The following is a 53,445-nucleotide window of genomic DNA, read 5'->3' on the forward strand; positions in this document are numbered from 1 at the left end:
ACGGCGTCGGCGTCGAGATTCCCGAACTGGCCGCCCCGCTCGAGGTCGGCAGGGGCCGCGTCGTGCGCGAGGGCACGACCGTGGCCATCCTGTCGCTGGGCACGCGCCTGCAGGAATCGCTCAAGGCCGCCGACGCCCTGGCCGCGCGCGGCGTCTCGGCCACGGTCGCCGACGCCCGCTTCGCCAAGCCGCTCGACGAGGCGCTGATCCTGCGCCTCGCCCGCGAGCACGAATGCCTGATCACGGTGGAGGAGGGGGCCATGGGCGGCTTCGGCGGCTTCGTGCTGCAGCTGCTTGCTGAACGGGGCGCGCTCGACGCCGGCCTCAAGGTCCGCACCCTGCACCTGCCCGACGTCTTCCAGGACCAGGCTGACCCCGTCGCCATGTACGCCACGGCCGGCCTGAACGCCGAGCACATAGCCGCGGCGGCCCTGCACGCCCTGGGAGTCGAGGCGACCCGCGCCGTCCGCGCCTGATCGACGTCGTCGGCAACCGGAGTCCGCCACCCCCGTTCTGTCAGGCGACAGGACATGGTGGAGTACCGATTGTGAAAGCTCATTTCTTTATCGCCGCGGCCTTGGCGTGCGGCGGCTGCGCGACCCAGCAGGCGTCCGGCGCGGGGGCCGCGACGACGGTCCGGGCAGGCGACGCCAACCTTTCCTGCACCCAGATCGCCGACGAGGCGGCGACGCTCAGCGCGCGGATGGGCGGAACCCCCACCGGCGGCGCTCTCGGCAGCGTCGCCAAGGCCGGCGCCGCCGCCCTGATTCCCGGCGCCGGCCTGCTGATCGCCGGAGCCGACGCCCTCGGCGAGGGTGAGCGTCAGCGCCGCGAGGCCGACCAGAACCGCTGGCACTACCTCAACGGCCTCTACACGGCGAACAACTGCATGCAGGGCGCCGGCCGCTAGCCGCGCGCTCATTCTCCCTCCCTCCTCCCCGGGAGGGGGAACGCGGACTCATCCCCGAATCCCCGATCCCGCCAGCGACCGTTCGCCACGCCCGGAAAACCGGGAAACAAACGTGCGGAAAATCAACGATCTAAAGCACGCCGGCGCCGCCTTGACCTGCGGGGGTCCCGCCTATAGGTTCCGCGCCGAATTCAGACCCCCTCCGGCGTTCGCGCCGGAGTGCTGAGGCCGCCCATGTCAACCGAACCGGAATCGCGCGAAGAGGCGATCAAACGCCTCACCGAAAGCGCATCCGCGATGGAGGCGCGCAATGCGCGCCAGCTCTCGCACGAGGCGGCGGGGCAGGCGGCGGCGGGGCAGGCGTGGCGGATCATCGCCGACCTGTTCGGCGGCGTGTTCGTGGGGCTGGCGCTCGGGTTCATCGTGGACCGGTTCGCCGGGACGGAGCCCTGGGGTCTGATCGGCGGCGTCCTTCTGGGCTTCGCCGTCTCGGTATTCATGGCCTGGCGGACGGCGCAACGCCTGATGGCCCAGGCGAAGGCAAGCGGAGTGGAGCCGAAGTCGGTTCCCTTCGATGACGACGAAGAAGACTAGGGACCAAGGGCTCGATGGCCGATCCGCTACACCAGTTCCAGATTGTGCCCCTGACCCCGGCGGTCGAGGTGAACCTGCCGCTCGTCGGGGCGCAGACGATCGCCTTCACCAATTCGCACCTGGCGATGACCGTGGCCTTCGGCATGGTCGTGCTGTTCCTGACGCTGGTCACCGCCGGCGCCAAGGTCGTCCCGGGCCGCATGCAGGCGGCGGGCGAGGCCCTGTTCAGCCTGATCGACGGGCTCGTCGATTCGATCATCGGCCATGACGGCCGCAAGCTGTTCCCGTTCGTCTTCACGATCTTCACCTTCATCCTGGCGATGAACTTCCTGGGCCTGTTCCTCAGCTTCACCGCCACGTCGCAGATCGCCGTCACCGCCACCTTCGGCGTCATCACCATCCTGATGGTGCTGGCCATCGGCTTCATGAAGCACGGCCTGAAGTTCTTCAGCCTGTTCGTGCCGTCGGGCGTGCCGTGGGCGGTGCTGCCCTTCGTGGTGATTATCGAGTTCGTCTCCTTCCTGCTGCGGCCCGTCACCCTGACGCTTCGTCTGTTCGGCAACATGATGGGCGGCCACGTCGCCCTGAAGGTCTTCGCCGGCTTCGTCGTCGTCGCCGTGGGCGGCGCCGTCGGCTGGCTCGGCGTCCCGGTCTTCCTCCTCTCGCTCGGGATGACGGTCGGTCTGACCGCGCTGGAGTTCCTCGTGGCCTTCCTGCAGGCCTTCGTCTTCGCCGTTCTGACCACGATCTACCTGAACGACGTGGTCAACCTGGGCCACGGCCACTAAGGCCGGGACCAGTTTCTTCCCTAACCAACCAACCCCAGACTAGGACTTAAGACCATGGAAGCAGAAGCCGCCAAGCTCATCGGCGCCGGCCTCGCGATGACCGGCATGATCGGCGCCGGCATCGGCGTCGGCAACATCTTCGGCTCGTTCCTGACGGGCGCCCTGCGCAACCCGTCGGCCGCCGGCTCGCAGATCGGCAACCTGTTCGTGGGCGCGGCTCTGGCCGAAGCCCTGGGCATCCTGTCGTTCGTGCTCGGCATCCTGCTGTACTCGGCCTGATTTCGTCCTTCCGGCTGCGGCGCGGCCTGCCTTGCGCAGGCCGCGCCGTCGTCGCTGACCGATCGACCGTAGCCCAACGACCAGGCGACAGATGACCACCACAGCCCATCCCGTTCTGCCCGCAGACGCGGCCCACCCGGTCGCGATCGAGGACACGCACGCCACGACCGAAGCCGCCCACGGCGGCGCGCACGAGTCCGGCGGCCTGCCGCAGTTCGAGTTCCAGCACTGGGTCGGGCAGATCGTCTACCTGATCTTCCTGTTCGCCCTCCTGTATTTCCTGATCGCCAAGGTCTTCGCCCCGCGCCTGCGCCGGGTGTTCGACGAGCGCGAGCAGACCATCTCCACCGCCATCGCCACAGCCCGTCAGGTCCAGGCCGAGGCCGCCGGCCAGGCCGAGGCCGCCAAGGCCGAGGTCGAGCAGGCCCGCGCCTCCTCGCGCGCCACCGCCGCCGCCGCCAAGGCCCGCGTCACCGACGAGGCCAACGCCCGCGCCGCCGCCGAGGAAGCCGTGGTCAACGCCCGCATCGCCGAGGCCGAGGCCGCTATCGGCAAGACCCGCGACGCCGCCATGACCAACGTCGGCGCCATCGCCTCCGACACGGCCGCCGCCATCGTCGAGCGCCTGACCGGCAAGGCCCCCACGGCCGCCGAGGCCGCCGCCGCCGTCAAGGGAGCCGCCTGACATGAACATGTTCTTCGAAGAGGGCTTCTTCGGCCTCGAGAGCGCCGAACTGTGGGTCGGCATCGGCCTGCTCCTGTTCCTGGCCATCTGCGTCTTCACCGGCGCCTTCAAGCTGGTCGGCGGAGCGCTCGACGCCCAGGCCGCCAAAATCCAGGCCGAGCTCGACGAGGCGACCCGTCTGCGCGCCGAGGCCGAGGCCCTGCTGGCCCAGATCCGCGCCGAGAAGGCCGAGGCCGAGGCCCAGGCCGCCGGCATGCTCAGGGCCGCCGAGGACGACGCCCGCGTCATGGAGGCCGAAGCCAAGGTGAAGCTGGAAGAAACCCTGGCCCGCCGCCAGGCCCTGGCCGAGCGCCGCATCGCCCAGGCCGAGGCCCAGGCCTCGGCCGAGGTCAAGGCCGCCGCCGCCGACCTCGCCGCCCGCGCCGCCGAACAAATCCTGACCGCCCGCGTGGCCGGCCAGAAGACCGACCCCCTGCTCGACGCCGCTATCGCCCAGATCGGGACGCGGCTGAACTAGGGCGCCACAAGGCGGCCCCAGGCATAAAAGAAAGGCCCCGTCGGTTTCCCGGCGGGGCCTTTTCCATTCAGGGCCGCAGTCTCAGGCGTGATAGGGCCCGTGACGGTGGTGGTGATTGCCGTGGATCAGGTCATGGGCCTCCTTGCCCCGACCCGCCAGGCGTCCGTAGATGTTGCCGAGCACCAGACCGTAGATGGCGTGGGTGATGATCATCCAGGCGAAGGTGCCGAAGCCCGCCTGCATGAAGAACATGCCCACGGGCCGTTCGCCCACGACGCCCGCCATGGGCGCGATGGTCAGGCCCATGACCACGAAGGCGCCGACCGCGAACAGGATGCCCTTGGATTCCGCCGTATCCGTCGGCAACCGTGGACACAGAATCGCGAAGAGCGGTCCGAGGACCAGCGTGCCCACCAGGAAATGGGCGATCCAGCCGACGATTATGGCGTCCGGCGCCTGCAGCATGACCGAGAGCAGTCGCGGGAAGCTGACCGCCCATGGCCCCAGTATCAGATTCGCCGCCTCCAGGATCGAGACGGCGACCGTGGCCGCCAAACCCGCCACCAGGCCCTTTTGTACGCGTGACATCATGACCTCAGCGCCTCCCAACGCCCGTTCTGGTTCTGACTACGCAAACCAGAGCATACGCCTATGCGGGAGATCGTCGTTCACAAAGCCGTGCGCGGGCCCGGCCCTCCGCGCGGATTACGCGGCGGCGATGTTCGAGCCTTCCGGGGCCGTCCAGCGCAGCACCGGCTGACGGGCGGCGCGGGTCTCGTCGAGACGGCGCAGTGGGGCATGGAACGGCGCGCCCTTGAAGCGGTCGACGTCGCCGGCCTTCGCCGCCTCCGCCAACGCCCGCATCGCCGCGATGAAGCGGTCCAGCTCCTGCTTCGATTCGGTCTCGGTCGGCTCGATCAGCATGGCTCCGTGGACGACCAGCGGGAAATACATGGTCATGGGGTGGAAACCCTCGTCGATCATCGCCTTGGCGAAGTCGAGCGTGGTCACCTCGGTGCCCTTCAGCCATTCGTCGTCGAACAGGGCCTCGTGCATGCACGGTCCCTCCGGGAAGGCCGGGCTCATCAGGTCCTGCAGGCGCGCCTTGATGTAGTTCGCGTTCAGCACCGCGTCCTCGGCCACCTGCCGCAGCCCGTCCGAACCGTGGCTCATCATGTAGCTGAGGGCGCGGACATACATGCCCATCTGGCCCTGGAAGGCGCACAGCCGGCCGAAGGCCTGGGCCGCGTCGCCCTCTGCCCGCTCGACCAGTTTGAAGCCGTCCTCGTCCGACACCACCCACGGGGCCGGCGCGAACGGGGCCAGGGCCTCCGACAGCACCACCGGACCCGCGCCCGGCCCGCCGCCGCCGTGCGGCGTCGAGAAGGTCTTGTGCAGGTTGATGTGCATGGCGTCGACGCCCAGGTCGCCGGGGCGCACCCGGCCGACGATGGCGTTGAAGTTGGCTCCGTCGCAGTAGAAATACGCGCCCGCCTCATGCGTCAGGCGGCTGATCTCCAGAATGTCGCGCTCGAACAGCCCGCAGGTGTTCGGATTGGTCACCATGATGGCGGCCACGTCGTCGCCCAGCTTGGACGCCAGGTCCGCCACATCGACCCGGCCGTCCTCGGTCTGGGCCACTTCCACGACGGTGTAGCCGACAAAGGCCGCGGTGGCCGGATTGGTGCCGTGGGCCGAGGTCGGCACCAGCACCTTGCGGCGCTTCATGTGCTCGCCCGAGGCCTCGTGGGCGGCGCGGATGGCCATCAGGCCGCACAGCTCGCCGTGCGCGCCCGCCTTGGGGCTCATCGCCACGGCGGGCATGCCGGTCAGGGTCTTCAGCCAGTGGGCCAGCTGGTCCATCAGCTCCAGCGCGCCCTGCACGGTCGACTGCGGCTGCAGCGGGTGGATGTCCGAGAAACCCGGCAGGCGGGCCATCTTCTCGTTGAGGCGCGGGTTGTGCTTCATCGTGCACGAGCCCAGCGGATAGATGGCCAGGTCGATGGCGTGGTTCTTCTGCGACAGGCGCACATAGTGGCGCATGGCCTCGGGCTCCGAGAGGCCCGGCAGGCCGATCGGATCCTTGCGCACCAGATCGCCCAGATCAGAGCCATTGCCCTTGGGCTCCGGCAGGTCGACGCCGGTTTTGCCCCAGCCGTCGCTCTCGAAGATCAGGTGCTCGTTCTGCAGCAGGCCGCGCCCGCCGGTCAGGGTCGGATGCTTGTAGTCGTGATCGATGGCGTTCGGCGTGGTCGGGCGGCCGACGGTGTTCATGGTGCTCATCAGAGGATCTCCGCCAGGGCGGTCTTGAGGGCGGCGATGTGCGCCTCGGTCGTGGTCTCGGTGGCCGCGACCAGCAGGACGTCGTCCATGCCGGCGGCGGGGGCCAGACGGCCGTAGGGCACGCCGGCCAGCACGCCCTTGGCGGCCAGGGCGTCGACCACCCCGGCCGCGTTCTTCGGCAGCTTGACCGCGAACTCGTTGAAGAAGCGCGGCGTCAGCACCTCGACGCCGGGGAGGGCGGCCAGCGCGTCCCGCGTCGCCACGGCCGTTTCGTGGTTCAGCAGGGCCAGCTTGCGCAGCCCCGTCTCGCCCAGCAGGCTCATGTGGATGGTGAAGGCCAGCGTGCACAGGCCTGAGTTGGTGCAGATGTTGGACGTCGCCTTGTCGCGGCGGATGTGCTGCTCGCGGGTCGACAGGGTCAGCACGAAGCCGCGCTCGCCGTCGGCGTCCACCGTCTCGCCCGTCAGCCGGCCCGGCATCTGGCGCACCAGCTTCTCGCGGCAGGCGAACAGGCCGACGTAGGGGCCGCCGAAATTCAGCGCATTGCCGATCGACTGGCCCTCGGCGGCGACGATGTCGGCCCCCATCTCGCCCGGCGACTTGAGCAGGCCCATCGACACGGCCTCGGTCACCACCACGATCAGCAGGGCGCCTGCCGCATGAGCGGCTTCCGCGATCTTGGTCACGTCGGTGGCCGTGCCGAACACGTTCGGGGTCTGGACCACCACGCAGGCGGTGTCCGGTCCGATCTGGTCGATCACGGCGGCCTCGGCGTCCACCGCGGCGGCCAGCACCTGGGTCTCGACGCCGACGGCGTGGACCACGGTCTCGGTCGCGGCGACATAGTGCGGATGCACCCCGCCCGAGATCACCGCCTTGTTGCGGCGGGTCACGCGGGTGGCCATCAGCACGCCCTCGGCCATGGCGGTCGAGCCGTCATAGAGAGAGGCGTTGGCGACCGGCATGCCGGTCAGGTTCGCGACCTGGGTCTGGAACTCGTACAGATACTGCAGCGTGCCCTGGGCGATCTCGGGCTGGTAGGGGGTGTAGCTGGTCAGGAATTCCGACCGCTGGATCACGTGATCCACCGTCGCCGGCACATGGTGCCGATACGCCCCCGCGCCGCAGAAGAACGGAACCGATCCGGCCGCCGTACTCTTCGCCGCCATGGCGCCGAGCGCTCGCTCGACCTCCAGCTCCCCGGCCACGCGGGGCAGGTCGACGAAGCCCTCCCGCCGCGCCGCCTGCGGCACGTCCACGAACAGGTCGTCGATCGACTTGGCCCCGATGGCGGCGAGCATCGCCGTACGATCGTCGGGCGTCAGGGGAAGGTAGCGCATGGCGGGGGGAGGTCCGTGCGTGAAAGGTTAGAGCGTGGCTAGGAAGGCGTCGTAGGCGGCGCGGTCCATCAGGGCGTCGACCTGCGAGGCGTCCGACACCTTGATCTTCGCGAACCAGCCTTCGCCTTCCGGATCGGCGTTGACGGTCTCGGGGGCCGAGGCCAGGGCGGCGTTGCCCTCGACGACTTCGCCCGACACCGGGGCGTAGACGTCCGAGGCCGCCTTGACGCTCTCGACGACGGCGAAGCTGTCGCCCTTGGCGACGGTCTTGCCGGCATCCGGGGTCTCGACGAACACCACGTCGCCGAGGGCTTCAGCGGCGTGCTTGCTGATGCCGACGGTGGCGACGTCGCCGTCGAGGCGAACCCACTCGTGATCCTTGGTGAAGCGCATTTCAGTTCTCCGGAAAGCCGTCAGGCGGCCTTGGGTTTGCGATAGTAGCGGCTGGCGACGAACGGGGTGGCGACGACCTCGGCGGCGGCGGGCTTGCCGCGCACCAGCACCTTCAGCTCCGTGCCCAGTTCAGCGAATTTCGGCGGCACATAGCCCATGGCGATGTTCCGGCCCAGCGTTGGCGAGGGGCCGCCCGAGGTGATCTTGCCGATGACAGTCCCGTCCACGTCGGCGATCTCGGCGCCTTCGCGGGCCGGGGCGCCTTCCTTGACGATCAGGCCGACGCGAACCCGCGACGGGCCCTCGGCCAGTTCCTTCAGAACGCGGTCGGCGCCGTTGAAGTCCGCCCGCTCCTTGCGCGACTTCGACAGGGCGAAGGTCAGGGCCCCCTCGACCGGGCTGGTTGAGGCGTCGATGTCGTGGCCGTGCAGCGGCAGGCCGGCCTCGAGGCGCAGGCTGTCGCGGGCGCCGAGGCCGATCGGCTTGACCCGGGCGTCCTCCAGCAGGGTGTTCCAGACTCGTTCCGCCTGGTCCGCCGGGACGGAAATCTCGTAGCCGTCCTCGCCGGTGTAACCCGAGCGCGAGACGAAGCAGTCGACCCCGAACAGCACCAGCCGGGCGCAGTCCATGAAGCCGAACTCGCTCAACACCGGCTCATGCTTCGCCATCACCTCGGCCGCTTCCGGCCCCTGGATCGCGATCAGGGCGCGGTCGGCCAGCACCGTCAGCTTCGCGTCGCCCGACAGCTCAGCTTGCAGGAAGGCGAAGTCCGCGTCCTTGTTGCCGGCGTTGACCACCACATACAGGCCGTCGTGGTCGGGACGGCCGGCCATCAGGTCGTCCATGATGCCGCCCTCGGCGTTGAGCAGCAGGCTGTATTTCTGCCGTCCGGCCTTGAGGACCGCATAGTCGCCGGGCACGAAGCGTTCGAACTGGGCGACGGCGGCCTCGCCGGTGATCTTGCACTGGCCCATGTGCGAAACGTCGAACAGGCCGGCGTGCTCGCGCGTCCAGCGGTGCTCGGCCAGCACGCCCTCGTACTGCACCGGCATGTCATAGCCGCTGAACCCGACCATCCGGGCGCCCAGCGCGCGGTGGGCGGCGTTGAGGGGCGTGGTCTTCAGAATTTCGTCGGTCATGTCGGCCTCAGAGTCGCGTGTTGAAGCGGAAGGCTCCGCCGTCCTCGCGCCCCCGCTGTCCTGAAGCCTGAGAGATTCCGGCGGTTCCCAAACAAGAGGGCCGCCTTGCTCCGTCGGCGCGCCCCAAAAGAGCGACTTTCCAGCGTCCGTATGTCCTCGCGGTCCGTTTGCCTGAGCGTTTCCGGGGCGGTTGCGCCTTCGGCTCCGGGTCCGCCGAAACGGCCCCGATCTCTCCCGCGAGAGCGCCGCGACCTAGGCCCCGACTCCGGTGGGAAGTCAAGCGGAGGCGGCGTAGGCCTCGACTTCGGCGATACGGGCCGCCTTCTCCGCCTCGCCCAGGAACGACCCCTCGAAGCTGTTCCGCGCCATCTGCGTCACCTGCGCCCGCGTCAGCCCCACCGCCGCCGCCAGCCGCCGGTAGTTGTCGTTCACATAGCCGCCGAAATACGCCGGATCGTCCGAGTTCAGCGTCACGTGCAGCCCCCGGCGCAGCATCTCCGGCACGGGGTGGTCCTTCAGGTCCTTGACCACGCAGAGCTTCAGGTTCGACAGCGGACACACCGTCAGCGTCATCCCGGACGCCGCCAACCGCTCGATCAACGCCTCGTCCTCCATCGAGCGGTTGCCGTGGTCCATGCGGTCGATGTGCAGCAGGTCCAGCGCCTCATGGACATAGGCGGGCGGGCCCTCCTCACCGGCGTGAGCCACCCGTTTCAGTCCCATCTGCCCGGCGCGCTCGAACACGCGCTGGAATTTCGACGGCGGATGGCCGACCTCGGATGAGTCGAGCCCGACGCCGACGATCCGGTCCAGCCACGGATCCGCCTGGTGCAGCACGTCGAAGGCCGCGTGCTCGTCGAGATGGCGCAGGAAGCACAGGATCAGCTTCGAGGTGACCCCCAGCTCGCGCTCCGCCCGCTTCATCCCGGCCAGCAAGCCCTCGGCGACGACGCCGAACGGGATGCCCCGGTCGGTGTGGGTCTGCGGGTCGAAGAAGATCTCGGCGTGGCGCACCGTGTCCGCCGCCGCCCGCCGGAAATAGGCCAGCGCCAGGTCGTGGAAATCCTCCTCCGTCAGGAGGACGTTCGCCCCGGCGTAATAGATGTCGAGGAAGTCCTGCAGGTTGGAAAAGTCATACGCCGCCCGCACCGCCTCGACGCTGTCGAACGGGATGGCCACCGCGTTGCGCCGCGCCAGTTCGAACATCAGCTCGGGCTCGAGGCTGCCCTCGATATGCAGATGCAGCTCCGCCTTGGGCAGGCCGGCGATATAGGCGTCGAGCGACATGGCGGCTCCCTCCAGAGGGCGCCAGTCTAACCTACATCCGCTCCGGCGTGTCGATGCCCAGCAGGTCCAGCGCCTTCTCCAGCTGGTCCAGCACGGCCTTCGACAGGGTCAGCCGCGAGCCCCGCGTCGCCTCGTCCGGCGCCGTCATCACCGGGCAGGCGGCGTAGAATTTCGAGAACGACTGGGCCAGCCGGTAGGCGTGCTCGCTGATCAGGTGCGGCATCCGCTTGTCATAGGCCTCGGCCACCGCCTGCGAGAAGGCGTCCAGCGTCAGCGCCAGGTCCCGCTCCGCCGGCTCGCCGATCGCCACCGGCCCGGCCGTCGCGCCCGCCTCCGCCGCCCGCCGCAGCAGGGATTTGATCCGCACCGCCTGGTAAAGCAGGTACGGCCCGGTCTTGCCCTCGAAGCTCATGAAGCGGTCGAGATCGAAGACGTAGCTGGTCGTCCGGCTGTTCGACAGGTCGGCGAATTTCAGCGCCGCCACCGCCACCTTGCGGGCGATGTCCTCGAACTCCGCCTCGGGCAGGTCGCCGCCCAGCTTCGCCTCGCGCAGCCGCTCGCGCGCCTTGTCCGTGGCCATGCTGATCAGGTCGTGCAGCTTCAGCACCCCGCCGGCGCGGGTCTTGAACGGCTTGCCGTCCGGTCCGTTCATGGTGCCGAAGCCGAGGTGCTCCAGCGCCCCTTCCGCCGCATAGCCGGCCAGGTACGCGGCCCGGAACACCTGCTCGAAATGCTCGGCCTGACGCTCGTCGACGACATAGAGGATCAGGTCGGGATCGATGGCCTTGCGGCGATCCAGAATGGTGGCCAGGTCGGTCGTGCCGTACATGGCCGACCCTTCCGACGAGATGACCAGCAGCGGCGGCGGGCTGGGCGCCTCGATCACCGAGCCGTCGGCCAGCTTGCGCTTGCGGGTCTCGCCGGGCTTCGCGACATGGACGACCCGCGCCCCCGCGTCCTCGACCAGCAGGCCCGTCGTTTCCAGGTGCGCAATCATCTCGGGCATCAGCGGGTCGGCGTCGCTCTCGCCGTTCCACAGGTCGAAGGTCACGCCCAGCGCCCCGAACTCGCGCTGCAGGCCAGCCATCGAGACGTCGTGCATGTGCCGCCACAGGGCGCGATAGCCGGCACGGCCCGCCTGCAGCTCCGCCGTCGCGCGGCGGGCCCGGTCGCGGAAGTCCGTGTCTTCCTTGGCTTTCGCCGCCGCCGCCGGATACAGCCGCTCGAGATCCTCCAGCGTCACCGGGCTTTCGGCCGGGAACGGTCCCGGGCCGTCAACGAGGAAGCCGTCGGCCTTGCCCTCGTCGCCAACCGCGACGATCAGCAGCCCCATCTGGAAGCCCCAGTCGCCGAAATGCGCGTCGCCCCACACCGTGTCGCCCCGGAAGCGGAACAGCCGCTTCAGGCTCTCGCCGATGATGGAGCTGCGCAGGTGGCCGACGTGCATCGGCTTGGCCACGTTCGGCCCGGCGTAGTCGATCACCACCTTGCGCGGCGCGGCGACGGTCGAGGCGCCCGCATGCGCGTCGTCCCCGGCGACCTCGGCCGCCCGGGCCGCCAGCGTGGCGTCGGCGACCTTCAGGTTGATGAAGCCGGGGCCGGCGACCTCGACCGAGGCCAGCCGCGAGTCATCTTTCAGCCGCTCGGCCACCCGCCCCGCCAGGTCGCGCGGATTGGCCTTCAGCGCCTTGGCCGCGGCCAGGGCGCCGTTCGACTGGAAATCGGCCAGGTCGGGCCGGTCGGAGGGCGTGACGCGGGCGAGGGCGGGGTCCACGCCTTCGGCGGCGAAGGCGGCCCCGACCGCTTCGCCCAGGATAGTCCTCAGATCGGTCATCTACTGGTCGGCGGCCGAGGGAGCCAACGCCCCCGCATTGACGCGGAAGCGGCTGCCCGTCCGATTGAACTCGGCCATCTGCGGGGTCACGTCGAAGCCGACCAGAATTTCGAAATTGTCCCCGCTGGTGGTCGCGGCCGCGCGCGGAATGACGATGGTCTGGTCCTGGGTCACCGAGGTGGTCAGGGCCCCGTCGAAGTCGACCGGCAGGTCGAAATATTCCTTGGCCAGAACCGCCTTGTTCCGTTCCGTCACCGCGATCCAGTAGCGGTAGGTGCGGGCGTCGCCGTCGGCCTGGGGGCCCCGGCCGAGATTGAACAGCACCCGGGTCTCGACGGTGATCGGTTCGTCGCCCTGGTAGGCGCACTCCGACGTCAGCCCTTCGATCTCGCCGGTGAAGGCGACATTGGAGGCCGCCACCCGGTCGCCCGTCAGTTCGACGTAGCGGGCGGCGTCGTAGAGGATTTTCACATACGGGCAGGGGCCCGCCGCGGCGTTGCGGCGCAGCGGCGCGAAACGGGGCGTCCGCGCCCGCTGATTCTGCTGCGAGCCGTCCGCGTTCTCGCCGGATCCGGATCCGGGCCGCTGCTGGCCCGGCCGCACCTGGGCGTCAGCCGTCATCGGAACCGCCATGGAGGCGAGCGCCACGGCGGCCAGGGCCGGAGCCAGGGAAATCTTGAAGACGCGACGCATCGAAAGCTCTTCCACGAACGAGGAGGCGCGCGACAGCCCGACGCCGAGCGCACGCTCGTTGCTGATAGCGGCTAAAGCGAGGCGCGGCAAACGCGCGCTGGGAGGCCGCCCCGGGCGATGCATGGTGGCGGCGACGGGGTGGAACGACTAGGTTCCGTCCATGACCCTGCACGCGCCGATCCCGGCTCCCCAAAAGCGCCCGCTGGCCGTCCGGCTGGCCACCCCGCGCGGCTTCTGCGCCGGCGTCGACCGGGCCATCCAGATCGTCGAGCGTGCGATCGAAAAATACGGCGCGCCGGTCTATGTGCGCCACGAGATCGTCCACAATCGCCACGTCGTCGACCGGCTCAAGGCGCTCGGCGCCGTATTCGTGCGCGAGCTGGACGAGTGCCCTGACGACCGGCCGGTGGTCTTCTCCGCCCACGGCGTGCCGAAATCCGTGCCGGAGGGCGCCCGGGCGCGCGAGATGCTGTATCTCGACGCGACCTGCCCGCTGGTCTCCAAGGTCCACGTCGAGGCCGAGCGCCATCACGCCGCCGGCCGTCACATCATCCTCATCGGCCACGCCGGCCACCCCGAGGTCGTCGGCACCATGGGCCAGTTGCCGCCGGGCGCCATCAGCCTGGTCGAGACGGTCGGGGACGCGGAGATTTTTGAGCGTCCCGGCGCCGCGCCGCTCGCCTATGCGACCCAGACGACCCTGTCGGTCGATGACACCAGCGAAATCCTCGCGGTGCTGAAGCGGCGCTTCCCCGAACTGCCCGATCCGCACAAGGAAGACATCTGCTACGCCACGACCAACCGTCAGGAGGCGGTCAAGCGTCTGGGCGAGGGGTGCGACCTGGTGCTGGTGGTCGGCTCGAAGAACTCGTCCAACTCGGTGCGGCTGGTCGAGGTGGCGCTGCGGGCCGGGGCCCGCGACGCCCGGCTGGTCGACGACGCGTCGCAGGTCGACTGGGCCTGGCTGGACGGCGTCTCGACGCTGGGGATCACCGCCGGCGCCTCGGCCCCCGAGCCGCTGATCGAGGCGCTGGTCGAGGCCGTCCGCGCCCGTTTCGACGCCGAGGTGACCGAAGACGGCGGCGAGCGCGAGACCGTCACCTTCAAACTGCCCCGGGTCCTGACCGCCTGAGCGGACGGGCCGCAAGGCGGAGCCTTCCCGGTGGGGCGGCGTTCCCCCGGGGACCAGCAAGGGAACGACCATGCGCCTCCGGACCGTTTTCGCCACCCTGTCCATCGTCGCCCTGACCTCCGCCTGCGACGGCGCAGGCGAGGCCCCGCCGCCGACAGAGCCGACGCCGGCCGCGCCGGCGACGAACGCCGCGCAGCCGGAGCCCGCCCCGGATCTCCAGCCCGTCGCGGCCCCCTGCAAGGGACCCGAGTTGAAACTGTCCAACGACGGCGGCGACGCCGGCATGGGCCATCGGCGGGCGATCATCGGCGTGCAGAACCTCGGAGCCCAGGCCTGCAGCCTGACCGGCTATCCCTCCGTCAGCCTCGAGGACGCCGCAGGTCGCGCCCTGACGACGGTGCGCACCGACCAGCACCCGGACAGCTATTTCCGCAGCGGAGAAGCCCCGACGTCTGTCGAACTGGCCCCGCGGGCCAAGGCCTTCTTCGATCTGGCCTGGACGGTCATACCCAATGAGGCCCAGGGCGAGCAGGTCTGTCCGTCGGCCGCCGACATCCTCATGACCCCGCCGGGGGACGCCTCGCCGGTGACTCTCGCCCAGACCTTCACCGCCTGCGGCGGCCGGATCGAGGTGAGTCCGTTCCGCCCCGTCGCCGAACCGGGGGCGGCGCCCACACCCTGATGGGCGAGGGGCTTCAAACCGCGCTCGAAACGGCGTAGCGGAGCGCGCATGACAGCGACCTTCCATGACCGCGTGCGCGCGGAACTCGCCGACATCGACGCCCAGGGGCTGACCAAGCCCGAGCGGGTCATCGCCTCCCGACAGGGGCCGGTGATCAAGGTCGGCGGCCGCGACGTGCTCAACTTCTGCGCCAACAACTATCTCGGCCTCGCCGGCGACGAGCGTGTCGTCCAGGCCGGGATTCGGGCCCAGCAGGAATGGGGCGCCGGCACCGCCTCGGTCCGCTTCATCTGCGGCACCCTCGAAATCCACAAACAGCTGGAACGGGCCATCGCCGACTATCTCGGCTTCGAGGATACGATCCTGTTCGCGGCCGCCTTCGACGCCAACGGCGGGATCTTCGAGCCGCTGTTCGGGGCCGAGGACGCCATCGTCTCCGACAGCCTCAACCACGCCTCGATCATCGACGGCGTCCGGTTGTGCAAGGCGAAGCGCTACCGGTTCGCCAACTCGGACATGGACGACCTCGAGGCCCAGCTGAAGCAGGCCCGGGCCGATGGCGCGAAAGAGATCGTCATCGCCACCGACGGCGCCTTCTCGATGGACGGCTATATCGCGAAGCTGAAGGACATCCGGGCGCTCGCGGACAAGTACGACGCCCTGATCATGGTCGACGACTGCCACGCCACCGGCTTCCTGGGACCGCAAGGGAAGGGCTCCTACGCCCACCACGGGGTCGAGGTCGACTTCGTCACCGGCACCTTCGGCAAGGCGCTGGGCGGGGCCATGGGCGGCTTCATCTGCGCGACCTCGGAGGTCGTCGCCCTGCTCAAGCAGCGCGCCCGGCCGTATTTGTTCTCGAACGCCCTCGCGCCTGCCGTGTGCGGGTCCAGCCTCGAGGCGATCCGCATCGCCGGCGGGGCCGAGGGCGACGCCCTGCGCACCCAGCTGTTCGCCAACGCCGCCCGCTATCGCGCCGCCATGACCGACGCCGGCTTCACCCTGTTGCCCGGCGAACACCCGATCATCCCGGTCATGCTCGGCGATGCGAAACTGGCCCAGGACCTGGCCGCCCGGATGCTGGAGCTCGGCGTCTACGTCATCGGCTTCAGCTTCCCGGTGGTGCCGCGCGGTCAGGCCCGCATCCGCACCCAGATGTCTGCGGCGCACACCTTCGAACAGATTGATCAAACGGTCGCGGCGTTTACGACGGCCGGCAAGGAATTGGGAGTGATCGCGTGACCGACACCATGAAGGCCCTGGCCAAGACCCGCCCTGAAGTCGGCCTCGAGCTGATCGACGCCCCGATCCCCGTCGCGGGCGACGAGGACGTGCTGATCAAGGTGCATCGCACCGCCGTCTGCGGCACCGACATCCACATCTGGAACTGGGACGAGTGGAGCCAGAAGAACGTCCCCGTGCCGATGATCACCGGCCACGAGTTCGCCGGCGAGATCGTCGCCATCGGCAAGGACGTCGACCGCCGTCTCAAGGTCGGCCAGCGGGTCTCGGCCGAGGGCCACGTCATCGATCTGAACTCGGAAGCGGCCCGCGCCGGTCACTTCCACCTCGACCCGGCGACCAAGGGCATCGGCGTCAACCGCCAGGGCGCCTTCGCCGAATACGTCGTGGCCCCGGCCTTCAACGTCATCGAGCTGCCCGACGACGTGCCCTATGAGATCGGCTCGATCCTCGACCCGTTCGGCAACGCCGTGCACACGGCCCAGCAGTTCGACCTGCTCGGCGAGGACGTGCTGGTCACCGGGGCCGGCCCGATCGGCATCATGGCCGCCGCCGTGGCCCGCCACGCCGGTGCCCGCACCGTGGTCCTGACCGACATCAACGACTTCCGCCTCGAGCTGGCCAACAAGGTCGCGCCCGGCGTGCGCACCGTGAACACCACCCGCGAGGATCTGCACGACGTCATCCCCGAACTGGGCATGAAGGTCGGCTTCGATGTCGCGCTGGAGATGTCGGGCTCGCCGATCGCCTTCAAACAGTGCGTCGACACCCTGATCATGGGCGGCGGCCTGGCCATGCTGGGTATTCCGTCGAAGCCGATGGAGACCGACTGGGGCGCCATCATCCTCAAGGCCCTGACCATCAAGGGCGTCTACGGCCGCGAGATGTTCACCACCTGGCGCAAGATGCTGGGCCTGCTCAAGGCCGGCCTGGACCTGCAGCCGCTGATCACCCACCAGATGAGCTATGACCGCTATCGCGAAGGGTTCGAAGCCATGCGCTCCGGCCAGTCCGGCAAGGTGGTGCTCGACTGGGACAAGGCGGCCTAGGACTCCCATGGCTGGCCCGATCGTGGCCTTCCTCGAAGGCGAGGGCGTGGATGGGCGCGGCCGGACGATTTTCGACGTGCTCGGCATGGATGACGCCGGGCTGGAGCTGACCCACGATTTCATCCAGTGGCTGTTCCCCCTGCCCGAGCCGTCAAGCGCCGTGCCGGACGCCCCGGTTCTGACCGCCGCGGACGTGGAGGCGATCCGCAACTCGATCCCGGCCCAGTGCGTCCTGGCCGCGGCGACCGACCGGATGGAGGCGTTCTATCGCGCCACCCACGCCTGGCTGCAGGCGCATGACCACAACCACCTGCGCATCACCCGCATCATCCGCTCGCTGCGGCTATTGCGCGGCGACGGAGAGGCGGACGCCTTCCGGGACGCCATCCTCTCCTTCGTCGAGGCGACGCGGGCGCCGGTCAGCGTCCGCAGCCGCGGCTACTGGGCGACCGCCTGAGATCAGGCGACGGTCGCCTCGTCCTTCTTCATCGTCGCCATGAAGACGATGACCACGAACAGCAGCATCGACAGCACCAGCATGATCTCCGAGGCGATCATCGCCGGCATGAAGACCGGCTTGCCCATCACGGCCAGAGCCAGCGTCGGCATCAGGATCAGGAAGCCCAGCACCGCCAGAGCGAAATGCACCATCGGCAGCCGGCCGCGTCCCGCCGCCGGGAAGGCGCGGTAGAACAGGCCGAACAGCATCATCGAGGCGAAGCCCAACAGGTTGATGTGGGCGTGCACGGGCCTCAGGACGAAGTCCTGGTTCGCGCCCATCCACACGCCCAGCGACATTCCGACCAGCGCCGACAGCACGCCGAGGCGCAGGAAATTATTCGATACCGAAATCATCTTCAGTCCCTCCAACGAACGGCGCTCCGTAGAGCGTCGTTCTCCCAAGGGCGCAAGTTACATCCCATTCAGCCTCACGGCGCAATCGGGGCCGTCCGTCACGCCGCCAACGCCTTGGCGAGCGCGCGCTCGAACCCGTCCGCTTCCGGCCCGGGCAGGACCTCGCAGAGGCGGCCGGTCTCGAACAGTTCGAACACTCGCGGATGGACGTAGGACGCCCGGCACACCGTCGGCGTATTGCCGAGCAGTCCCGCCACCGCCTTGACGCAGACGTTGATCCGCCGCTTCGCCTCGGTCGGTGAGGCCGGCGCCTCCATGTCGCGCAGGGCCCGCGCCGCCGACACCGTCCCCGCCCAGGTGCGGAAATCCTTGGCCGAGAACTGGTCTCCCATCGCCTCGCGAATATAGGCGTTCACATCGTCCGAGGTGACGGCGCTCAGCTCCCCGTCGGCGTCGCGATACTTGAACAGCTGCTGGCCCGGCAGTTCGCGCAGGCTGCGCACCACCGCCGCCAGCCGGCGGTCGCGGACCCTGACCTCGTGCTCCACCCCGCTCTTGCCCTTGAAGGCGAAGGTCAGGGCGGCGCCGTCGACCTCTAGATGCCGCTTGTGCAGCGTGGTCAGGCCATAGGATCGGTTCTGCTTCGCATACTGGGCGTTGCCGACCCGGATCAGGGTGATCTCCAGCAGCCGCACGGCCGTGGCCAGCACCTTCTCGCGGGAGATTCCCCGGCGGCCCAGATCCGCTTCGACCCGGCGGCGGAGCTTCGGCAGGGCCTTGGCGAAATCGGGCAGGCGCTCGAACTTGGTCTCGGCCGCGTGAGCGCTCCAGCCGGGATGGTAGCGGTACTGTTTGCGGCCCTTGACGTCGCGCCCGACGGCCTGGATGTGGCCGGAGGCGCGCGGACAGATCCATACGTCGGTCCAGGCCGGCGGGATCGCCAGCGCCCGGATGCGGTCCAGAACCTTCTCGTCCTCCACCGGCCGGCCCTGCGGGTCATGGTAGTGAAAGCCGTCGCCCGCCGCGGTCCGCCGGATGCCGGGCTGGTCGTCGCTGCACCAGGTCAGGCCGGCGGGGATGTCGGCGGGACCGGCGAACGTCACCCCTGGGCCTCGCGCAGGCGGGTGCGCAGATCGTTGATCCAGTCACGCCCGGCATCGCCGCCCCATAGATGCCACGCGATGAAGCCGGCCGAGGGCTGGTCGGGATCGGCCCAACGCCTGCCGCGCCTGTCGACGGCATGGCGGGCGAAATAGCTGTACATCGACTTGATGTCGCGATCGCTGACCGGCTCGCGTCCGACCAGCCCGTCGGCTCGCCGCACCCCGACATCCGTGCCGCCGCGTCCATGTTGTCCCCGCAGGTCGAGTCCCCGCCGGGCCGCCTCCGCCACCGCCGTCGGCGGCGTGCGGTCGTCGTCGGACAGGGCGGGGTGATCGATCATGGGCGGCTCCGGCTGGCTTGCGCAAACGACGGCGCAAGGCCACCAGTTCCTGCGCCCTTGACCCCGGGCCTGCGGCGGAGGAACAGCGGCCATGAACTATCGCCACAGCTTCCATGCCGGAAACTTCGCCGACCTCGTCAAGCACGCCCTCGTGCTGTGGCTGCTCGAGCGGCGGCAGGCCGTCGGCCCGGTCACGGTGATCGACACCCATGCCGGAGCCGGCGTCTATGACCTGACCGGCGACGCCGCCCGCTCGAAGGAAGCCGAGGCCGGCATCGCGCGCCTGATGGCCGCGACCGACCGTTCGCCGCTGGTCGACGCGCTGGCGAAGGAGGTCGCGCGGCTCAATCCGCATGGCGGCGCCAACCTGTATCCCGGCTCGCCGCTGCTCGTGGCGGGGCGGCTGCGGCCCACAGATCGATACGTCGGCTTCGAGTTGAATCCGCCGGTGCGCGATCTGCTGGAGCAGGCGCTGGAGCCGTTTCCACAGGCCGTGGGCATGGGTGGCGACGGCTATGATCAGGTCAGGGGCTGGGCCGCGCGGGCCCAGGGGGCCTTCGTCCTGATCGATCCGCCGTTCGAGCGCCCCGACGACTATCATCGCGCCGCCGACGCCGGGGCGGCGATCGTGCGCGCCGATCCGCGGGCCATGGTCGCAATCTGGACCCCGCTCAAGGACATGGAGACCTTCGACGGCTTTCTGCGCCGGCTCGATCAGGCCGGCGTGAAGCGGGTGCTGGTGGCGGAGGCGCGGATGCGCCCCATGTCCAATCCGATGAAGATGAACGGCTGCGCGGTCGTCGTGCTCAATCCCCCCGCCGGCGCCGAGGCGGCGGCGTCGGAGATCTGCGGCTGGGTGGCGGACCGGCTGGGCGACGCCGGGGCCCGGGCCGAGGTCTGGATGACCGGCGTGGAGACAGCCCGATGACGCGCGTCGCCATTGTTGAGACCGGCGCGCCGCCGCCGGCGCTGGCCGAACGGCACGGCGACTATCCCGCCATGTTCCGCGCCCTGCTGGGCGACGGGTACGAGATCGAGACCTTCAACATCCGGGCCGGCGAATGGCCGGACGCCGCGGCCTTCGACGCGGCCATCATCACCGGCTCGGCGGCGGGGGTGTACGAAACCGACGCCTGGATCGGCGACCTGCTGGACTGGATCCGCGGGGCCAGGGGGCGGACCCGGCTGATCGGGATCTGTTTCGGTCATCAGGCCATGGCGCAGGCGCTGGGCGGCCGGGTCGAGAAGTCGGACAGGGGCTGGGGCGTCGGCCTGCATCGCTACGACGTCGTGTCGAACGAGCCGTGGATGGCGCCGCCGGCGGCGACCGTGGCCATTCCGGTGTCCCACCAGGACCAGGTGGTCGAGAAGCCCGCGGATGCCCGGGTCATCCTGAGCAGCGCCTTCACCCCATTCGCCGGGCTGGCGTGGGACGAGGACGCGATCACCCTCCAGGGTCATCCTGAGTTCACCCCCGCCTACGCCGCCGATCTGACCGGCGGACGGCGCGAGCGGATCGGCGCGGCGATCGTGGACCCGGCGCTCGAGAGCCTGACCCGGCCGAACGACCGCGCCCTCGTCGGCGAATGGCTGAAGCGGTTCATCGGGACCCGCGTCGCCCGGTAGCGGGGTTCGCTAAACCTTGGGCAATATATGTGTGCGACGACCGACAGCTCACGTCGGATAGTCCATGTCCCTTCTTCGTATAATTGCGGCGAGTTTCGTTGTGCTCGCCGCCCTCGCCGGTGCGCCCCGGGGATTCGCCATGCCGCCGGCCGGCGTTGCGGGCTCCGTCGACGCGCTCAGCCTGGCCCGCGTGGTGGAGCGCCGCGCGGGGTCGACGAATTTCAGCGCACTTGAGGATTTCGGCCAGGCCGCCATGCGGCGCGGCGACCGTGAAGGTCTGAACCGGCTCTATCACGTGACCTGGACGATCCTGAACCAGGGTGAGTTCGAACGCGCCGCGGTCTGGAACCGGCGTCTGGCCGACGCCGCCCGGCAGCAGGGCGACGCCCGGTATGTCGACATCGCCCACCTGAATGACCTCACCGCCCGGTACGATCAGGGCGAGATCGAGGTCGCTGCCGAAATGAGCCGGTTCGCGCGGGATGGGCGGGACTGGTTCGTGCGGGCGCACGCCGCGCGGCTGGCGGCTCTCGCCCTCGTGGATGACGGCCGCATCGGCGAAGGTCTCGAGCTGTTGGCCCAGGCGCAGGCCGACATCCCCCGGAGCGATCCCTTCGCCGCGACCGCCCAGTCGGGCATCTGGGAAGTCGCCGGAATGGGTCTGAAGGACCTGAACGACGTCGACGGCGCCGCCGACGCCTTCCGCAAGTTCGAGATCGACTATTCCAATCCGGCCTACCCCCGGCCGGACTTCGACAGCCTCTACAATCTGACGGTGATGGCGGTGAAGGTCGGCGATCTCACCCACGCGGCCGAATACTACGCGGCCCATCACCGGCTGGCGGCGCGGTCCGACCTGCGGACGCTGGCGATCTACGACGCCAGCCTGTGCGCCACCGTCGCCAGTGCGCGCGGCGCCTCTCGCGAAGTCCTGGCCTGCCTTGAACCCTATGGCGAGAACCTGGGCACGGCGGCCTTCCTGGCCCTCGATGTCCTCCCCCTGAGGGCCATCGCCCGCGCCCGGACCGGCCAGACCGGGGCGGCGCGGCGGGATCTCGAGGCCCTGCGGCGGCTGGAGACGGCCATGCCCAATATCGAGATCGACCATGTCGAGGCCGAGGTGCTGTTCGCCGAGGGCCGGACCAGCGAGGCGTTCCGGACCCTGCGGGCGCACATGCTGGAGAGCGAAATCGTCTCGGCCCGAAATTTCAGCGCCGGAATCCATCAGGTGACGGGGGACATGCAGCAGCAGCTGGCCGAGCGCCGGCGGCAGCTGGAGACGGCCCGGACCAACACCAATCTGCAACGGGCCGTCATCGCCATCGGCATCGTCTTCCTGCTGTTCGCCATGGGTGTCGTGGCGTGGCAATGGCGTCAGGCCGAGCGGCTGCGGACGGCGCAACGGCGGGCGGAGGACGCCAACCGGGCCAAGAGCGAATTCCTCGCCAACATGAGCCACGAGATCCGCACGCCGTTGAACGGCGTGGTCTCGATGGCCGATTCCCTGACCCGCAGATCGCTCGGCGCCCAGGAACGGGAGATGGTTGAGCTGATCCGCACGTCGGGCGTGACCCTGGAGCGCCTGCTCTCGGACATCCTCGACAGCGCCCGGATCGAGTCGGGCCAGGTCGCGATCGAGCCCGCGCCGTTCGATCTGGAGCAGGCGGTCGGCGACATCGGCGCCCTGTGGCGCGTCAAGGCCGAGGACAAGGGCGTGGCCCTCCAGGTCGACTTCGATCCCGCTCTCTCCGGACTGGTCGAGGGCGACGCGATCCGGCTGCGCCAGGTGCTGACCAATCTCGTCAGCAATGCCCTCAAATTCACCAGCGCGGGCTCGGTCCGCCTGATCGTCGAGGCGGTGGCGGCGGACCGCGTCCGCTTCCGGGTCAGCGACACCGGCGTCGGCTTCGACACCGAGCAGCGGAGCCGGATCTTCCATCGTTTCCAGCAGGCCGACGGATCGATCACCCGCCGGTATGGCGGCACCGGACTGGGCCTCGCCATCTCCACCGCCCTTGTCGATCTGATGGGCGGCGATCTGGATTGCGAGAGCACCCCCGGCGCGGGCTCCAGCTTCTGGTTCGACATTCCGCTGCCGCGCGCCGAACAAGCTCCCCGGGAGGCGGCCGTTCCCGAGGCTGCGCGGGACATGACGGCCACGCCGCTGCGCATCCTGCTGGCTGACGACCATCCCGCCAACCGCAAGGTTGTCGAGATCATGCTGGGCGCGACCGAGATGGAGCTGGTCGCCGTCGAGGACGGGCTCAAGGCGATCGAGGCCTTCAGGGCCGGCGGCTTCGATCTGGTCCTGATGGACATGCAGATGCCGGTCATGGACGGTCTCACCGCCACCGCCGCCATCCGCGACCACGAGGCCGACCAGGGTCTGACGCGCACGCCGGTGGTGATGCTGACCGCCAACGCCATGGCCGAGCACGTCGAGGCGGGGCGCGCCGCCGGGGCGGACGCCCACCTGACCAAGCCGGTGACCATGACCAGTCTGTTCGCAGCCATCGGCGCGGCGCTGGAACCGGTCCGCGAGCCCGAGCCCGCCTGACACGTTGACAGGTTCCGTCAGGGCGTGGCGGCCCGGGCGCTGATATCGTCGGTCTCCCATCACCTGAGGAGGCGACCATGACCCCTGCCTACCGCACCCGCGACCTGCTTCTCGGCCTGTTCCTGATCATGACCGGCATCCTGATCGGCCTGACCTTCAACGCCTCTCCCAGCCGGGCCCAGAATGTCGGCGGGGAGGGCAGCTACCTGCAGGCAGACGGGGCGTGGTGGTACTGCACCGGCCGGAACTGCGCGACGGTCATGTTCAACCCCTACATCTGACTGGTCACGGCCACTTCACTACGGGCGGCATCGAACTGAGGATCGACTCGACGTTGCCGCCCGTCTTGAGGCCGAACATGGTGCCCCGGTCGTAGAGCAGGTTGAACTCGACGTAGCGGCCGCGCCGGACCAGCTGCTCCTCGCGCTCCTCCGCCGTCCACGGCTCGGCCATGCGGCGGGCGACGATCTCCGGATAGACCGCCAGGAAGGCCTCGCCCACGTCCCGGGTGAAGGCGAAGTCGCGGGCGCGGTCGCCGCTGTCGAGATGGTCGTAGAAGACGCCGCCCGTGCCGCGCGGCTCGTTGCGGTGGGGGAGGAAGAAGTAGTCGTCGCACCAGGCCTTGAACTTCGCGTGCCACGCCGGGTCGTGGGCGTCGCAGGCCGCCTTCAGGGCGGCGTGGAAGGCGACGGTGTCGGGGGCGTCGTCGCGCCGGTCGATCTCGAGCACCGGGGTCAGGTCGGCCCCGCCGCCGAACCAGCCCTGGGTCGTGGCGATGAAGCGGGTGTTCATGTGCACGGCCGGGATGCGCGGGCTGACCGGGTGGGCGATCAGGCTGATCCCGGTGGCGAAGAAGCGCGGATCGTCTGCCGCGCCCGGGACCGTCCTCGCATAGTCGGTCGGGAAGGTCCCGTGCACGGTCGAGACGTGAACGCCGGCCTTTTCGAACAGCCGGCCGTGCATCATCCCCATCACCCCGCCGCCGCCTTCGGCGCGGTCCCAGGGGGTGCGCACGAAGCGGCCCGGTTCGCCGGGGAAGAGGTCGGCGGAGGCTTGGTCCTCCAGCGCCTCAAAGGCGGCGTGGATGCGGTCGCGCAGGGCCTCGAACCAGGCGCGGGCCTCGATCTTGAGCTGGGCGAGCGGGTCGGAGGCGTCAGTCATGGCGAGGCTTGTAGGGGGTCCCGCCGAACCGGTGAAGTGCGGCCTTTTCATTGGCCCTGGAAACCGCCGGGCAGAGGCGGCGCCGAAGGCTGCGCGCCTCGGTCGCCGGTTGACGCGCCGCCATCCTCTGCCACTGTCCCGCGTCGCTGTTGGGGAGTCACTCATGATCCGCGCCGTCCTGCTGTCCACCGCCGCCGTTCTCGTGACGGCCATCCCCGCACTGGCGCAGGACGAGGCCGCCGCGCGGCGCATCCTCGAACGGACGCCGCTGATCGACGGGCACAACGACCTGCCGTGGGCGCTGCGCCAGCAGCACGGCAATGATCCGCACGCGGTCGACCTGACCGCCAATCTCGACGCTTCGACCGAGCTGCATACGGACATCCCGCGTCTGCGCGCCGGTGGCGTCGGCGGCCAGTTCTGGTCGGTCTATGTGCCGGCCAGCCTCACGCCGGTGGAAGCGGCCAAGGCCACCTTCGAGCAGATCGACACGGTCAAGCGCCTCGTCGCCGCCCACCCGGACGTGTTCGAACTGGCCACCACGGCCGACGACATCCAGCGCATTCACCGGCGCGGGAAGATCGCCTCGCTGATCGGCATGGAGGGCGGCTATTCGATCGCCGATTCGCTGGGTCTGCTGCGCGAGTTCCACGACGCCGGCGCGCGCTACATGACGCTGACCCATTCGGCGACGACGAGCTGGGCCGACAGCGCCACCGACGCGCCGAAATGGGGCGGGCTCAACGCCTTCGGCGAAGAGGTGGTCCGCGAGATGAACCGCCTCGGCATGATGGTCGACCTGAGCCACGTCTCCGAGGAGACCATGCTGGACGCCATGCGGGTTTCCGGGGCCCCGGTGATCTTCTCCCACTCGTCGGCGCGGGCGGTGACGGCGCATCCGCGCAACGTCCCGGACAGCGTGCTGCGTCTGCTGCCCGAGGATGGCGGCGTCGTAATGGTCACCTTCGTGCCCGGCTTCATCAATGAAGAGGTGCGAGCTTGGGGCGCGGCCCGGTCGGCCGAGGACGCCCGGCTGAAATCATTGAATCCGGGCGATCCGGATGCCGTCACAGCGGGCATCAAGGCGTGGATCGCGGCCCATCCCGCCCCGCGCGCCGGGGTCGAGGACGTCGTGGCCCACATCCAGCACGTCCGCGACGTCGCCGGGATCGACCACGTCGGCCTCGGCGGCGATTTCGACGGCGTGGGCAGCCTGCCCGTCGGAGTCGAGGGCGTGGACGCCTATCCGCGCATCCTCGCCGCCCTGATGGCCAACGGATGGAGCGAGGCCGATATCCGCAAGCTGGCGGGGGAGAACGTGTTGCGGGTCATGCGCCGGGTCGAGGCGGTGGCGGCGAACCAGAACGGCGCACGGCCGAGCCTGGCCAGGCTTTCGGAAGCCGGCGCACCCGAGTGACGCGTGTTCCGGGCGGTCCGGAACCATCGCGTGAGCCTGCCGTTCAAGGCGGTTGAGTCGGGAACCCTGTATGTCGGTCGTCACATTTCTTGAGTCACAGGGCGGTCCCGATGGCCCCACGCTCGCCGATATCGAGCGTGTTGCCCTGGGCGAGAGCGAGCACCGGGCGAGGGCCATGCTCGATGCCCTGCCGGCGGCGGTCTACACCACCGACGCCGAGGGCCGGATCACCTACTACAATGAAGCCGCCGTGGTCTTTTCAGGCCGGGAGCCGGTGATCGGCAGCGATTCGTGGTGCGTCAGCTGGAAGCTGTTCCAGCCGGACGGAACCCCGATGCCGCACGACGAGTGCCCCATGGCGCTGGCGTTGCGTCGCCGCACCCCCAGCCACGGCGAGTACGAGGCGGTGGCCGAACGGCCCGATGGAACGCGCGTCCCCTTCATTCCCTATGCGACGCCCCTGTTCGGCCGCGACGGCGCGCTGACCGGCGGCATCAACATGCTGGTCGACATCTCGGAGCGGAAGAAGGCGGAAGAGCATCAGCTGCTGATGATCAACGAGCTGAACCACCGGGTGAAGAACACGCTGGCGGTGGTGCAGTCGCTGGCCCACCTGACCCTCCGGAACGACACCGCTCCGGGCGCGCTGCGCGACTTCGAGGCCAGGCTTCACGCCATGTCCGCCGCGCATGACGTCCTGACGTCGCGGAACTGGGCCGGCGCGCCGCTGGCCGACCTCGTCCGGCGGGCCCTGGACCCGCACTGCGCCCATCCGGACTGCTACACGGCGAACGGCCCGGACATCGACCTGCCGCCGCAGACCGCCGTGGCCCTGTCGATGGCGCTGCACGAGCTGTGCACCAACGCCATCAAGCACGGATCCCTGTCCGCCGGGGCCGGCTCTGTCGACGTCGCCTGGACTTGCGACGATGGCGACCGGCTGTCGCTGACCTGGACCGAGCGCGGCGGACCGCCGGTCAGCCCGCCGACGCGGCGTGGCTTCGGCGTGCAGATGCTGGAACGTGCGCTGGCGCATGAATTCAACGGCTCGGTGACGCTCGACTTCGCGCCCGAGGGGCTGAGGTGCCACATCGCCGGTCCGCTCAAGCCGGCCTGACCGTCAGTCAGTCAGGCCGCCGACCTGCTTCAGACCTTCCCACAGCGCGATCCCGGCGCTGACCGACAGGTTCAGCGATCGGGCTTCGGGGCGAAGGGGAATCACCACTCGCGCGTCCGCCGCCTCATGCACGAAATCCGGCGCGCCCGAGGATTCGCTGCCGAACAGCAGGGTGTCGTCCGCCTCCAGGCGGAAATCGTGCAGCGGCGTCGCACCCTTCGTCGTGAACAGGACCAGCCGCCCGGGTCCGCGGTCCCGCTGGAACTCGTCCCAGCCGGGATGACGCACCATGTGTCCCAAGGGGCCGTAGTCCAGCGCGGCGCGCTTCATCGCCCGGTCGTCGAAGTGGAAACCGGTCGGCTCGATGACATGCAATTCCACGCCGAAACAGGCGCTCAGACGGATGCAGGCGCCGACGTTCTGCGGAATGGCCGGTTGAAAAAGGGCGAGACGCATTCTAAGGCCCTCATACGCGCGGCCTGGGGGCTTGTCGCGGCTCGAATTGCGAGCGTTTCTCACGAAGCGTCAGCACATTGCGGCGATGCGCCGCAAAGCCGGGCCGGGCCAGCCATCCGGGAATTCGCTAAGGAACGACAGCGTTGAAACGGCGCGCCGCAGGGCGACGCCGCCAACCGCTCAGGAGACGAATCGGTGGCTGCAGACCAGGGCGACCTGACCTATCAGGATCCCAATCGTAGAGATTTCATCCACATCGCGGCCGGCGCCGCGGCGGTGGGCGCCGGGGCCATGGCCGTGTGGCCGCTGGTCAATTCGATGAACCCGGCCGCCGACACCCTGGCGCTGTCGACCATCGAGTTCGACCTGACCAAGGTCCAGGAAGGCCAGCAGGTCGTCATCAAGTGGCAGGGCAAGCCGGTGTTCGTGCGCTACCGCACCCCGGCTGAGATCGAGCGCGCCCGCGCCGACGATCGCGCCGGCCTCAAGGACCCGCAGGCGGACGCCGACCGCGTCAAGCCGGGCCACCAGCAGTATCTCGTCGTCATCGGCTCGTGCACCCACCTGGGCTGCGTGCCGACGTTCGGCGCCGGCGATTTTGGCGGCTGGTTCTGCCCCTGCCACGGATCGCACTACGACACCTCGGGCCGCATCCGGAAAGGTCCGGCGCCGAAGAACCTGGTCGTGCCGACCTATGACTATGTGTCCGACACCCGCGTGAAAATCGGCTGAGGACGGGCAAGAGAACGATGAGCGATCACGAATCCACCTACGTCCCCAAGACCGGCATCGAGAAGTGGTTTGACAGCCGCCTGCCGATCATCCGCTTCGGCGCCGACTACATGGCGCTGCCGACCCCGAAGAACCTCAACTACTGGTGGACCTTCGGCGGCATCCTGGCCCTGTGCCTCGTGGTGCAGATCGCCACGGGCATCATCCTGGCCATGCACTATGTGCCGAACACCGAGATGGCTTTCGCCTCGGTCGAACGGATCATGCGTGACGTCAACGGCGGCGACCTGATCCGCTACACCCACGCCAACGGGGCCTCGATGTTCTTCATCGCGGTCTACCTGCACATGCTGCGCGGGCTGTACTACGGCTCGTACAAGGCGCCGCGCGAGATGATCTGGATCATCGGTTGCGTGATCTTCTTCCTGATGATCGCCACCGCCTTCCTCGGCTACGTCCTGCCGTGGGGCCAGATGTCGTTCTGGGGCGCCGAGGTGATCACCAATCTGATCGGGGCCATCCCGGTCGTCGGCGAGCCGATCCTGATCTGGCTGCGCGGCGGGCCGGCCATCGACAACGCCACGCTGAACCGCTTCTTCTCGCTGCACTACCTGCTGCCGTTCGTCATCGCCGGCTGCGTGGTCCTGCACCTGTGGGCCCTGCACCACGCCGGCCAGAACAACCCGGTCGGCATCCTGATCCCCAAGGACCGGATGGCCAAGGACACGGTGCCCTTCCACCCCTACTTCACGGTCAAGGACGGCTTCGCCGTCATCCTGTTCCTGATCCTGTTCGCGGTGTTCGTCTTCTACCTGCCGAACGCCCTGGGCCACGCTGACAACTACATCCCGGCCAACCCGCTGCAGACCCCGGCGCACATCGTGCCCGAATGGTACATGCTGCCCTTCTACGCGATCCTGCGCGCCATCCCCGACAAGTTCGGCGGCGTGGTGGCGATGTTCGGCTCCATCGGCGTGCTGTTCATCCTGCCGTGGCTGGATACGTCCAAGGTGCGCTCGATGCGCTACCGCCCGGCGATGCGGACCTTCTTCGTGATCTTCGTGCTGGTCGGCATGGGTCTCGGCTGGTGCGGGGCGCAGCTGCCCGACGCGCCCGTCGTCCCCGGCATGCCCAGCTTCGTGCTCTTCGACGGGGCGGTGAACAGCTACCTGTGGCTGACCCGGCTGCTGACGGCCTACTACTTCCTGTTCTTCCTGGTGCTGATGCCGATCGTCGGCCTGCGCGAGACCCCGAGGCCGATCCCGGCGACCATCTCCGAACCGGTTCTGCCGGGCGGGGACGCCCTGACCGCCGCCGCGCCGGCCTCGCCCGAGAAGAAGGGCTGAACGCGACCATGACCCTCAAGACGAACATCCAGTCGATGAAAAAGACCCTGGTCCTGATCGCCGCCGCGGCCGGCCTGTCGCTGATGGCGGCCCAGCCCGCCCTCGCTTCGGGCGGCGCCGAGCACCCGCGCAAGGGCGGCTTCAGCTTCGAGGGCCCGTTCGGGACCTTCGACCAGGCCCAGTTGCAGCGCGGCTACAAGGTCTACCGCGAGGTCTGCGCGTCCTGCCACAGCATGGACCTGATGCATTTCCGCACCCTGGCCGAGCCGGGCGGCCCCTTCTACGACGCGCACCAGGTCAATCCGGCCGAGAACCGCTTCGTCAAGGTGCTGGCCGCCGAGGTCCAGGTGCCGGACATCGACAGCGAGACCGGCGAGGCGATCATGCGCGACGCCGTCCCGGCCGATAAATTCCCCAACCCCTATCCGAACGCCACGGCTGCGGCCGCGGGCAACGGCGGGGCGGCTCCGCCGGACCTGTCGGTCATGGCCAAGGCGCGCCACGACGGGGCCAACTACATCTACTCGCTGCTGTCCGGCTATCGCGCCGCCCCGGCAGGCCTCGAGATCCGGCCGGGCCAGTACTACAACCCCTACATGGCCGGCGACCTGACGCCGTTCGTGGCCGAGGGCGCCCACGTGCCGCCGGGCGGCTTCATCGCCATGCCGCCGCCGCTGGCCAACGGTCAGGTGACCTATGACGACGGCTCGGCCGAAACGGTCGACCAGTACGCCAGGGACGTCGCCGCCTTCATCGCCTGGGCTTCGGACCCCAAGCAGGTCCAGCGCAAACAGTCGGGCATGGGCGTGCTGATCTTCCTGATCCTGTTCGCCGGCGTGACCTACGTCAGCTACCGCCGCATCTGGAAGGGCGTCGCCCACTAGGCTTCCGCCCTCCAGCGCAGACCGATCGACCCGCCGGGGCCTCAGCGCCGGCGGGTTTTTCGTGCGCGCTTGCGTGAGTCGGAAAAGAACTTTATGATATAAAGCGACTAGGGAGGAAGACCATGTCCAGGGGTTCGCGGATTTCGATGACGGCGCTGGCCGCCTGTTTCCTGCTCGCCGTTCCGACGATGGCGTCGGCCCAGGCGATGCAGCCGGCGGGCACGGCGGAGCAGCGCCAGGCGATGCAGACGCTGTCGTGGATGGATGGCGAATGGGTCGGGGAGGCCACGGTCTCGATGGGTCCGGGCCGGACCTCGACCCATCCGCACACCGAGCGGATCGGTCCGATGCTCGGCGGCTCGATCAGGGTGATCGAAGGGCGCAGCACGAACGATGACGGCACGGTCGCCTTCAACGCCTTCGCCGTGGTGTCCTGGGACGACGCGACCGACAGCTATGTGATGCGCTCCTACGCCAACGGGCAGGCGGCCGACTTCCCGCTCGAAGCCACGGCCGACGGGTTCCGCTGGACCATTCCGAGCCGCGGCGGGGAGATGCGCTACGTCACTGTGTTGAAGGACGGCGAATGGGTCGAGACCGGCGACTTCGTCATGCCGGGCCGCGATCCGATGAGGGTGATCGAGTTGCGTCTGCGCCGCCGCGGCGACACCGGTTGGCCGGCGGCCGACGCGGTCATCCCGTGATCGACAGGCGGAGATCGACGCCCTAACGTCCGGCCGGGTCTGTTTTTCGGCTGAGGGTGTTTCCGTCCATGCGTCTCCTTTCGACCGTCGCCGCGCTCGCCGCCGGCGCCCTGATCTCCGCCTGCGCCAGCACGGGGGGCGAGCCGTCCGCGCCCGCCGCCGCTCTCGACGCCGCCCGTCTGTCCGAACACGCCCGGGTGCTGTCGGACGACAGCTTCCAGGGACGCGGCATCGGCACGCCGGCCGAGGACATGGTGGTCCGCTACCTGAGCGAACAGTACGCCGCCGCCGGCTTCGAGCCGGGCGGCGAGAACGGCGGCTGGACCCAGGACGTCACCCTGAACCGCTTCACCGCCTCGAACATCAGCGCCGCGTTCAAGGTCGGCGAGGAGACCATTCCGCTTACGCAGGGCGAACAGATCGTGGTCTCGACCCGGCTGCCCGGCGATCACGTGATGCTGGCCGACGCGCCGCTGGTGTTCGTGGGCTACGGCATCAAGGCGCCGGAGCGGAACTGGGACGACTTCAAGGACGTCGACGTGCGCGGCAAGGTCATCGTGGTGCTGGTCAATGACGCGGACTTCGAACAGCCCGAGTTGGACACCTTCAACGGCCGGGCCATGACCTACTACGGCCGCTGGACCTACAAGTACGAGGAAGCGGCGCGGCAGGGCGCGGCGGGCGTCATCATCGTGCATGAGACCGCGCCGGCCTCGTACGGCTGGGCCACCGTCAACAACAGCTGGGCCGGGCCGCAGTTCGATATCGTGCGCGAGAACGCCGCGGCCGAGCGGGTACCGCTGGAAAGCTGGATGCAGCGCGACGTGGCCGTCGACCTGTTCCGTCGGGCCGGGCTGGATTTCGAGGCCCTGAAGACCCAGGCGCGGAGCCGCGACTTCCGCCCGGTCGAGTTGCCCGGCGCGACCTTCAACGGCATGTTCGATGTGGCCGCCAGCCAGATCGTCACCAAGAACGTCATCGCCCGCCTGCCGGGGACGACGCATCCGGACGAGACCATCCTCTACACCGCTCACTGGGACCACATCGGGGTGGGCGAGCCGGACGCCAATGGCGACGCCATCTTCAACGGCGCGGTCGACAACGCCACCGGCACCGCCGGCCTGCTGGAGCTGGCCCGCGTCTGGGGCGCCGGACCGCGGCCGGAGCGCTCGATCGTGATGATCAGCTTCACCGCCGAGGAGAGCGGCCTGCTGGGCTCGGAATACTACGCCGCCAATCCGGTCTGGCCGCTGGAGACCACCGTGGCCGGCTTCAACATGGACGCCATGAACGTCTACGGCCGGGTCGAGGACCTGGGCGTGATCGGCTACGGCCAGTCCGAACTGGACGAACTCCTGGCCGCCGCCGCCGCCCGTCAGGGCCGGGAAGTCGCGCCCGACGCCAATCCTGCCGCCGGCAGCTATTTCCGCAGCGACCATTTCCCGCTGGCCAAGCGTGGGGTGCCGATGGCCTACGCCGAGGGCGGCGGCGACTTCCGCGACCCGCCGATGGCGCCGCGCGAGGCGGCCCGGGACGAGTACGGCGCCAAACGCTATCACCAGGCCGACGACGAATGGTCGGCCGACTGGGACCTGGCGGGCCAGATCGAGGATCTGGAGGTCGCCCTGTGGATCGGCCGGGACCTCGCCAACAGCCGCGACTGGCCGGGTTGGAAGCCGGGGTCGGAATTCGGTCCGGCCCGGGCGGCGAGCGCGGCCGCCCGCCGCTAGGCGGACATGACGAAAACTTAACGAGCGGTCCGCCGGGGCCGCCCTAGAGTGCGCGGCATCAATCCGGGGATGGAGTTTCCCATATGCTTCGCAAGATGATGGGCGGCGTCGCTGTCGCCGCCGTGCTTCTGGCCGCCGGCATGGCGACGGCCCAGGACTTCTCGGCCGAGCGGATCAGCAACGACATCCGCACCATCAGCGCCGACGAATACCAGGGCCGCTACCCCGGCACCGAGGGCGAGCGCATGACGCTGGCCTGGCTGCAGGCCCAGTACGAGGCCATGGGCCTCGAGCCCGGCGGCCCGGACGGCCAGTGGCTGCAGCCGGTGGCCCTGAAGCGCTTCACGCCGGTCGAGGGCGCGGCCAGCGCCAGCTGGACCGGCCCGGACGGCGTCAGCCATCCGCTGGCGGTCGGAACCGACGTCACCCTGCGCGCCATCAGCAACGACGGCCAGGCCTCGATCAGCAACGCCCCGGTGGTGTTCGCCGGCTACGGCATCACCGCGCCGGAGCGGAACTGGGACGACTACGGCGACATCGACGTGCGCGGCAAGGTCGTGGTCGTCGTGCCGGGCGAGCCCGAAGGCGAGCTGTTCAACGGCGAATACGACACCAACTACGAATCCGGCGCCTACAAGGCTGACGAAGCCTTCCGCCGCGGCGCGGTCGGCATCGTCACCCTCGTGCCCGGGGCCGCGGACTCGCCGATGTGGCAGCGGACGGTGCGGGGCGCGACCCGTACCCGCACCTTGACGCCGGGAGCGGCCGATCTCGAATTCTCGATGGCCACCAACCACGACGTCGCGCTGCAGTGGGCCACGGCGGCCGGCCTCGACATGGGCCGATTGGCCAGTGTTGGTTCCGGCGCCTTCAAGGCCGTGCCGGTGAACGGCGTCAGCCTGTCGGTCGAGGCGGCGGAGACCATCGACACCCTGGTCACCCACAACCTGCTGGCGCGCTTGCCGGGCGCCGAGCGTCCGGATGAAACCATCATCTATTCGGCCCACTGGGATCACGTCGGCGGCGAGACCCAGCACCCCGAGACCCCGGGCGACGACAAGATCTTCAACGGGGCCTGGGACAACGCCTCCGGCACGGTGGGCGTGGTCGAGATGGCCCGCCAGCTGAGCCAGGCGCCTCGCCCCGAGCGCTCGATCGTCTTCGCCCACATGGCGGCCGAGGAGATGGGGCTGATGGGCGCCTACGGCTACGCCGCCGATCCGGTGTACCCGCTGGCGACGACAGTGGCCGACATCAACATCGACATGCTGCCGCTGTCGGGGCCGACGAAGGACATCCCGATCTTCGGCAAGGGCCAGAACGATCTGGAGGACCGGCTGCAGGCGCTGGCCGAGCCGCTGGGCCGCTATGTCTCGGACGACCACATGCCGGAACAGGGCTTCTACTACCGCTCGGATCACTTCCCCTTCGCGCGCGCCGGCGTGCCCGCCCTCATGCCGTGGCATGGCTGGGATTGGGTCGAGGGTGGTCGGGAAGCGGGCGAGGCCGCGTGGCGCGCCAAGTTCGGGGCCGACTACCACAAGACGTCCGACGAATGGTCGCCCGAGCTGAACTTCACCTCGGCGGTCGAAAACCTGACCCTGCTGTATCATCTGGGTCTGGACCTCGCGAACAGCGAGGACTGGCCGGGCTGGAAGTCGACCTCGGAATTCGCCCAGGTGCGCGCCCGTACGGACGCCGCGCGCCAGTGACGGCGACCATACGGCCCCTGACCGGCGACGGCTCGCCGCCGGTCGAGGGATCGTATCCGCAGGCGGTCGAGGTGACCGGCCCGACCCGCTGGCTCTACCTGTCCGGCCAGATTCCTGTCGCGCCTGACGGCTCTCTGGCCGCCGGGTTCACCGGCCAGTGCGAACAGGTCTGGGACAATATCGAGACCCAACTGACCGCCGCCGGCATGACGCTGGACAACTTGGTCAAGGTGACGACCTTCCTGTCGGACCGGCGTTACGCCCTGGAGAACCGCGAAGTCCGGGTGCGGCGGCTGGCCGGTCGACAGCCGGCCCTGACGGTGATCGTCACCGGCATCTTCGACGAGGCCTGGCTGGTCGAGATCGAGGCCGTGGCGGCGGCGTAACGCCGCCTTGCCCTCGCGGTCGGGTCGCCGCAGTCTCGACGCATGAGAGCGCCACACGCATGAGCCGCTGGTCGCCGCAAGATGCACAGGACGAGCCCAACGGCCTGATCCTGTTCGACGGTCTCTGCGTTTTTTGCTCGCGCTGGGTGCGATTCGTCATCGACCACGACCGGGGGGGGCGCTTCAGCTTTGCGCCGATCCAGTCGGAGCACGGGCGGACGCTGGCGGCGCGGTTCGGGATCGACCCGGAGGCGCCGCAGACCAATGCGGTGATCTGGAACGGGCGCATCCACTTCAAATCAGACGCAGCGCTGACGGTGCTGGGGCAACTGCCGTCGACGCGGCTTCTCGCCCTGCTGAAGGGTGCGCCCCGCCTGATACGCGACCCGATCTATGACCTGATCGCGCGCAATCGCTACCGCATCTTCGGCCGGACCGAGACGTGCATGGTCCCCTCGCCGGAGATCCGGGCGCGGTTCTTCGTCTAGGCGCGCTTGCGGACGAACACCGTGCCGGCTGAATAGCCCGCGCCGAAGCTGCAGATCAGGCCGATGTCGCCTGGCTGGAAGCCGTCGTGGCGCAGGTGGAAGGCGATGATCGAACCGGCCGACGACGTGTTGGCGTAGTCGTCGAGGATGATGACGTTCTCCTCGGGCGTCGGCTCGCGGCCCAGCACCTTGCGGCCGATGAACTGGTTCATGTTGATGTTGGCCTGGTGCAGCCACAGCCGCTTCAGCTGGTGCGGATCGAGGCCGAGGTCGGCGGCATGGTCGACGATCATGTCCGAGACCATCGGCACCACGTCCTTGAACACCTTTCGTCCCTGCTGGACGAAAAGTTTGTCGGTCTGGCCTGCCGGTTCGCCGCCTGCGGCGGGGCCCGTCGCTTCGGCGGCGCGGTTCAGGAAGCCGAAATTGTTGCGGATGTTGTTCGAGAACACAGTCTTCAGCCGCGTGCCGAGAATCTCCCAGCCGTCCACGGCCTGATCCTCCGCCTCAACGATCACGGCGGTGGCGACGTCGCCGAAGATGAAGTGGCTGTCGCGGTCCTTGAAGTTGAGGTGGGCCGAACAGACCTCGGGGTTCACCATCAGCACCGCCTTGACCGAGCCGGAGGCGATGAAGTCGGCGGCGGTCTTGATGCCGAAGGTGGCCGAGGAGCAGGCCACGTTCATGTCGAAGGCGAAGCCCTCGATGCCCAGCGCCTGCTGCACCTCGATGGCCATGGCCGGGTAGGGGCGCTGCATGTTGGAGGCGGCGCAGATCACCGCCCCGATCTCGCTGGCCGGCTTGCCCCAGGCGGCGATGGCGTCCTGCGCCGCCTTCACGGCCATCTCGGCCAGCACCGACAGCTCTTCGTTGGAACGCTCGGGGATGTTCGGGGCCATGCGGTCCGGGTCGAGCACCCCGGCCTTGTCGAGCACGAAGCGCGACTTGATGCCGGACGCCTTCTCGATGAACTCGACCGAAGACGGCGTCAGGGCCGCGGTGTCGCCCGCGGCGATGCCGGCGGCGTGCTGCTCGTTGAAGCGCGCGGCCCAGGTGTTGTAGGCGGCGACCAGCTCCTCGTTGGAGATGGACTGTTCCGGCGTGAACAAGCCGGTGGCGGCGATGACGGCTTTGGTCATGAGGCAGGCCCCTGGCGCTCGCGGCGCGGCCCGCTCGCTGCGTGAGGGGCCGGCTCAGTTCTGTTTCTGGACGGACTAGATAGGCGCGTCTTGGGGCGAGGTCGAGGCGCTCTCGTGCCGGGCCAGCAAGCGGTGGGCCGCGTCGAGGTGCAGCCGCTCCACCATCCGGTAGCCGACCCGGATGGCGCCCCTGCCCTGGGCGTCCGCGGCGGCGAAGGCGGCGACGACTTCCCGGGCCCGGGCGACCTCTTCGGCGGAAGGCGAGAAGGCGGCGTTGGCGGCGGCGATCTGGGCCGGATGGATCAGGCTCTTGCCGTCGAAACCGAAGGCCCGGCCCTGTCGGCATTCGGCCTCCAGCCGGTCGGCGTCGTCGGTGGCGTTGACGACCCCGTCGATGGCCAGCAGGCCGTGGCCGCGCGCGGCGGCGACGACGGCGGCCAGCCACGGCTTGAGCGGCTCGCGGTCCGGGCCGAGCACCAGGTTCATCCGTTCGCCGAAATCATTGATCCCGAGCATCAGGGCCGCGAGCGGGGCTCCGGCGCCGGCGATCTGGTCCAGGCGCAGCACCGACAGCGGCGTCTCGATCATGACCCACAGGGCGACGCCGTCCGGCAGGCGCGCCGCGACCTCGCGCACGCCCTCGGCGCTCTCGATCTTGGGCGCGACCACGAAATCGGGGTTCAGGCCGGCGAGGGCTTCCAGATCGCCGGCGCCCCACGGGGTGTCGAGGCCGTTGACGCGGACGCCGACGCGGCAACCGAAGCCCCCGGCGGTCAGCGCCGCGACCGCGGCCTGGCGCGCCTCGGCCTTGGCGTCCGGAGCGACGGCGTCCTCGAGGTCGAGGATCACGGCGTCGCAGGTCAGGCCGCGCGCCTTTTCGATCGCGCGGGGATTGCTGGCGGGCAGATAGAGGACCGAGCGGGTCAGCTGCATCAGACGCGGCCCGTGACGGGGATCAGGGCCCCCGTGATCGCCCGGCTTTCGGGCGAGGCAAGGAAGAGCATGACGCGGGCGAGGTCCGACGGCTGGACCCATTTGGCCGGGTCGGCGTCGGGCATGTCGGCGCGGTTCTGCTCGGTGTCGAGGATCGAGGGCAGGATGGCGTTGACGGTGACCGAGGTGGCCTTCAGCTCTTCCGCCAGGCTCTCGGTCAGGCGGTGCACGGCCGATTTGGAGGCGGCATAGGCGCCCATGCCCGCGGCGCACTTCAGCGCCGCATTGGCCCCCACGTTGACGATGCGGCCTTCGTCCGACCGCTTGAGGTGGGGCAGGGCGGCGCGGCTGGCGTTCAGGGCGGTGGTCAGGTTGAGGGTGAACATCCGGGCCCAGGCGGGATCTGCGTCGTCCGTGGTCTGCCAGATGAAGCCGCCGGCGATGTTGAACAGGGCGTCCAGTCGGCCGAAGCGTTCGATGACGGCCGCCATGGCCCGTTCCGCCGCCGCCGGATCGGTCAGATCGGTCCCGCCGAGTTCCAGCACGCCTTCGGGGACCGTCCCCGGGGCGAGGTCGATGACCGCGGCTTTCAACCCGTCGGCCAGCGCCGCCTCAAGCACGGCCCGGCCCAGAACGCCGTGGCCCCCGGTGATGGCGATGACGCGGTCGGACATGGGTTCTCCAAGGGACGAATGGTCGAAATGGCCTAAAACATAGTCCGTAGAGTCGGCAGAGTCTGGATCGCCCTAGCCGAAGACCCTGGCCATCAGCCGTTCCAGGGCATGGGCGTCGACAGCGTCAAACGCTGACGTGACGGTCGCATCGACGTCGAGCACGGCGATCAGGGCGCCGGACCGGTCGAGCACCGGCACGACGATCTCGCTGGCCGACCGACTGTCGCAGGCGATGTGGCCGGGGAAGGCGTTGACGTCCTCGACGATCTGGGTGGCGCGGTCCTTCGCCGCCGTGCCGCACACCCCCCGGCCAAAGGCGACGCGCAGGCAGCCGAGGGTGCCCTGGTACGGCCCGACCACCAGTTCGTCGGGCTTGTCGGGATCGACCACGTAGAAGCCCGTCCAGAAGAACAGCGGGAAGGCGTCGGCCAGCATCGACGAGACGGTCGCCATCCGCGCCGTCAGGTTCGGCTCGCCTTCGAGCACAGCGAGAATCTCCTCTTCGAGTTCGGCGTAGCGGGCGGCCTTGTCGTCGGGACGATCATCGCGGGCGAGGTAGGACATCAGGCGAAACTCCGGGCAATGCAGGCCATATAGGCGCCGCCGCCCCGGGAGGCGAGGGGGTGATTTTTCGCCTGTGAGGGGAATCACAAGCCGCTGATTCTGGTGGAAAACTTCCACCTCGTCATAAAATGGCCGTGGTGCGGCAACGCTTTGTCGCAAACCAGCGTTAACCTTGACAGACAGTTAACTGGACCGGACTGTCCCGGTCACGCAAAGCTTAACGGGCGAGCCGGGGAACGCCCGCTCCAGTGGTGCGAGGGGTCATGGGCGAGGGCGAGGCGAACAAGACCGGGCGCGGGCGGTTCGAGCGGTCGCGGGGCCCCGTCGCCATCGCGGCGGTGGCGGCCGTGCTGGCCCTGACCGCCTTCGGCATGGCCTCGTGCGGCGACCGGAGCAGCGGCGTGCGCTTCTGGCAGCGCGCCGACGCGGCCTCGAACGCCTGCCCGCGTCCGGCCTCCCTGACCGGTTCGGAATTCAACGCGCAGGAGACAGGGTTGCGGGCGTTGCGCCGGGCAGCCTTCCGCGGCGACTTCTTCGCCCAGCTGGAGCTGGGATCGCGCTACGCCGCCGTGCGGGCCACCGACAAGAACATCGAGGACCCGATCGAGAGCGCCACCTGGTACGCCATGGCGCTGGCCAACGACGAGGGCTACGCGCCGATCAACCGCGTCGACCGGGGCAGCTTCGGCGGCTGGCGGCCGCTGTCGAAATACGACGACTGCCGCGCCTTCGAACGGCACATGGCCTATCAGCGGCTGGACCGCCAGCTCGGCCAGATGACGCGGCAGGAGCAGGAGGCGGTGCGCGACCGGGTCATCTACGTCCTGTCGACCCAGGACGCCGAGGGCTTCCGCACCCTGGCCCGTCTCCACGACGGCCTGTACGGCCCGTTCGGCGAACCCGAGGACAACCGCGAGGCCGTCGAGGCCTGGGGCCGCGACAGTGGCGGCCTCGACGGCCGCGACCGGCGTCGGCGCGGCTATCAGGCGGCGACCAGTCTGTTCCCGCGCAACGACGTCGACGCCTATCTGTACAATTATCTGGCGGTGCAGACCGGCGACGTCGGCGCCTATGTGATGATGAAGGACTTCGAGAAGTCCGCCCCCCGGCGCGACCAGTACAGCCGCTTCGTCGAGGCCAAGGCGCGGCAGTGGACGCCGCCGTTCGAATTCTATCCCAACGAGGCCCCGGGCTCCGGCGTGCCCTTCTCGGACGAGAGCCGGCCGCGCGGCGACGCCTATGAATACGCCCTGACCCGGATGGGGGGCGAGCTGCCGTTCCTCCACGTCGGACGGGCCCTGCGCTACCTCGGCATCACCGAGACCGTGGCCCAGCGGCCCGAGGACCTGTCCAAGCGCCAGATCGAGACGCTGGAGGCCATGCTGGGCCATCCGATGGAGAGCCGTCTGTCGTATCTGGAGCGGGTCCGGGCCATCCAGATGGCCTCGATCAACGGGTCGTCCGAGGCGCAGCTGGTGCTGGCGGTGATGTACGCCGAGGGCATCGGCCTGCCGGCCGACTACGCCCGGGCCTTCAAGTGGTTCGAGGAGGCTGCGCGACAGGGCAGTCCCGAGGCGAAGTTCGCCATGTCGAGCTATTTCGCGCTCGGCGTCTCGGGCGTGGCCGACCAGGACAAGGCCCAGGCCGTGGCCCTGCGCATCGACTCGGCCCTGTCCGGCTTCGGCCCTTCGGCCGCCCGCCTGCAGGCCGTGCTGGCCCAGGTCTCCCGTTCTCAGCAGCGCCGTTAAGGAGGGCGTGGACCCATGTCGACCCGTTTCCTCTTCGGTCGCATCCGCGGCACGGTCGCCGGGATCGCCGTCATCGCCGCCGCCGTCGTCGGCCTGGCGCTGTCGCAGGGCCCCGCCGCCCACGCCCAGGTCGCCGCCAAGGTCGAGAGCCAGACGCGACCCAATTTCGGCCTGCTGCTGGACCCGCCGACGCGCAGCTATCGCAGCCGGGGCTCGCACCACCGGCGCTACGACTATCGCCGTCACCGTCCCGACTGGCGGCCGGACTATCCGGGCGGCTACCGGCCCGGCGGCGAGGAGATCGTTCTGGTCGACTGCGGCGGCAATCCGGGCTCGGGCGCGGTCGAGGACGCCGTGCGCCGCGTCCGTCCCGGCGGCACCCTGGTGATCCGGGCCCGCGCCGGAGCCTGCGTCGGCTGGCTGAACATCGACAAGCCCCTGACCATCATCGGCGAAGGCGGCTTCGATCCGCGCAACTGGGCGCGCAGCCCCAATCCCACCCTGCAGGCCCCCGACGGCCTGCCCTGCATCACCGTGGCGCAGGGCGTCCGCGTCGAGATCCGCGACATGGTCTTCGCCTCGCCGCGCGCCGGGGACGCCGCCTGCATCGTCGGCTACGGGGCCGAGATCGTCATGAACCGGGTCGGCTTCCGCCACGCCGGCGACGAGGCGGCCATCTTCGTCGACGGCGGTCTGCTGGATATGCGCGATACGATCGTCGAGGCCCAGACCATCGCTCCGGCCATCGTCGCCGACGGCGCGGTGCTGAACGCCTGGGAGGTCGTGGTGACCGGGGCCCAGTCGGGCGTCGAGGTGATCCCGGGGGCCGGGCAGACCTCGCGCATCGCCTCGACCACCCTGAAAGGCACCAACGCGCCGAACGCCTTCGGGCCGCGTTCGATCGGCATCATCGTCCGTTCGGGCCGGGACTACGGCCGCGTCGAGATCGAGAACACCGCCATCGTGGGCTACGTCGAAGGCGTGGCGATCGAGGGGGCCTCGGTCGATATCAAGAACAGCCGCGTCGGCCGCTCCGACAAGGGCGTGGTGCTCTACAACGGCGAACTGCGGCTGGAGGACAGCCGCATCCGCGCCACCACGGTCGGCGTCGCCGCCGCCTCGGGCAGCGCTGTGATCGTCAACAACGTCTTCTCGGGCGTGCGCGAGGTGATCTATGCCGAGGACCGCGCCAATGTGCAGGCGCGCGGCAACCGGGTCTATTCGCGCCAGGTCTGCCGGCCGCAGTTCCGCGACCGCTACCGTGGCCGCTACGAGCCCTACTGGCGTCCGGGCGACGGATGGGAGTGCGCTCACAGCTCGTATCCGCGCGACTGGTGGGACGACGAGGACGGCCTGCTCGGCCTCGAATACCACGACGACGGCTACATCCTGGACGGCTACGACCGCTATCAGGACGGCCAGGGCTGGTACGACGAGGACGGCCGCTACATCCCGAACGATCGCTACCGCGGCGAGGACCGCTGGAGCCGGGGCGGGGGCTGGGGCCGGTAGGCGCGGAGGGACTCGAACCCCCAACCAGACCGTTATGAGCGGTCGGCTCTAACCATTGAGCTACGCGCCCTCCGTGGCCGTCTCCGTGGCCTAGCAGGCGGCGCGGCGGCTTGCCAAGCGCCATGGTTCCAACGCCGACCTGTCGCCGATTTCACGCCGATGAACGATTTCTGCCAATGGAGCCCGCCCGCCTGTTCAGGCGTTAAAGGCCAAGGTTCAGCCACGGACGCCCGACACGATCGGCGCCGGATGGATCGTCCTTCGCCTACGGAGACTACTCACATGAACCGCCCCGCCCCCGTCGCCCGCACCGCCGCCCTGCCGGCCGTCTCGAACCGCATCCTGCTGATGGGGGGAGCCGTGATGGCCACCGTCGCCCTGCTCGCCGCGGCCCCCGCCGCGTTCGCCCAGTCGCAACCCGTCGGAGGCGCTCCCTTGACCATCCAGGCCGTGACCGAACGCCCGTCCCTCAACCTGTCGGCCTATGGCGAGGTCAAGACCGCGCCGGACATGGCCACCATCAGCTTCGGCGTGGTCACCGAGGCCACGACCGCCGCCGAGGCCATGAGCCAGAACGCGGCGCGGATGAACCAGGTCATGGCCGCCCTGCGTCGCGCCGGCATCGAGGCGCGCGACGTCCAGACCTCGGGCCTGAACCTGTCGGCCCAGTACGACTACATCCAGAACGAGCCGCCCCGGCTGCGCGGCTATCAGGCCAACAACCGGGTGACGGTGATCATCAACGACCTGGACGCCGTCGGCACGACCGCCGACGCCGTGGTCGCGGCCGGGGTCAACCAGATCGACGGCATCAGCTTCGGCCTCAAGGACCCGACCTCGGCCGAGAACCAGGCTCGCCAGCTGGCGGTGCGTAACCTCCAGGCCAAGGCGGCCCTGTATTCCCAGGCGCTGGGCGTGCCGCTCGGCGGCATCCGCTCGCTGACGGAAGGCGGCGGTTATTCGCCCCAGCCGCCGCGCCCGATGTACGCCCGCGCCGAAATGGCCATGGACGCCGGGAGCACGCCGGTGGCGGCCGGCGAGCTGACCGTGCGGATCGACATCACCGGGGTGTACGACCTGGAACGCTAGGACGTGAACAGGCGGGGGCCGGAAGGCTCCCGCCCCTACTCGATCTCGAAGACCACGGTGATGCGCGCGCTGACGCCCACCGCGTCCGGCGCGGCTTCGAGGGACACGCCGGGCCGGATGCGGGAACCGGTGACCACGATCTCGTCGATTTGCGTCGCCTCGTCGTCGCTGTTGTAACGCGCGGCGCTCGGGTCCTGAATTCTGACGATCCGCCCCAGTCGTTGTCCCGAGGCTTCGGCAAGCAGGGTCGCCTGCCGGCGGGCGTCCTCGAAAGCCGCGCGGTTTGCGCTTTCCCGAAGGGCCTGCCGGTTCGAAAGGACGTACTCGTCCAGACGGGCGCTGTTCGCGCCGAGGTCCGACGCGAGAGACAGGGCGTCGCCCGCCCGCTCGGCCGGCGCTCCCCTCAAGCTGATCGCCGTGGATGCGACATAGCCCAGGACCGCGCAGTGCTCTTCCCGGCGGGCGTTCTCCTCACACTGCGGGTCGCGGCGCGGCTCGATCGACGTGGCGCCGGTGGTCGCCTCGGCCTGGGTCAGCCCTTCGAGGCGGGGCCAGCCATCGAGAAGGCGGGCCTGAACCCCGGCCAGGGCTCGCAGCGCCTCGGCCTGGGTCGCACCACGTCCCTGCGCGGCGGCGTCCACCACGAATACGTCCGGCTGGGCCTCGCCCATTCCTTCGCCGGTGACGATGATCGTCGAGGGTTCGGCTATCCGATCCTGGGCGAAAGCCGGCGCAGACGCTGCCGCGAGGACGAGCGCAGTGATGCAGGTCAGCGTCTTCATGGATATCTCCCCCAGCCTGAGGCCAAGGGGAGGGCGCCCGGAGGCGAGCGTCAAGCGGCGCGCTTGATCTCGTTGTTGTCGTCCAGAAGCACCACGGTGGGCGACCACTGGCGGGCCTCTTCTTCCGGAAGCTGGCCGTAAGTCACGACGATGACCTTGTCGTTCTTCTGCACCAGGCGGGCGGCGGCGCCGTTGACGCCGATGACGCGCGAGCCGCGCGGGGCCTCGATGGCGTAGGTGGTGAAACGCTGGCCGTTGGTGATGTTCAGCACATCGACCTGCTCGTGCGGGAAGATGCCCGCGGCGTCCAGCAGGTCGGCGTCGATGGCGATCGAGCCTTCGTAGTCGAGGTCGGCCTGGGTCACCGTGGCGCGGTGCAGCTTGGCCTTCATCAGGGTGACCAGCATGGGGAGTGCGGTCCGGGATGACGCGGGGCGATCGGCCCCCGCTCGCAGGATGCTGATATAGGGGCTGGCGGGCGCGTCATCAATCATTTCTGTTGCGTCGCACAATTCCCGCTGCGGCGCGCATTCGCCTGTTACGTGACGTTCATTTGACGGCAAACCGTGTCGCCCTATGGTCCGGAGTGGCCAAAGCCCGGCCCGCGTCCCGGACCCTGACCTCTCCCATGAAGCAGTTCTTCCTGACGATGCTCGGCGTGTTCGCCGGCCTGGTGCTGTTCTTCGTCATCGTGCCGGTCGTGCTGATCACCATCGCGATCGGCTCGGCGACCTCGAAGGAGCCGACGCCGTCCAACACCGTGCTGGAGCTGGACCTGCGCGAGGGCGTGACCGACCAGGCCCCGATCAATCCGTTCGCGGTGTTCGGCGGCGCCGGCCTGTCGACGATGCAGGTGGTCGACACCCTGGCCCAGGCCGAGGACGACAGCCGGATCAAGGCGCTGCTGATCCGCCTGCCGGAGGCGGGGATCACCCCCGCCGCCGCCGACGAAATCCGTCAGGCCGTGCGTCGCTTCCGCCGTTCGGGCAAGGTGGTCATCGCCCATGCGCAGGGCTTCCAGCCGGTCGGGACCGCCGTTTCCAGCTATATGATCGGGGCTTCGGCCTCCGAGCTGTGGATGCAGAACACCTCCAGCTTCCAGTTGGCGGGCTTCTCGGCCGACTCCATCTTCCTCGGCCGGGCGCTCGAGAAATACGGCGTCAACGCCCAGTTCGAGCAGCGCTACGAGTACAAGAACGCCGTCAACGAATACACCGAGAGCGACTTCACCCCGGCCCACCGCGAGGCGATGACGGCGTGGATGACGTCGATCTACACCTCGGCCCTCGCCAACGCCGCGCAGGACCGCAAGGTGACGCCGCAGGCCCTGCGCGCCACCATCGAGGCCGGGCCGCATTCGGCCGCCCAGGCGCTGCAGCGCCGCCTGATCGACAAGATCGGCCAGGTCGAGGAGGCCGAGGCCGAGGCCATGCGCCGCGCCGGCGAGGGCTCGGAGATCATGGAATTCGGCGACTACGCCTCCTCGAAGGGCGAGCGCGCCGGCTCGGGCCGCAACGCCATCGCCATCGTCGGCGGCGAGGGCGCAATCCTGACCGGCACGGGCGGAACCGCCGATCCGTTCGGCGGCGGTTCGTCGATCATGTCCGACGATCTGGCCGAGGCCCTCTACGACGCCATCGAGGACGACTCGGTGAAGGCCATCGTGTTCCGCGTCTCCTCGCCCGGGGGCTCGCCCGACGCGTCGGAGCAGATTCTCGCCGCGGTGCGCGCCGCCAAGGCGGCCGGCAAGCCGGTGGTGGTGTCGATGGGCGACTACGCCGCGTCAGGCGGCTACTGGATCAGCTCGGAAGCCAACTGGATCGTGGCCCAGCCCTCGACCCTGACCGGCTCGATCGGGGTGTTCGGCGGCAAGCTGGTGCTGGCCGACGCGCTGGCCCGCTTCGGCGTCGACATGCGCAACCTGAGCATCGGCGGCGAATACGCCGACTCCTTCTCTCCGTCCGAGCCGTTCGGGGCGGCCGACCGCGCCGCCTTCGCGGCCCAGATCGACCGCACCTATGAGGAGTTCATCGCCCGCGTCGCCCGCGGCCGGAACCTGCCCCCCGCCCGGGTGCGCGAGATCGCCCGCGGCCGCGTCTGGACCGGCGCCCAGGCCCGGTCGCTCGGTCTCGTCGACCAGCTGGGCGGGCTGGAGGAGGCCATCGCCAAGGCCCGCCAGCTGGCCCGCATCCCGGCCGACGAGTCGGTGCGCTTCAAACGCTATCCGGAATCACAGTCGCCGTTCGCGGCCCTGTCGGAAATGTTCGGGGTTTCGGGCGAGGCGGCGCGGGTGCTGGTCGGCATCGGCGGGGTCCTCAACGATCCCCAGGCCGAGGCCGCCGTCCGTCAGTTGCGGGCCGAACAGGCGCGGGCTTCCGGGGCCACGGTCCTCGCCGACCAGCCGTACTGACAGCGACAATCGGACACTGGCCTGTGATGGGGCCGGTCATTGACCGTTCATGCCGATGGACCGACATTCGAAGTTGGGCGTTGTTCGCAACGTCACAGAGGTGATTTCATGACCCAGTCCGACCGCCTGATCTTCGGCCCCGGCCCTTCCGGCCGCCGTCCCGCCAACGGGCTGGTCGCGTCGGTGATGTGGCTCGGCGGTCTGGTCGCCACCCTCGCCGCCATGGCCGTGGGCGCGGTTCTGGCCGTGTTCGCCGCCGCCGCCGTAGCCGTGATCGCCGTCTTCGCCGCGGTGCTGGTGTTCTTCGCGGGGCTCGCCGTGCGCGCCCGCCGCCGGGTCACGTTCCGCGCCCGCCGCGCCGACGACGTGATCGAGGCCCGCAAGGTCGACGGCGCCTGGGTCGCCTACGGCTGGGAGCGGCCGGGCCGCTAGATGCTGGTCGTCCGGGACGCGCCGTCGCCCAATTTCGACAGTCGCCGGGCCCCGCCCGACATGCTGGTGCTGCACTACACCGGCATGCGCACGGCCGATGAGGCGGTCGCCCGTCTGCGCGACCCCGACGCCAGGGTCTCGGCCCACTACGTCGTCGACGAGGACGGCGCGATCCTGCGGCTGGTGGCCGAGGAGCGCCGCGCCTGGCACGCCGGCCGCGGCGCCTGGCAGGGCGAGACCGACTGCAACGCCGCCTCGATCGGCATCGAGATCGTCAATCCGGGGCACGAGTTCGGCTACCGGGACTTCCCCGGCGCCCAGATCGACGCGGTGATCAGCCTGATCTCGGACATCCGCACCCGCTGGACCATTCCGGACGGCCGCATCATCGGTCATTCGGACCTCGCTCCCGAGCGCAAGCAGGATCCCGGCGAGCGCTTCCCGTGGAAGCGGCTGGCCTCCGTCGGCCACGGCCTGTGGTTCGAACCGGCGCCCGAACGCACCGCCGCCCTCGGCGCCCCGCTGGGCGTCGGCGACGAGGGATTGGGGGTCATCGTGCTGCGGGCCGGCCTGCACCGGCTCGGCTACGGACTTCAGCCCGGCGGCGACTACGACGAGGCGACGAAGCTGACGGTCGAGGCCTTCCAGCGCCACTGGCGACCCTCGAAGGTCGACGGCGTCGCCGACGGCGAGACGCGGGCCACGCTGATGGGGGTCCTGCAACTGGCCACGGCGGAGAGCGTCACGGGGGTGCTGTCGTGACCCGACAACTGACAGGGGCCGAATGGGCGGCGGAGCGCGAGGCCGGGCGGGAGGCGCGGCAAAAGCGTTGGCTGGAGGTCGAGCGCCCCGCGTTGAAGGCCCGGGTGCTAGCCGAGGTCGAACGACGCGGCCTCGCCTCCTTCATGAACCGCACCCGCTGGGAGAAGCTCAGCGAGGCTGTGTACGCGGAACTGCCGTTCCCGCCCGCCTTCGACCTACAGACCGTGCTGGGCAAGCGCGAAGCTCCCATGGACACGCGCTCCGCGCCTTTCCCCGGTGACTGGCGTGAGCTGGAGCCCTTCTTCGAGATCGAGTGGCTCAGGGTCGTGCCGCGCCATTCCCGGCATGTGGCCATGCTGCTCGCGGACGAGGTGGTCGATTGCACCGACGCCTTCCGCGACCTGCTGGTCCGGCTGGGCGTCCCCTTTCGCGAGGACGAGGCGCGCACCTTCTGGATCTACGGCTACGCCCCGGCCGATCCCGCAACATTGACCTCGCCGCCCGAAAAGCCCACCTAGCCCCCGTCAGACGGCCGGGCGGTCGCGGCGGGGCTTGCCCCGTCGAGGAAAGTCCGGGCTCCACGGTGAAAAGGCGGCGGATAATTTCCGCCCGGGGCGACCCGAGGGATAGCGCCACAGAAAGCAAACCTCCGGCCTTGCGAGGCCGGTAAGGGTGAAAGGGTGGGGTAAGAGCCCACCGCGTCTCTGGCAACAGCGACGGCATGGCAAGCCCCGCCTGGAGCAAGACCGAATAGGGATGTCGCGCGGCCTCGGCCGCAGGGTTCACCGCCCGAGGCGTCCGGGTAGGTCGCGAGAACCGGTCAGCGATGGCCGGTCCAGAGGAATGATCGTCGCCGCACTCCGGTGCGGAACAGAACCCGGCTTACAGGCCGTCTGACCCTTTTCCGTTTTACGGGTCCCCCAGCGTTGGCGACCGCGCCCGCTCGCGGTTCGAGGCGAAGGTCGCCGCGCCATTAACCAATTGGTCCTCAATACGGCGCTGAATGCCTCCACAGCCTGTTTATACTTCCGATGTTCTATGTATGTTCTGGAATTCGCGGCCTTCAGGAAGTTAACCTTCGTCAACTAATCCCATTGAGCCCCATTTCATCCCATGCTATCCCATAGCCCTGAGTTGGGGTTAGCGGACGCGGGGATGCGTCCAGGGATCAGAGGGCGGATCGAAGGGTCCGAATTGGGCAGGACGTGTTTCTCTCGACCTATGAGAAACAATTGGACGGCAAGCGCCGCCTGCTGATCCCGCAGGAATTCCGCACGGCCGAGAACGGCGCCGAGCATGGCGTGTTCTGCTTCTTCTCGATCGAGTCCGACTGTCTCGAGGCCGGCGGCGACAAGCTGATGGCCGAATACGTCTCGATGATCGAGGAGCTGCCGTTCGGCGACGACCTGCGCACGGCGCTGGAAGAGACCTTCTACGCCGGCCAGCGGCCGCTGGCCTACGACGGCGGCGGCCGGATCACCCTGCCGGAACATCTGTGCCAGGACGCTGGTCTGGGCGAGGACGTGGTCATCGTCGGCCTGGGCCCGCGCTTCCAGATCTGGGACCGGGCCCGCTGGAATGCGCGCCGCGACGAGCGCCGGGCGCTGGCCCGTCAGGCCGTGCGCGAGCGCGGCGAGGCCGGGCGCAAGGCCCTGCTGGCCGGCCGTCGTGCGGGCGGGGAGGGCGCATGAGCCCGCACGCCCCCGTCCTGCTGGCCGAGGTGCTGGAGGCTCTCGATCCCAAGCCGGGCGACGTGATCATCGACGCGACCTTCGGCGCCGGCGGCTATACCCGGGCGATCCTGGCGACCGGCGCGACGGTCATCGCCCTCGACCGCGACCCGACCGTCCAGCCGCACGCCGACACGGTGGCCAACGATTTTCCCGGCAAGTTCCAGCTGATCCGCACGCCTTTCTCCGGTCTGGCCGAGGCCTTCGCCGACAGCGGCGCGGCGAAGCTGGACGGGGTCGTGTTTGATATCGGCGTGTCGTCGATGCAGCTGGATCAGGCCGAGCGCGGCTTCTCCTTCATGCGCGACGGCCCGCTGGACATGCGGATGTCGGACGAGGGCGAGACCGCCGCCGACATCGTCAACAGCTGGGACCACGGGCCGCTGGCCCACATCTTCAAGCTCTACGGCGACGAGCGCCAGTCCGGCCGCGTGGCCACCGCCATTCTGCGCCGCCGGGCCGAGAAGCCCTTCACCCGCACGCTCGACCTGGCCGAGGTCGTCGAGAAGGCGCTGGGCGGCCGTCGCGGTGCGCCGATCCATCCGGCCACGCGCGTCTTCCAGGCGCTGCGCATCGCCGTCAACGACGAACTGGGCGAACTGCGCGCCGGGCTGGAGGCCGCCGAGGCGACGCTGGCCCCGGGCGGGCGGCTGGCCGTGGTCACCTTCCATTCGCTGGAGGACCGCATCGTCAAGGCGTTCCTGACCGAGCGGACCGGCAACGCCCCGGGCGGCTCGCGCCACGCTCCGGTCGCCATCGACCCGCGCAAGCCCAGCTTCGTCCTGCGCTTCAAGGGCGCGCGCGAGGCCGGCGAGGAAGAGCGCGAGGCCAATCCCCGCGCCCGGTCGGCCAAGCTGCGCGCCGCGGTGCGCACGGACGCCCCGGCGTGGGGGAGGATCGCGGCATGAGCGCGACCCACGCGGTCCGGCGCGTGTTCGACTGGAAGGTCCGCGGCGTGCGCTGGATCGAGATCATCGGCCTGGTGCTGGTCGCGGCGATGATCTTCTCCGTTTACCTGGCCAAGGCGGCGGCGGCGAACGAGAGCGCCGAGATCGCCAGCCTCGAGCGCCAGATCCGGCAGAACGGCCAGCGCGTGCGCCTGCTCCGCGCCGAGGTGGCGCGGCTGGAACAGCCCGGCCGGCTGGAGGCCCTGTCGCGGATCGCCGGCCTCGCGCCGGTCGATGTGCATCGGCAGGCGACGGTGACCAGCCTGCCCGAACTGGCTCCGCTCCCCGAGCCGCAGCCGGTCGTCATCGTCGCTCCGACCCCTCCCGCCGCGCCCGCCCCCGTGGAAGCGCCCGCCGCGGCCTCCGTTCCCGCGGAGGCCGCACAATGACCGTGCATGAGCCGCAGGCTTGGGACCGGCCCGCCCCGGGCGCCCCGGGCGGGGTCTCGCTGCCGTCGTGGCGCTGGCTGTTCGAGGCCATGTGGCGGGTCGAGCATTCGTTCGGCCGGGCCCGCGCCGACGCCCGGCCGGAAGAGGACACCCGGGTCCGCATCTTCGTCATCCTGTCGCTGTTCTCGGCCGTGTTCGTCTGCCTGGCGCTGGGCGCGGTCAACGCCGCCCTGCTGGCCCCGAAGGGCGGCGTCGGCTGGGTCCGGCACCCGCACGCCATGATGCGCGGCGATCTGGTCGACCGGAACGGCGCCCTGCTGGCCACCAACATCGTCCACTACGGCCTGTACATCGACCCGGCCGAGGTGTGGGACCGCCAGGCCGCCGCCGTGCGGATCAAGCGGGTGCTGCCGCGCGTGTCGATGGCCAAGCTGAACCGCGTGCTCACGGGCGAGCGCCGGCTGATCGTCATGACCGGCCTGACGCCCGGCGAGAAGGCGGCCGTGCACGAGCTGGCGCTGGGCGGCGTGACCTTCGAGCCGGAAGACCGCCGGGTCTATCCGCTGGGTGCCTCGACCGTTCATGTGCTGGGCGCGGCCGACACCGGCGGCGAGGGCATCTCGGGCGCGGAGCTGGCCTTCAACCGCGAGATTCGCGAGGCCGGCTCGCAGGGCGAGAGCTTCGCCCTGTCCATCGACCTCCGCGTCCAGGGCGTGCTGGAGAACGAGCTGGCCCGCGCCGTCGCCGACAGCCAGGCCAAGGGCGCGGTGGGCATCATCACCGACGTCCAGACCGGCGAAGTCCTCGGCATGGCCAGCTGGCCGACCACCGACCGGCTGAACCGCGCCGTCTCGGCCCACTACGAGATGGGCTCGGTGTTCAAGACCTTCACCGTCGCCGCCGGCCTCGATACGGGCGCCGCCGACATGGACACGAAGTTCGACGCCACCGAGGCCTTCGTGATCGGCAAGCGCCGCATCACCGACTTCCACGCCACCAACGAGGTGCTGACGCTCGAAGAGGTCTATCTGCACTCGTCCAACATCGGCACCTCGCGCCTCGCGGTCGAGATGGGGCCGACGGTGATGCAGGACTATTTCAAGCGCTTCGGCCTGCTGGACGCGGCGCCGATCGAGCTGCACGAGTCGGCCCGGCCGCGCCGCCCGATCAAGTGGGACGACTCGACCCTGGCCTCGCTGTCGTTCGGCTACGGCATCATGATCACGCCGCTGCAGATGTCGGCGGCCATGGGCGCGCTCACCAACGGCGGCCGCTTCATCCCGCTGACGCTGCGCAAGGGCGGCCTGCCCAACCCCGAGGCGCGCCAGGTGGTCAGCCCGGAGACCTCGGCCACCCTGCTGGATCTGCTGCGCCGCAACGTCGTGCGCGGCTCGGGCGGCCGGGCCGACGCGCCGGGCCTGCGGGTCGGCGGCAAGACAGGGTCCGCGAACAAGCTGGTCAACGGCCGCTACGATCCGACCCACGCGGTCGGCACCTTCGCCGCGGTGTTTCCGGTCGACGGTCCGCTCAACGCGCGCCGCTACTCGATCCTGATCCTGATCGACGAGCCGGGCAGCTATCCGCGCACCGGCGGCTTCGTGGCCGCCCCGGCGGTGGGACGCATCGCCGACCGCATCGCGCCCTTCCTCGGGATCGAGCGCCGGGCCGATCCCTACCGCACGGCCATGGGCGAGAAGCTTCCCGCCTTCGAGGATGTCGCGGGGGACGGCCGATGAGCGCGGTCCTCCCATCTCCCATGAAGCTGTCGGACCTGCTGCGCCGCGACGTCCCGGCCGATCCGGTGATCACCGGCGTCACCGCCGACAGCCGCAAGGTCGCCCCCGGCAGCCTGTTCGTGGCCCTGCCGGGCAGCGCCGCCGACGGCCGCGCCTTCATCCCGCAGGCCCTGTCGCAGGGCGCGGCGGCGGTGCTGGCTCCCGCCGACACCGATGCGGGTCTCGCTCCGGTTCTGGTCACCTCGGGCGACGTGCGCCGGGCCTACGCCATCGCCGCGCGCAGCTTCTACGGCGTGCAGCCGGCCACCTGCGTGGCCATCACCGGCACCAACGGCAAGACCTCGGTGGCCGCCTTCTGCCGCCAGATCTGGGCCTCGCTCGGACGGTCCGCCGCGAGCATGGGCACGCTGGGGGTTTTGAAACAGACGGGTAACGTTAATCAGGCGTTGACCGGCCCCGGCCTGACCAGCCCCGACGCCGCCGACGCCGCCCGCCTGCTCGCCGAACTGGCCGCCGACGGCGTCACCCACCTGGCACTGGAGGCGTCGTCGCACGGCATCGACCAGCGGCGGCTGGACGGGGTCAGCCTGAAGGCCGCGGCCTTCACCAACCTGACCCAGGATCATCTCGACTATCACGGCGACATGGACAGCTACCGCGCCGCCAAGCTGCGCCTGTTCGAGACCCTGCTGCCGCGCGGCAAGACGGCGGTGCTGAACGCCGACTCCGACGCCTATTCCAGCTTCGCCGCCGCCTCGATCATGTCCGGCCTGAGCGTCATGGGCGTGGGCGAGCGCGGGCGCGACCTGATGCTGGTGGCGCGCCGGGCGACGCCCGAGGGCCAACGGCTGACGCTGGACGTGCGCGGGACGCTGCACGAGGTGCTGCTGCCGCTGGCCGGGGCCTTCCAGGCCTCCAACGCCCTGGTGGCGGCGGGCCTGTGCATCGCCGGCGGCGAGGCGCCCGAACAGGTGCTGGCGGGCCTTGAGACGATCACCGGCGCGCCGGGGCGGCTGCAGCGTATTCCTGGACCCGGGCGCGGCGAGGTCTACGTCGACTACGCCCACACGCCGGACGGGCTGGAGACGGTGCTGACGGCGCTTCGCCCGCACGCCACCGGCCGGCTGATCGTGGTG

General features: G+C 69.6%; 57 protein-coding genes, 1 tRNA gene, 1 other RNA gene and 2 riboswitches (2 of these 61 cut by a window edge). Of the genes, 39 read left to right on the forward strand and 20 right to left on the reverse strand.

All coding sequences use genetic code 11. The features are described 5' to 3' along the window. From dxs to ACSQ1L_RS11480, 7 genes are all read left to right on the forward strand, one after another. Nucleotides 1-476, forward strand: partial view of a 1-deoxy-D-xylulose-5-phosphate synthase gene (dxs, locus tag ACSQ1L_RS11450; RefSeq protein WP_435994872.1) — the 3' portion only. Its footprint begins 1,435 nt before the window's first position; 476 of the gene's 1,911 nt are visible here — the last part of the coding sequence; its start codon lies off the left edge, out of view; the stop codon is at nt 474-476. A gap of 71 nt (nt 477-547) precedes the next feature. Continuing rightward, nucleotides 548-910 carry a hypothetical protein gene (locus ACSQ1L_RS11455; RefSeq protein WP_435994873.1) on the forward strand — a complete coding sequence of 121 codons (363 nt, stop codon included), beginning with the start codon at nt 548-550 and terminating at the stop codon, nt 908-910. A gap of 234 nt (nt 911-1,144) precedes the next feature. Continuing rightward, on the forward strand, nt 1,145-1,504 hold the full coding sequence (locus ACSQ1L_RS11460; protein WP_435994874.1) for an AtpZ/AtpI family protein: 360 nt from the start codon (nt 1,145-1,147) through the stop codon (nt 1,502-1,504). A gap of 14 nt (nt 1,505-1,518) precedes the next feature. Next, the gene (locus ACSQ1L_RS11465; protein ID WP_435994875.1) at nt 1,519-2,292 is read left to right on the forward strand and encodes a F0F1 ATP synthase subunit A; all 774 of its coding nucleotides are present in this window, start codon (nt 1,519-1,521) and stop codon (nt 2,290-2,292) included. 54 nt (nt 2,293-2,346) lie between these two features. After that, nucleotides 2,347-2,571 (forward strand): F0F1 ATP synthase subunit C, encoded by a 225-nt coding sequence (locus ACSQ1L_RS11470; protein WP_168045007.1) that lies wholly within the window; start codon nt 2,347-2,349, stop codon nt 2,569-2,571. A gap of 91 nt (nt 2,572-2,662) precedes the next feature. Then, nucleotides 2,663-3,256 carry a F0F1 ATP synthase subunit B family protein gene (locus ACSQ1L_RS11475; RefSeq protein WP_435994876.1) on the forward strand — a complete coding sequence of 198 codons (594 nt, stop codon included), beginning with the start codon at nt 2,663-2,665 and terminating at the stop codon, nt 3,254-3,256. A gap of 1 nt (nt 3,257) precedes the next feature. Beyond that, nucleotides 3,258-3,773 carry a F0F1 ATP synthase subunit B gene (locus tag ACSQ1L_RS11480; protein WP_435994877.1) on the forward strand — a complete coding sequence of 172 codons (516 nt, stop codon included), beginning with the start codon at nt 3,258-3,260 and terminating at the stop codon, nt 3,771-3,773. Between the two features lie 81 nt (nt 3,774-3,854). On the opposite strand, the gene ACSQ1L_RS11485 is transcribed toward ACSQ1L_RS11480, so the two are convergent. From ACSQ1L_RS11485 to ACSQ1L_RS11520, 8 genes are all read right to left on the reverse strand, one after another. Beyond that, the gene (locus ACSQ1L_RS11485) at nt 3,855-4,361 is read right to left on the reverse strand and encodes a DUF6789 family protein (RefSeq protein WP_435994878.1); all 507 of its coding nucleotides are present in this window, start codon (nt 4,359-4,361) and stop codon (nt 3,855-3,857) included. A gap of 117 nt (nt 4,362-4,478) precedes the next feature. Further along, complete coding sequence (gene gcvPB, locus ACSQ1L_RS11490) at nt 4,479-6,056, reverse strand: aminomethyl-transferring glycine dehydrogenase subunit GcvPB (protein WP_435994879.1); 1,578 nt, start codon at nt 6,054-6,056, stop codon at nt 4,479-4,481. Next, nucleotides 6,056-7,396 carry an aminomethyl-transferring glycine dehydrogenase subunit GcvPA gene (gcvPA, locus tag ACSQ1L_RS11495; RefSeq protein ID WP_435994880.1) on the reverse strand — a complete coding sequence of 447 codons (1,341 nt, stop codon included), beginning with the start codon at nt 7,394-7,396 and terminating at the stop codon, nt 6,056-6,058. The genes gcvPB and gcvPA overlap by 1 nt, the downstream gene beginning before the upstream one ends. 27 nt (nt 7,397-7,423) lie before the next feature. Further along, the gene (gene gcvH / locus ACSQ1L_RS11500) at nt 7,424-7,789 is read right to left on the reverse strand and encodes a glycine cleavage system protein GcvH (RefSeq protein ID WP_435994881.1); all 366 of its coding nucleotides are present in this window, start codon (nt 7,787-7,789) and stop codon (nt 7,424-7,426) included. 20 nt (nt 7,790-7,809) lie between these two features. Continuing rightward, a complete protein-coding gene (gcvT, locus tag ACSQ1L_RS11505; protein WP_435994882.1) occupies nt 7,810-8,928 on the reverse strand; it encodes a glycine cleavage system aminomethyltransferase GcvT in 1,119 nt (372 codons plus the stop codon). Nucleotides 8,929-8,981: 53 nt separating this feature from the next. Beyond that, nucleotides 8,982-9,073, reverse strand: a riboswitch (glycine riboswitch). A 4-nt stretch (nt 9,074-9,077) separates the two neighbouring features. Continuing rightward, a riboswitch (glycine riboswitch) is annotated at nt 9,078-9,175 on the reverse strand. 29 nt (nt 9,176-9,204) lie between these two features. After that, the gene (locus ACSQ1L_RS11510) at nt 9,205-10,215 is read right to left on the reverse strand and encodes an adenosine deaminase (protein WP_435994883.1); all 1,011 of its coding nucleotides are present in this window, start codon (nt 10,213-10,215) and stop codon (nt 9,205-9,207) included. A 31-nt stretch (nt 10,216-10,246) separates the two neighbouring features. After that, nucleotides 10,247-12,049, reverse strand: coding sequence for an arginine--tRNA ligase (gene argS, locus ACSQ1L_RS11515; RefSeq protein WP_435994884.1), 1,803 nt, complete (start codon nt 12,047-12,049; stop codon nt 10,247-10,249). Next, nucleotides 12,050-12,742, reverse strand: coding sequence for a Tat pathway signal sequence domain protein (locus tag ACSQ1L_RS11520; RefSeq protein ID WP_435994885.1), 693 nt, complete (start codon nt 12,740-12,742; stop codon nt 12,050-12,052). A gap of 160 nt (nt 12,743-12,902) precedes the next feature. On the opposite strand from ACSQ1L_RS11520, the gene ispH reads away from it, so the two are divergent. From ispH to ACSQ1L_RS11545, 5 genes are all read left to right on the forward strand, one after another. Beyond that, complete coding sequence (gene ispH / locus ACSQ1L_RS11525; protein WP_435994886.1) at nt 12,903-13,874, forward strand: 4-hydroxy-3-methylbut-2-enyl diphosphate reductase; 972 nt, start codon at nt 12,903-12,905, stop codon at nt 13,872-13,874. Nucleotides 13,875-13,944: 70 nt separating this feature from the next. Next, nucleotides 13,945-14,556 (forward strand): DUF4232 domain-containing protein, encoded by a 612-nt coding sequence (locus tag ACSQ1L_RS11530; RefSeq protein ID WP_435994887.1) that lies wholly within the window; start codon nt 13,945-13,947, stop codon nt 14,554-14,556. A 48-nt stretch (nt 14,557-14,604) separates the two neighbouring features. After that, nucleotides 14,605-15,798 carry a glycine C-acetyltransferase gene (locus ACSQ1L_RS11535; protein WP_435994888.1) on the forward strand — a complete coding sequence of 398 codons (1,194 nt, stop codon included), beginning with the start codon at nt 14,605-14,607 and terminating at the stop codon, nt 15,796-15,798. Then, a complete protein-coding gene (gene tdh, locus ACSQ1L_RS11540) occupies nt 15,795-16,847 on the forward strand; it encodes an L-threonine 3-dehydrogenase (protein ID WP_435994889.1) in 1,053 nt (350 codons plus the stop codon). Before ACSQ1L_RS11535 ends, tdh begins: the two co-directional genes overlap by 4 nt. A 7-nt stretch (nt 16,848-16,854) precedes the next feature. Next, complete coding sequence (locus ACSQ1L_RS11545) at nt 16,855-17,304, forward strand: opioid growth factor receptor-related protein (protein ID WP_435994890.1); 450 nt, start codon at nt 16,855-16,857, stop codon at nt 17,302-17,304. Between the two features lie 2 nt (nt 17,305-17,306). Here ACSQ1L_RS11545 and ACSQ1L_RS11550 read toward each other — a convergent pair whose 3' ends face one another. From ACSQ1L_RS11550 to ACSQ1L_RS11560, 3 genes are all read right to left on the reverse strand, one after another. After that, complete coding sequence (locus tag ACSQ1L_RS11550; protein WP_435994891.1) at nt 17,307-17,702, reverse strand: hypothetical protein; 396 nt, start codon at nt 17,700-17,702, stop codon at nt 17,307-17,309. A gap of 98 nt (nt 17,703-17,800) precedes the next feature. Next, nucleotides 17,801-18,805 carry a DNA topoisomerase IB gene (locus ACSQ1L_RS11555; RefSeq protein ID WP_435994892.1) on the reverse strand — a complete coding sequence of 335 codons (1,005 nt, stop codon included), beginning with the start codon at nt 18,803-18,805 and terminating at the stop codon, nt 17,801-17,803. Next, the gene (locus tag ACSQ1L_RS11560; RefSeq protein WP_435994893.1) at nt 18,802-19,146 is read right to left on the reverse strand and encodes a hypothetical protein; all 345 of its coding nucleotides are present in this window, start codon (nt 19,144-19,146) and stop codon (nt 18,802-18,804) included. The genes ACSQ1L_RS11555 and ACSQ1L_RS11560 overlap by 4 nt, the downstream gene beginning before the upstream one ends. A 91-nt stretch (nt 19,147-19,237) precedes the next feature. On the opposite strand from ACSQ1L_RS11560, the gene rlmJ reads away from it, so the two are divergent. The 4 genes from rlmJ (at nt 19,238) to ACSQ1L_RS11580 (ending at nt 23,610) form a co-directional block, all read left to right on the forward strand. Continuing rightward, complete coding sequence (rlmJ, locus tag ACSQ1L_RS11565) at nt 19,238-20,074, forward strand: 23S rRNA (adenine(2030)-N(6))-methyltransferase RlmJ (RefSeq protein ID WP_435994894.1); 837 nt, start codon at nt 19,238-19,240, stop codon at nt 20,072-20,074. After that, nucleotides 20,071-20,772 (forward strand): glutamine amidotransferase-related protein, encoded by a 702-nt coding sequence (locus ACSQ1L_RS11570; protein ID WP_435994895.1) that lies wholly within the window; start codon nt 20,071-20,073, stop codon nt 20,770-20,772. The genes rlmJ and ACSQ1L_RS11570 overlap by 4 nt, the downstream gene beginning before the upstream one ends. Nucleotides 20,773-20,836: 64 nt before the next feature. Then, nucleotides 20,837-23,329 carry an ATP-binding protein gene (locus tag ACSQ1L_RS11575; protein WP_435994896.1) on the forward strand — a complete coding sequence of 831 codons (2,493 nt, stop codon included), beginning with the start codon at nt 20,837-20,839 and terminating at the stop codon, nt 23,327-23,329. Between the two features lie 77 nt (nt 23,330-23,406). Continuing rightward, nucleotides 23,407-23,610: a hypothetical protein gene (locus ACSQ1L_RS11580; protein WP_435994897.1), complete on the forward strand. Its 204-nt coding sequence runs from the start codon at nt 23,407-23,409 to the stop codon at nt 23,608-23,610. Between the two features lie 4 nt (nt 23,611-23,614). Here ACSQ1L_RS11580 and hemF read toward each other — a convergent pair whose 3' ends face one another. Beyond that, nucleotides 23,615-24,490 carry an oxygen-dependent coproporphyrinogen oxidase gene (gene hemF / locus ACSQ1L_RS11585; protein ID WP_435994898.1) on the reverse strand — a complete coding sequence of 292 codons (876 nt, stop codon included), beginning with the start codon at nt 24,488-24,490 and terminating at the stop codon, nt 23,615-23,617. A 163-nt stretch (nt 24,491-24,653) separates the two neighbouring features. On the opposite strand from hemF, the gene ACSQ1L_RS11590 reads away from it, so the two are divergent. Continuing rightward, nucleotides 24,654-25,907 (forward strand): dipeptidase, encoded by a 1,254-nt coding sequence (locus ACSQ1L_RS11590; RefSeq protein WP_435994899.1) that lies wholly within the window; start codon nt 24,654-24,656, stop codon nt 25,905-25,907. 70 nt (nt 25,908-25,977) lie between these two features. Beyond that, entirely contained in the window at nt 25,978-27,024 is a 1,047-nt protein-coding gene (locus ACSQ1L_RS11595; protein ID WP_435994900.1) for a sensor histidine kinase, read from the forward strand. A 3-nt stretch (nt 27,025-27,027) separates the two neighbouring features. Here the strand turns inward: ACSQ1L_RS11595 and ACSQ1L_RS11600 are convergent, their stop codons facing one another. Then, complete coding sequence (locus ACSQ1L_RS11600) at nt 27,028-27,480, reverse strand: tRNA (cytidine(34)-2'-O)-methyltransferase (protein WP_435994901.1); 453 nt, start codon at nt 27,478-27,480, stop codon at nt 27,028-27,030. A 195-nt stretch (nt 27,481-27,675) separates the two neighbouring features. Here ACSQ1L_RS11600 and petA point away from each other — a divergent pair, with 195 nt between their 5' ends. The 8 genes from petA to ACSQ1L_RS11640 all read left to right on the forward strand — a co-directional run bounded on the left by petA (nt 27,676) and on the right by ACSQ1L_RS11640 (nt 35,462). Beyond that, entirely contained in the window at nt 27,676-28,212 is a 537-nt protein-coding gene (gene petA / locus ACSQ1L_RS11605; protein WP_435994902.1) for a ubiquinol-cytochrome c reductase iron-sulfur subunit, read from the forward strand. A 17-nt stretch (nt 28,213-28,229) separates the two neighbouring features. Next, the gene (locus ACSQ1L_RS11610) at nt 28,230-29,558 is read left to right on the forward strand and encodes a cytochrome b (RefSeq protein WP_435994903.1); all 1,329 of its coding nucleotides are present in this window, start codon (nt 28,230-28,232) and stop codon (nt 29,556-29,558) included. An 8-nt stretch (nt 29,559-29,566) separates the two neighbouring features. Beyond that, nucleotides 29,567-30,442 (forward strand): cytochrome c1, encoded by an 876-nt coding sequence (locus tag ACSQ1L_RS11615; RefSeq protein WP_435994904.1) that lies wholly within the window; start codon nt 29,567-29,569, stop codon nt 30,440-30,442. A gap of 122 nt (nt 30,443-30,564) precedes the next feature. Further along, nucleotides 30,565-31,146 carry a DUF1579 domain-containing protein gene (locus ACSQ1L_RS11620; RefSeq protein WP_435994905.1) on the forward strand — a complete coding sequence of 194 codons (582 nt, stop codon included), beginning with the start codon at nt 30,565-30,567 and terminating at the stop codon, nt 31,144-31,146. 68 nt (nt 31,147-31,214) lie between these two features. After that, nucleotides 31,215-32,876, forward strand: a complete 1,662-nt coding sequence (locus ACSQ1L_RS11625) for a M28 family metallopeptidase (protein ID WP_435994906.1) — start codon at nt 31,215-31,217, stop codon at nt 32,874-32,876. 83 nt (nt 32,877-32,959) lie between these two features. Further along, nucleotides 32,960-34,588 (forward strand): M28 family peptidase, encoded by a 1,629-nt coding sequence (locus ACSQ1L_RS11630; protein WP_435994907.1) that lies wholly within the window; start codon nt 32,960-32,962, stop codon nt 34,586-34,588. Next, nucleotides 34,585-34,974, forward strand: coding sequence for a RidA family protein (locus ACSQ1L_RS11635; RefSeq protein ID WP_435994908.1), 390 nt, complete (start codon nt 34,585-34,587; stop codon nt 34,972-34,974). Before ACSQ1L_RS11630 ends, ACSQ1L_RS11635 begins: the two co-directional genes overlap by 4 nt. Nucleotides 34,975-35,033: 59 nt before the next feature. Further along, on the forward strand, nt 35,034-35,462 hold the full coding sequence (locus ACSQ1L_RS11640) for a thiol-disulfide oxidoreductase DCC family protein (protein WP_435994909.1): 429 nt from the start codon (nt 35,034-35,036) through the stop codon (nt 35,460-35,462). Here the strand turns inward: ACSQ1L_RS11640 and ACSQ1L_RS11645 are convergent. The 4 genes from ACSQ1L_RS11645 to ACSQ1L_RS11660 all read right to left on the reverse strand — a co-directional run bounded on the left by ACSQ1L_RS11645 (nt 35,459) and on the right by ACSQ1L_RS11660 (nt 38,772). Next, nucleotides 35,459-36,601 (reverse strand): beta-ketoacyl-ACP synthase III, encoded by a 1,143-nt coding sequence (locus ACSQ1L_RS11645; protein ID WP_435994910.1) that lies wholly within the window; start codon nt 36,599-36,601, stop codon nt 35,459-35,461. The genes ACSQ1L_RS11640 and ACSQ1L_RS11645 overlap by 4 nt on opposite strands. A 75-nt stretch (nt 36,602-36,676) precedes the next feature. After that, a complete protein-coding gene (locus tag ACSQ1L_RS11650; RefSeq protein WP_435994911.1) occupies nt 36,677-37,534 on the reverse strand; it encodes an HpcH/HpaI aldolase/citrate lyase family protein in 858 nt (285 codons plus the stop codon). Continuing rightward, the gene (locus ACSQ1L_RS11655) at nt 37,534-38,208 is read right to left on the reverse strand and encodes an SDR family NAD(P)-dependent oxidoreductase (protein ID WP_435994912.1); all 675 of its coding nucleotides are present in this window, start codon (nt 38,206-38,208) and stop codon (nt 37,534-37,536) included. The genes ACSQ1L_RS11650 and ACSQ1L_RS11655 overlap by 1 nt, the downstream gene beginning before the upstream one ends. Before the next feature lie 72 nt (nt 38,209-38,280). After that, complete coding sequence (locus ACSQ1L_RS11660; RefSeq protein ID WP_435994913.1) at nt 38,281-38,772, reverse strand: GAF domain-containing protein; 492 nt, start codon at nt 38,770-38,772, stop codon at nt 38,281-38,283. A gap of 248 nt (nt 38,773-39,020) precedes the next feature. Between ACSQ1L_RS11660 and ACSQ1L_RS11665 the strand changes: the two genes are divergently transcribed. Continuing rightward, nucleotides 39,021-40,520 carry a tetratricopeptide repeat protein gene (locus tag ACSQ1L_RS11665; protein WP_435994914.1) on the forward strand — a complete coding sequence of 500 codons (1,500 nt, stop codon included), beginning with the start codon at nt 39,021-39,023 and terminating at the stop codon, nt 40,518-40,520. Between the two features lie 15 nt (nt 40,521-40,535). After that, nucleotides 40,536-42,032 carry a right-handed parallel beta-helix repeat-containing protein gene (locus ACSQ1L_RS11670; protein ID WP_435994915.1) on the forward strand — a complete coding sequence of 499 codons (1,497 nt, stop codon included), beginning with the start codon at nt 40,536-40,538 and terminating at the stop codon, nt 42,030-42,032. Here the strand turns inward: ACSQ1L_RS11670 and ACSQ1L_RS11675 are convergent. After that, nucleotides 42,030-42,102, reverse strand: a tRNA-Ile gene (locus ACSQ1L_RS11675). The genes ACSQ1L_RS11670 and ACSQ1L_RS11675 overlap by 3 nt on opposite strands. Nucleotides 42,103-42,314: 212 nt before the next feature. Here ACSQ1L_RS11675 and ACSQ1L_RS11680 point away from each other — a divergent pair. After that, the gene (locus ACSQ1L_RS11680; RefSeq protein WP_435994916.1) at nt 42,315-43,121 is read left to right on the forward strand and encodes an SIMPL domain-containing protein; all 807 of its coding nucleotides are present in this window, start codon (nt 42,315-42,317) and stop codon (nt 43,119-43,121) included. Between the two features lie 35 nt (nt 43,122-43,156). Here the strand turns inward: ACSQ1L_RS11680 and ACSQ1L_RS11685 are convergent, their stop codons facing one another. Next, nucleotides 43,157-43,903: an SIMPL domain-containing protein gene (locus tag ACSQ1L_RS11685; RefSeq protein WP_435994917.1), complete on the reverse strand. Its 747-nt coding sequence runs from the start codon at nt 43,901-43,903 to the stop codon at nt 43,157-43,159. 50 nt (nt 43,904-43,953) lie between these two features. Continuing rightward, entirely contained in the window at nt 43,954-44,310 is a 357-nt protein-coding gene (panD, locus tag ACSQ1L_RS11690) for an aspartate 1-decarboxylase (protein WP_435994918.1), read from the reverse strand. A 221-nt stretch (nt 44,311-44,531) separates the two neighbouring features. Here panD and sppA point away from each other — a divergent pair, with 221 nt between their 5' ends. The 10 genes from sppA to ACSQ1L_RS11740 all read left to right on the forward strand — a co-directional run. Then, nucleotides 44,532-46,313, forward strand: coding sequence for a signal peptide peptidase SppA (sppA, locus tag ACSQ1L_RS11695; RefSeq protein ID WP_435994919.1), 1,782 nt, complete (start codon nt 44,532-44,534; stop codon nt 46,311-46,313). A gap of 108 nt (nt 46,314-46,421) precedes the next feature. Beyond that, complete coding sequence (locus ACSQ1L_RS11700) at nt 46,422-46,745, forward strand: hypothetical protein (RefSeq protein ID WP_435994920.1); 324 nt, start codon at nt 46,422-46,424, stop codon at nt 46,743-46,745. Next, entirely contained in the window at nt 46,746-47,507 is a 762-nt protein-coding gene (locus ACSQ1L_RS11705; protein WP_435994921.1) for an N-acetylmuramoyl-L-alanine amidase, read from the forward strand. Further along, a complete protein-coding gene (locus tag ACSQ1L_RS11710) occupies nt 47,504-48,025 on the forward strand; it encodes a DUF6678 family protein (RefSeq protein WP_435994922.1) in 522 nt (173 codons plus the stop codon). The genes ACSQ1L_RS11705 and ACSQ1L_RS11710 overlap by 4 nt, the downstream gene beginning before the upstream one ends. 6 nt (nt 48,026-48,031) lie before the next feature. Next, an RNA gene (rnpB, locus tag ACSQ1L_RS11715) (RNase P RNA component class A) lies at nt 48,032-48,408 on the forward strand. A gap of 304 nt (nt 48,409-48,712) precedes the next feature. Beyond that, complete coding sequence (locus tag ACSQ1L_RS11720) at nt 48,713-49,198, forward strand: division/cell wall cluster transcriptional repressor MraZ (protein WP_435994923.1); 486 nt, start codon at nt 48,713-48,715, stop codon at nt 49,196-49,198. Beyond that, nucleotides 49,195-50,145: a 16S rRNA (cytosine(1402)-N(4))-methyltransferase RsmH gene (gene rsmH / locus ACSQ1L_RS11725; RefSeq protein WP_435994924.1), complete on the forward strand. Its 951-nt coding sequence runs from the start codon at nt 49,195-49,197 to the stop codon at nt 50,143-50,145. Before ACSQ1L_RS11720 ends, rsmH begins: the two co-directional genes overlap by 4 nt. Then, nucleotides 50,142-50,573, forward strand: coding sequence for a cell division protein FtsL (ftsL, locus tag ACSQ1L_RS11730; protein WP_435994925.1), 432 nt, complete (start codon nt 50,142-50,144; stop codon nt 50,571-50,573). The genes rsmH and ftsL overlap by 4 nt, the downstream gene beginning before the upstream one ends. Then, the gene (locus tag ACSQ1L_RS11735; RefSeq protein WP_435994926.1) at nt 50,570-52,309 is read left to right on the forward strand and encodes a peptidoglycan D,D-transpeptidase FtsI family protein; all 1,740 of its coding nucleotides are present in this window, start codon (nt 50,570-50,572) and stop codon (nt 52,307-52,309) included. The genes ftsL and ACSQ1L_RS11735 overlap by 4 nt, the downstream gene beginning before the upstream one ends. Further along, nucleotides 52,306-53,445, forward strand: partial view of a UDP-N-acetylmuramoyl-L-alanyl-D-glutamate--2,6-diaminopimelate ligase gene (locus ACSQ1L_RS11740; RefSeq protein ID WP_435994927.1) — the 5' portion only. The gene runs 330 nt beyond the window's last position; only the first 1,140 of its 1,470 coding nucleotides appear in the window; it begins with the start codon at nt 52,306-52,308; the stop codon falls past the right edge of the window. Before ACSQ1L_RS11735 ends, ACSQ1L_RS11740 begins: the two co-directional genes overlap by 4 nt.

The organism is Brevundimonas sp. LjRoot202, assembly GCF_964253355.1.
Taxonomy (GTDB): domain Bacteria; phylum Pseudomonadota; class Alphaproteobacteria; order Caulobacterales; family Caulobacteraceae; genus Brevundimonas.

What these genes read in the sequence shown, in the direction of transcription:
- ACSQ1L_RS11460 (WP_435994874.1), top strand. Translation starts at nt 1,145, where the DNA reads ATGTCAACCGAACCGGAATCGCGCGAAGAGGCGATCAAACGCCTCACC.
- ACSQ1L_RS11465 (WP_435994875.1), top strand. Translation starts at nt 1,519, where the DNA reads ATGGCCGATCCGCTACACCAGTTCCAGATTGTGCCCCTGACCCCGGCG.
- ACSQ1L_RS11470 (WP_168045007.1), top strand. Translation starts at nt 2,347, where the DNA reads ATGGAAGCAGAAGCCGCCAAGCTCATCGGCGCCGGCCTCGCGATGACC.
- ACSQ1L_RS11475 (WP_435994876.1), top strand. Translation starts at nt 2,663, where the DNA reads ATGACCACCACAGCCCATCCCGTTCTGCCCGCAGACGCGGCCCACCCG.
- ACSQ1L_RS11480 (WP_435994877.1), top strand. Translation starts at nt 3,258, where the DNA reads ATGAACATGTTCTTCGAAGAGGGCTTCTTCGGCCTCGAGAGCGCCGAA.
- ACSQ1L_RS11485 (WP_435994878.1), bottom strand. Translation starts at nt 4,361, where the DNA reads ATGTCACGCGTACAAAAGGGCCTGGTGGCGGGTTTGGCGGCCACGGTC.
- gcvPB (WP_435994879.1), bottom strand. Translation starts at nt 6,056, where the DNA reads ATGAGCACCATGAACACCGTCGGCCGCCCGACCACGCCGAACGCCATC.
- gcvPA (WP_435994880.1), bottom strand. Translation starts at nt 7,396, where the DNA reads ATGCGCTACCTTCCCCTGACGCCCGACGATCGTACGGCGATGCTCGCC.
- gcvH (WP_435994881.1), bottom strand. Translation starts at nt 7,789, where the DNA reads ATGCGCTTCACCAAGGATCACGAGTGGGTTCGCCTCGACGGCGACGTC.
- gcvT (WP_435994882.1), bottom strand. Translation starts at nt 8,928, where the DNA reads ATGACCGACGAAATTCTGAAGACCACGCCCCTCAACGCCGCCCACCGC.
- ACSQ1L_RS11510 (WP_435994883.1), bottom strand. Translation starts at nt 10,215, where the DNA reads ATGTCGCTCGACGCCTATATCGCCGGCCTGCCCAAGGCGGAGCTGCAT.
- argS (WP_435994884.1), bottom strand. Translation starts at nt 12,049, where the DNA reads ATGACCGATCTGAGGACTATCCTGGGCGAAGCGGTCGGGGCCGCCTTC.
- ACSQ1L_RS11520 (WP_435994885.1), bottom strand. Translation starts at nt 12,742, where the DNA reads ATGCGTCGCGTCTTCAAGATTTCCCTGGCTCCGGCCCTGGCCGCCGTG.
- ispH (WP_435994886.1), top strand. Translation starts at nt 12,903, where the DNA reads ATGACCCTGCACGCGCCGATCCCGGCTCCCCAAAAGCGCCCGCTGGCC.
- ACSQ1L_RS11530 (WP_435994887.1), top strand. Translation starts at nt 13,945, where the DNA reads ATGCGCCTCCGGACCGTTTTCGCCACCCTGTCCATCGTCGCCCTGACC.
- ACSQ1L_RS11535 (WP_435994888.1), top strand. Translation starts at nt 14,605, where the DNA reads ATGACAGCGACCTTCCATGACCGCGTGCGCGCGGAACTCGCCGACATC.
- ACSQ1L_RS11545 (WP_435994890.1), top strand. Translation starts at nt 16,855, where the DNA reads ATGGCTGGCCCGATCGTGGCCTTCCTCGAAGGCGAGGGCGTGGATGGG.
- ACSQ1L_RS11550 (WP_435994891.1), bottom strand. Translation starts at nt 17,702, where the DNA reads ATGATTTCGGTATCGAATAATTTCCTGCGCCTCGGCGTGCTGTCGGCG.
- ACSQ1L_RS11560 (WP_435994893.1), bottom strand. Translation starts at nt 19,146, where the DNA reads ATGATCGATCACCCCGCCCTGTCCGACGACGACCGCACGCCGCCGACG.
- rlmJ (WP_435994894.1), top strand. Translation starts at nt 19,238, where the DNA reads ATGAACTATCGCCACAGCTTCCATGCCGGAAACTTCGCCGACCTCGTC.
- ACSQ1L_RS11570 (WP_435994895.1), top strand. Translation starts at nt 20,071, where the DNA reads ATGACGCGCGTCGCCATTGTTGAGACCGGCGCGCCGCCGCCGGCGCTG.
- ACSQ1L_RS11575 (WP_435994896.1), top strand. Translation starts at nt 20,837, where the DNA reads ATGTCCCTTCTTCGTATAATTGCGGCGAGTTTCGTTGTGCTCGCCGCC.
- ACSQ1L_RS11580 (WP_435994897.1), top strand. Translation starts at nt 23,407, where the DNA reads ATGACCCCTGCCTACCGCACCCGCGACCTGCTTCTCGGCCTGTTCCTG.
- hemF (WP_435994898.1), bottom strand. Translation starts at nt 24,490, where the DNA reads ATGACTGACGCCTCCGACCCGCTCGCCCAGCTCAAGATCGAGGCCCGC.
- ACSQ1L_RS11590 (WP_435994899.1), top strand. Translation starts at nt 24,654, where the DNA reads ATGATCCGCGCCGTCCTGCTGTCCACCGCCGCCGTTCTCGTGACGGCC.
- ACSQ1L_RS11595 (WP_435994900.1), top strand. Translation starts at nt 25,978, where the DNA reads ATGTCGGTCGTCACATTTCTTGAGTCACAGGGCGGTCCCGATGGCCCC.
- ACSQ1L_RS11600 (WP_435994901.1), bottom strand. Translation starts at nt 27,480, where the DNA reads ATGCGTCTCGCCCTTTTTCAACCGGCCATTCCGCAGAACGTCGGCGCC.
- ACSQ1L_RS11610 (WP_435994903.1), top strand. Translation starts at nt 28,230, where the DNA reads ATGAGCGATCACGAATCCACCTACGTCCCCAAGACCGGCATCGAGAAG.
- ACSQ1L_RS11615 (WP_435994904.1), top strand. Translation starts at nt 29,567, where the DNA reads ATGACCCTCAAGACGAACATCCAGTCGATGAAAAAGACCCTGGTCCTG.
- ACSQ1L_RS11620 (WP_435994905.1), top strand. Translation starts at nt 30,565, where the DNA reads ATGTCCAGGGGTTCGCGGATTTCGATGACGGCGCTGGCCGCCTGTTTC.
- ACSQ1L_RS11625 (WP_435994906.1), top strand. Translation starts at nt 31,215, where the DNA reads ATGCGTCTCCTTTCGACCGTCGCCGCGCTCGCCGCCGGCGCCCTGATC.
- ACSQ1L_RS11630 (WP_435994907.1), top strand. Translation starts at nt 32,960, where the DNA reads ATGCTTCGCAAGATGATGGGCGGCGTCGCTGTCGCCGCCGTGCTTCTG.
- ACSQ1L_RS11640 (WP_435994909.1), top strand. Translation starts at nt 35,034, where the DNA reads ATGAGCCGCTGGTCGCCGCAAGATGCACAGGACGAGCCCAACGGCCTG.
- ACSQ1L_RS11645 (WP_435994910.1), bottom strand. Translation starts at nt 36,601, where the DNA reads ATGACCAAAGCCGTCATCGCCGCCACCGGCTTGTTCACGCCGGAACAG.
- ACSQ1L_RS11650 (WP_435994911.1), bottom strand. Translation starts at nt 37,534, where the DNA reads ATGCAGCTGACCCGCTCGGTCCTCTATCTGCCCGCCAGCAATCCCCGC.
- ACSQ1L_RS11655 (WP_435994912.1), bottom strand. Translation starts at nt 38,208, where the DNA reads ATGTCCGACCGCGTCATCGCCATCACCGGGGGCCACGGCGTTCTGGGC.
- ACSQ1L_RS11660 (WP_435994913.1), bottom strand. Translation starts at nt 38,772, where the DNA reads ATGTCCTACCTCGCCCGCGATGATCGTCCCGACGACAAGGCCGCCCGC.
- ACSQ1L_RS11670 (WP_435994915.1), top strand. Translation starts at nt 40,536, where the DNA reads ATGTCGACCCGTTTCCTCTTCGGTCGCATCCGCGGCACGGTCGCCGGG.
- ACSQ1L_RS11680 (WP_435994916.1), top strand. Translation starts at nt 42,315, where the DNA reads ATGAACCGCCCCGCCCCCGTCGCCCGCACCGCCGCCCTGCCGGCCGTC.
- ACSQ1L_RS11685 (WP_435994917.1), bottom strand. Translation starts at nt 43,903, where the DNA reads ATGAAGACGCTGACCTGCATCACTGCGCTCGTCCTCGCGGCAGCGTCT.
- panD (WP_435994918.1), bottom strand. Translation starts at nt 44,310, where the DNA reads ATGCTGGTCACCCTGATGAAGGCCAAGCTGCACCGCGCCACGGTGACC.
- sppA (WP_435994919.1), top strand. Translation starts at nt 44,532, where the DNA reads ATGAAGCAGTTCTTCCTGACGATGCTCGGCGTGTTCGCCGGCCTGGTG.
- ACSQ1L_RS11700 (WP_435994920.1), top strand. Translation starts at nt 46,422, where the DNA reads ATGACCCAGTCCGACCGCCTGATCTTCGGCCCCGGCCCTTCCGGCCGC.
- ACSQ1L_RS11705 (WP_435994921.1), top strand. Translation starts at nt 46,746, where the DNA reads ATGCTGGTCGTCCGGGACGCGCCGTCGCCCAATTTCGACAGTCGCCGG.
- rsmH (WP_435994924.1), top strand. Translation starts at nt 49,195, where the DNA reads ATGAGCCCGCACGCCCCCGTCCTGCTGGCCGAGGTGCTGGAGGCTCTC.
- ftsL (WP_435994925.1), top strand. Translation starts at nt 50,142, where the DNA reads ATGAGCGCGACCCACGCGGTCCGGCGCGTGTTCGACTGGAAGGTCCGC.
- ACSQ1L_RS11735 (WP_435994926.1), top strand. Translation starts at nt 50,570, where the DNA reads ATGACCGTGCATGAGCCGCAGGCTTGGGACCGGCCCGCCCCGGGCGCC.